Origin of the sequence: Streptomyces sp. NPDC000151 (assembly GCF_040301705.1) — a bacterium.
In the GTDB taxonomy this organism is placed as follows: Bacteria; Actinomycetota; Actinomycetes; order Streptomycetales; family Streptomycetaceae; genus Streptomyces.
The window spans coordinates 57672-115342 of record NZ_JBEPFC010000005.1 but is presented as its reverse complement, the minus strand read 5'-3'; the positions used below and the strand labels follow the sequence as shown (position 1 = coordinate 115342).

Here is a 57671-nt window from a genome sequence, read left to right as displayed (position 1 = left end):
GCTGCGCTCCGCCGAGCTGGGCATCGACACCGCGCGGACGGCGGTGTGGGGCGAGTCCGCCGGCGGCCACCTCGCCTCCCTCCTCGCCCTCACCGGCTCGGCCCCGGGCCACGCGGGCCCCGCCCCGGCCGGCGCCGTCGTCTGGTACGGGCCGAGCGACCTGACCACCGCGCGCGGCGGCTGGGACCCGTGGGACGCGGCCACGCCCGAAGCGGCGCTCCTGGGCGCGGCGCCCGCCACCGTGCCCGATCTCGCCCGCGCGGCCAGCCCCGTCACGCACGCCCACGCGGGCGCCCCGCCCTTCCTGCTGGTGCACGGCGACGAGGACACCATGGTGGCGGGCAGCCACAGCCACGCCCTCGCCGCCCGCCTGGAGGCGGCCGGCGCACCGGTCGACCTGTGGACGGTCCCCGGCGCGGACCACGGCTGGTACGGGGCGTCCGACGAGCAGGTGGCGGAGATCTTCACCCGCTCGCTGGGGTTCGTCGAACGGCTGGTGCGCTGAGCCTTATCGCGTGCGCTGAGGCGTGGCGCCGCGTGCCGTGTCCAGGACCGTCCCGGCCGGGGAGGCGTCCGGGCCGCGCCAGGCGATGTGCTGGTCGGGGCGTACCAGCAGCAGCCCGGCCCCGTAGGCGGCGGCATCGGGGAGGCCGGGCAGGTCCAGCACGGTGAGCGGGAGGCGGCGTGCGGCCGCGGCTGCCACGAACGGTGCGGTGTCCGCGGCCTCGTCGAGGCGTACCAGGGTGAAGCCGGGCCCGAGGTGGTCGTACAGCGAGGAGCCGTCGGGCAGCCAGCGGTGGGGGAGCCGGGCGCCGGGGCGGGCCGAGCCGTGGTAGACGAGGGGCTGGTGACCGGGCACCGGGGAGCCGTCGTCCACGACGGCGGGGGAGCCGGCGTAGTGGTAGCCGAGGACGAGGCCGAGGCTGTGGAACTCGCCTCGTTTGGCCTCCAGCGCGTCGGCCACGGCGGTCCGGCGCGCGGCTCCGGCCGGCGTGTCCTCGTCGATGTCGCCATGGGCGAAGGCGTGGGCCAGGTGGGCTTCTTGGGCCGCGGCGTCGGCGATGGTGCGCTCGGCGACCGGGCGGCGCTCCGGCTCGTAACTGTCCAGCAGTGCCGGCCCCGCCCAGCCCCGCAGTACGGCGGCGAGCTTCCAGCCCAGATTCACCGCGTCGCCGACGCAGGTGTTGTAACCGTGGCCGCCCCAGGGCGGGTTGAGGTGTGCCGCGTCGCCGACCAGGAAGACCCGCTCACCGCGGTAGCGGTCGGCCAGCAGCATCCGCGCGGACCAGGGATCGGTGGCGTGCACGTGGATGTCCAGGTCGGCGCCGATCAACTGCCGTACCAGCGACGCGGGTTCGACGGTATTGGTCCGTACGTCCACGCCGTGCGCGATGGCCCACCAGGTGCCGTCCAGGTCCATCCGGCCGACGATGCCGCCCGCCGCCGCGCCCAGTACCCAGTAGTGCACCGCGCGGGCGCACAGGGCCTGTTCGGTCAGTTCGGGCGCGGTGAAGGTGATGTTGAGGTTGGGCAGCGCGCCGCTGCTGCCCTCGTACCGGGCGCCGATGGCGGCCCGGCTCACGCCGCTCGCGCCGTCGCACCCCGCCAGGTAGTCGGCGGTGACCGTGCGGGTGAGGCCGTCGGGCCCGGCGACCCGCGCCCGTACCCCGTCCGGCCCGTCCTCAGCAGCCACGAGGCGGTGACCCGCCAGGAAGGTGACGTTCGGCAACTCGGCCACCGCTTCCCGCAGTACCGCCTCGACGGCCGGCTGCGGGATCTGCTGGCCGCACTCGGCGAACTCCTCGCGGCGCTCACGGTGCAGCGCGAAGGCGTTCGGGAAGCGGGTGATCTCGCGGCCGGTCAGCCCGGTGCAGAACACCACGTCCTGCGCGTACGACACCGGCAGCGGCGCGGCGGCCCGCACCCGGTCGGCCAGACCCCAGCGCCGGAACAGCTCCATCGTCCGCGCGCTGGTGGTCTTGGCGCGCGGGCGGTCGGTGGCCACGGTCCGCCGCGGTTCCAGCACGCAGCACGGGATGCCCGCACGGCCCAGCTCGATCGCGACCGCGAGCCCGCTCGGCCCGCCACCGGCGATCAGGACAGAGTGGTGCTCACTCATCGCCGCTCCGATCCGACGATCGGCGTGCGCAGCGTGCCCAGGCGGTCGACCGTCACCTCGACCACGTCGCCCGGGCGCAGGAAGCGCGGCGGGGTGCGGGTGTAGCCGACGCCTTCGGGGGTTCCGGTGACCAGGACGTCCCCCGGCTGGAGCGTGAAGGTGCGGCTGGCCAGGGAGAGCACCTCGCCGACGGGGAAGATCAGGTCGCGGGTGTTGCCGTCCTGTACGAGTTCACCGTTCACCCGGGTGGTGAGCCGCAACCCGGCGGAGAGCGGGCCTACTTCGTCCGCCGTGACGAGCGGTCCCATCGGGCCGCTGCGGTCGGCGTTCTTGCCGAGCGTCCACTGCGCGGTGAGCTTCTGGGCGGTACGAGCCGTGAGGTCGTTGAACACCGCGTACCCGAGCACGGCGGACTCCGCGGTCACGGGGTCGGCGTCCGCCAGGGGGGACCCGACGACGGCGGCGACCTCGCCCTCCCAGTCCAGCCCCGGTTCGTTCGCCGGTACCGGTACGGGCACCTCGCCCACCGACAGCGAGGCCGTCCACCGGCCGAAGAGGGTCGGGTGGTCGGGCACGCCGTACACCCCCTCTTCCGCGTGTGCGCGGTAGTTGAGGCCGAGGCACAGCACCCGGGCCGACGGCGGGACGGGCGGGGCCTGCCGGACCTCGGCGAGCGGCCGCTCGCCACGGGGCACCGCGGCCGCCCGCGCGGTCCACTTCGGCAGCTCCGCGTAGAAGTCCCGGACCTCGGCCAGCGGCGTGACCCGGTCCCCGACCACGACTCCGACGACCGTGTCGCGGCCGTCCAGCAGACCGATGAGCTTCACCGCGTCACCTCCGTCGGCTCCGCCTGCGCGGTGCCCGTCGGCCGGGCGACGAGCCGGATGTCGAACTCGAAGTCGAGGAAGGGCGCGCTGAGCGACCACCGTTCCGCCGCTCCCGGATCCTTGATGTCCTTCGGGGTGACCACCAGTGCGTCCTTCACGGCGAAGGCCGCGTCGGAGTCGAGGTACGGGTCACCGGCGACGAACACGTGGGTGGTGACGGGGCGGTGCCCCGGGGCTTCCACCCGCAGGTGGATGTGGGCCGGGCGCATCGGGTGCCGGCCCAGCGCCGTCAGGAGTTCACCGACCGGGCCGTCGGTGGGTACGGGATAGCTGCTCGGCAGCACGCTGCGGAACCAGTACGACCCGTCCTCGGCGGTGGTGAGCAGGGCACGCAGATTGCCCGGCGGCTGCGCCGCGTCCTGCGTGTCGTAGCGCCCGGCGTCATCGGCCTGCCACACGTCCACCGTCGCGCCCGCCAGCGGCCGCCCCGCGCAGTCGGTCACCCGGCCGTGCACGGCCATCGGGCGGCCCCGCTCGCGCTCCGGCCCCTCGGCGATCCACGCACCGAGCGGGCGCGGCGGCGCGGGGGAGTGGAAGGGGCCCTCGACCGAGGAGGGCGTGGCCTCCGCGGGCCCGGCGTGGTTGACCTCGTCGACCGCGGAGGTCAGCCCGAGCATGTCGGACAGCAGGATGAATTCATTGCGGGTGGCCGTGCACGCGTGTCCGGTCCGGACGAGGAAGTCCAGACCGGCCAGCCACTCCTCCTCGGTGGGCCGCACCTCGCGCACGAAGGCGTGCAGATGCCGCACGGCCGCGCGGACGACCTCGGCCCGCCGCGGGTCCGCTGCCGCGATGGTGTCCAGTACCTGTGCCTGCAACCTGTCGAGTGCCTGGTCCGCTCCGGACGGCAGGGGCGTGTGCGCGCTCATGCTGCTCCTCTCGGTGGTGGGGCGCCGCGCGGCGGTACGAGGACGGGCATCGGCCCGAACCCGCCGTCGGCGGCGCGACGTTCACCAGCATGCGAACGCGACGTCACCGCGTCTGCGGGTGTTCCATTGAGTGGAGCGGTCCGTCACACTCACCCGATGAGTCACGTGAGCGAGGGCAGTGAAGCGCCCAGGCGCGGCAAGCGTCCCCGGAGCGGAGATCCGGTCGTCGACCGTGCGCTGTCCCTGCTCGCGGCCTTCAGCTCCGAACACCGCGCACTGGGACTCAACGAACTCGGCCGCCGGGCGGGCCTCCCGTCCGCCACGGCCTCCCGGCTCGCAGCCCGGCTGCACCAGTGGGGCGCGCTGGAACGCGACGAACAGGGCCGTTATGTCGTCGGGCTGCGGCTCTTCGAGGTGGCCTCGCTGGCGCCGCGCAGCCACGGCCTGCGCGAGGTCGCCCTGCCCTACCTGGAGGACCTGCACGAGATCACGCGCCAGCACGTGCTGCTCGCGGTGCGGGACGGCGACGAGGCCCTGCTCGTGGAGCGGCTCTCGGCACACGGCGCCGTGGAGACCGCCTATCGGGTGGGCGGCCGGATGCCGCTGCACGAGACCGGTGTCGGGCTGGTGCTGCTGGCCGCGGCGGATCCGGACGTACGCGCGGAGCGGATCGCCCGTGCCGAGTCGCCGTCGGCCGCGCTGCGGCTCCGTCGGCGGCTGGCGGAGGTGCGCAACACCGGCGTCGCCCTGTTCGAGCGGGAACGGCCCGCGCCCGTCTCCTCCGTGGCCGTACCGATCCGGGGCCGGGGCGAGCAGGTCGTCGCGGCCGTCTCCATCGTCGTCCCCGCGGACGCCCGCAGGGTCCGCGCCTACGAGCAGGTGGTCAGGGCCACCGCCATGGCGATCTCCCGCGCGGCACGCGGTCTCACGGGTGCGGGGTGCCGGGGGCCGGTCGTACCGTGAATCCGCCGTGGCCGTCGAACCGCACCTCCAGTACGGTGTCGAACCCGTCCGCCGGCGACGGCCTGCGCAGCCGCTGCCACGTGGCGCGGACCCCGACGTCGGGGACGCGGTCCCGGCCCTCCCGCGCGGCGTTGCGGCGCAGCGAGCCCGCGAGGTCCGGGGGGAACCAGTACGCCGTCACCGGCGCACCGTAGGCGTGGCCCACGGCCACCAGCGGTCCCCACTCCTCCGGCGTCGGATTGGTGTTGTCGACCACCACCGGCCGGCCGGCGGCCAGCGCCTCCGCCACCAGGCGCATCTGCCGTGCCTGCTTGTTCCGGGCCGAGCGGGGAAAGCGGTCCTTGCTCACCAGCGTGTGGCGGCCGGCGAGGTGCTGCTCGTAGAAGGTGGTCTTCCCCGAAGCCTGGAGCCCGACCAGCACGGACAGGGCCGGTCCCGTACTGTCCGGCGGCATCCGCCGCGCACCTCCTCACGCTTCGTTCCGGATCGTGCGGCACCACCATGGTGCCGCACGCCCGGAACGGTCACGCGGAGCCGGGCGGTGTGGCGTCCAGCCGCAGCATGACCTTGCTGCTGCCGCTCGTCCGGTCGGCGGCGACGGCCAGCGCCTCGGCCGCCCGGTCGATGCCGAAGCGGTGGGTGATGACCGGTGACACGTCCAGGCCCTGATGCAGGGCGAGGAGCGCGTCGTCGATCTCCTCGACGAAGCGGTACGAGCCGATCCAGGTGATCTCCCGCGTGACGAGGTCCCCGAGCGCTGCGGGGACGGCCGTGCCGGGGAGGTTGCCGACCTGGACGACGGTGCCGCCGCGCGCGGTCGCGCGCAGGACCGGGCCGAGCGCGGCCGCCGCGCCCGACGCCTCGAAGACCAGCTCGACGTCCTCCGGGAGGGCCCCGCCCTGGCCGAGGTCGACCGTCTCGTCCGCGCCCATGGCCCGCGCGACGGAGAGCGACGCGGCGGAGAGGTCGGCGGCGAGCACCGCGGCGGCCCCGCGGTGCTTCGCGGCGGCCACCACCAGAGCGCCGATCGGCCCCGCACCGTTGACCAGTACCGTCTTCCCGCGCACATCACCGGCGCGGTGCACGGCGTGCATCGCCACCGCGAGCGGCTCGGCGAGGGCGCCGTGTTCGGTGGTCACGTTCTCCGGGAGCGGCCGGATCTGTGCCGCGCGGACCACGCGGTACTCGCTGAACCCGCCGTCGGTGTGCGGATGGAGGGCGGCGGATCCGAAGTAGCGGACGCGGGGGTAGAGGTTGGTGCGACCGGCGAGCCTGTCGGGCAGCGGGTCGGTACCGACCGGCTCGGCCGGGTGGACGGTGACCGGCTGCCCCTCCGTCAGCCCGCTGACGCCCTTGCCGAGCGCGGCGATCCGGCCCGCGACCTCGTGCCCGAGGACGAGCGGGTCCTTGAGCGCGGCCGTGCCGGTCGCCCCGTTCTTCCAGTAGCCGATGTCGGAGCCGCAGATGCCGCCCCACTCCATGGCGAGGAGTACCTCTCCCGCACCCGGCACCGGCTCTGGGCGTTCGTCGATCCGGAGGTCACCGGGACCGTGCACGACAACCGACTTCATACCGCGTCCTCCAGACGCACCAGGTCACGCCCGCGCGATTCGGGGGCGAGGACGATGGACACAAGGGTGATGAGCGAGTAGACGACCAGCATCGCCGCGATCGGCCACCAGCTGCCGGTGACGGCGGTGAGGGTGGCCGCGACGACCGGGCCGATGGCGGTGGCGAGGATGCCGCCGATCTCCTTGGCCAGCGCGAGCTGGGTGAACCGGGTTCGCGCGCCGAACAGTTCGGCCATCGTGACGCTCTCCAGCGAGAAGAGGCCGAGCACGCCGACGTTGAGCCCGACGATCATGCCGACCATCACCCCGGCCGTGCTGCCCGAGGCGATGAGCAGCATCACCGGGAACGCGAGCAGGATGGTCAGCACGGTGAGGACGAGATAGACCGGACGGCGGCCGAAGCGGTCGCCGAGCAGGCCGACCAGCGGCACGGTGACGAAGCCCAGCAGCGAGCCGTACACGATGGCGTCGGTCGGCACGGACCGGTCGGCGCCCAGCGTGGTGGCGATGTAGCCGACGAGGAACGTCTGTACCAGGCCGGAGTTGCCGGCCTGCCCGAACCGCAGGCCGAGCGCGAGGAAGAACGCCTTGCCCTTGCGCTGCCGCAGGCCCGCTTCGATGACGCTCTCGCGCTCCGGCTCGACGGCCGCCTCCGCCACCGCCGCGGCGGCCTCGGTGCGGGACATCGCCACCCCGTCCACGACGTCGGCCCGCTCCTCGAAGACCGGGCTCTCCTTGAGGTTCCGGCGCAGCCAGACCGCGAAGACCATGAGGGCGAAGCTCAGCAGGAACGGCAGCCGCCAGCCCCAGGAGACGAGCTGGTCCTCGCTCAGCACGGCGAGCAGCACCGCCCACAGCCCGGAGGCCGCCAGCGTGCCGGAGTTGGTGCCGAGGGAGACCAGGGAGGAGATCAGGCCGCGGCGCTTGGCGGGCGCGTACTCGGCGAGCATGACCGTGGCCCCGGCGATCTCCGCGCCCGCGCCGAAGCCCTGCACGAGCCGCAGGACGACCAGCAGGATCGGGGCGAGGATGCCGATCATGCCGTACGGCGGCAGCACGCCGATCAGCGTGGTCGACGCGCCCATCAGCAGGATGGTGAGGAACAGGACCTTCTTGCGTCCGATGCGGTCGCCCATCCGCCCGAAGTACAGGGCGCCGGCGAGCCGGGCGACGTAGCCGACCCCGTAGGTCGCCATGGCGGCGATCAGCCCGATCGCGGGGCTGACGTCGGGGAAGAAGATCTTGTTGAAGACGATGGCGGCCGCCAGCGAGTAGAGCTGGAAGTCCATGAACTCCATGGCCGTGCCGAGCCAGCCGGAGACGGCCGCTCTGGTGAGGTCGCGCGTCGTTCTTCCGACGGCGCCGTCCGGCTCCGCCTGTGTGGTGTCCGTCATGGGTGAACTCCGTTGTTCTTACTGCACTTCGGGACGTGCGGGGCGGGTCAGACCTCGATCCGGCCGGCCCGCAGCGCGGGGAGCCGGGCGGCGACGGCGGAGACGAGCGCGCCGTCCCCGGCCAGGTCCGCCGCGCCGAGGACACGCAGCAGCCGGCGGACCGCGTCCGCGTCGTCCGCTGCCTCGTGCCAGCAGCGGCCCAGGGCGGCCGCCGAGGGGTCCGTCGTACCGAAGAGCTGACCGCCGTCGTCGGCGGGGCGGGTGGCGTTCGCCCAGCCCGCGAGGGCGAGTTCGAGTACCGGGGTGGCGGTGGCGGCGGCGCGCAGCGTACGCAGCGCGTCGAGCCACCGCTCCGGGATCTTCAGGGACCCGTCGGAGCCGATCTGCCGGAGCAGGTGCCGCACACCGGGGTTGCGGAACCGCTCGACCAGGTCGCCCGCGTAGGCCGCCGGGTCGGGGCCGCCCGCGGGCAGCGTCGGGGCGACCTCGGCGCACAGGGCACGGACGAGGCGCTCGCCCCAGCCGGTCGCCATCGTGTCCGCGATCGTGGTGCAGCCCGTCGCGGCGCCGAGGTAGGCCAGCGCCGAGTGGGAGCCGTTGAGCAGCCGCAACTTGGTGAGCTGGTACGGCACGACATCCGGTACGAACAGTGCGCCGTCGAGCTCCCACGGCGGCCGCGGCCCGGCGAAGGAGTCCTCCAGTACCCACTGCCGGTACGGCTCGCCGACGACCGGCAGCGCGTCGCGCACGCCGAGCGCGGTGTGCGCCGCGCGCAGGTCCGCTTCGGTGGTCGCGGGCACGATGCGGTCCACGATGGTCGAGGGGAAGGCGACCGAGGCCGCCATCCAGTCCAGTACGGCCTGCCGGTCCGGCCAGGGCGCGGCCGCGACGAAGTCGCGCACGACGCGGCCGAGCGCGGCGCCGTTGGCGGCCATGTTGTCGCAGGAGACGACGGTGAGCGGGGCGCCGCCCGCGCGCATCCGCGCGGCGAGCCCGGCGGCGAGCCGTCCCACGACGGTGGTGAGCGCGCTCGTGGCGCCCGCCGCGAGGTCGGCGGCGATCTGCGGCGCCGCGACGTCCAGCGCGCCCGTGTCGGGGCTGCGGTGGTAGCCCTTCTCGGTGATCGTCAGGGTCACCACGGTGACGTCCGGATCGGCGAGCAGCGCGTCGACCCGCGCGGCGTCCGGGCGCATCCCCAGGGCGTCGATCACCGACCCGACGGCGCGGGTCACGGTGTCCGCCGGGCGCAGCTCGGTCAGCGAGTACAGGCAGTCCTGGGCCCGCAGCGCTGCCGCGGTCGTCGCCGAGCGCGGGGCGACGGCGGCGATGCCCCACGGCTCACCGGAGCGGGCGGCGGCGTTCTCGGTATAGATCGCCTGGTGGGCGCGGTGGAAGGCGCCGAGGCCGAAGTGGACGATGCGGGGGCGCAGCTCGCGGGGGTCGACGGCCGGGCGCAGCTCCGGCGCGATCCGGCCGAGCGCGGCCAGGTTCAGCGAAGGCGTGGTCACGGCGCTCACCAGTCGTGCACCGAGCCGTCCAGGCGCCGCGCCACGGGGAGATAGCGGGCCTGATAGGGGAAGCGCTCGGCGGCCTTCTCGTCGTACTCGACGCCCAGACCGGGCTCCTCCGACACGTGCAGCATCCCGTCGGCGAACGTCACGCCGCTGCGGAAGACCTCCGCCGTCTCGTCCGCGTGCGCCATGTACTCCTGGATACCGAAGTTCGGCACCGCGGTGTCGAGGTGGACGGCGGCGGCGAGGGTGACGGGCGAGAGGTCCGTCGCCCCGTGCGAACCGGTCCTGACCTGGTAGAGCGCGGCGAGATCGAAGATCCGCCGCAGATGCGTGATACCGCCCGCGTGCACGACACTCGTCCGCACGTAATCGATGAGCTGCTCGGTGATCAGGCGCTGCACGTCCCAGATCGACGTCAGTACCTCCCCCACCGCGACCGGCGTCGTCGTGTGCTGCCGGATGAGCCGGAACGCCTCCTGGTTCTCGGCCGGCGTCGGGTCCTCCATCCAGAACAGCCGGCAGTCCTCGACCTGCTTGCCGAAGCGGGCGGCCTCGATCGGGGTGAGCCGGTGGTGCACGTCGTGCAGGAGGTGGAAGCCGAAGCCGCAGCGCTCGCGGACCGCCTCCAGATAGGTGGGCGCGAACCGCAGGTACGCCTCGGTGTCCCAGGGCTGCTCGTCGGGGAGTGAGGTGGCGGCCGGCTCGTAGACCTTGCCCTTGCGCACCCCGTACGTACCGCCGACGTCGGGGACGGCGGCCTGGGCGCGCACGGCCTTGTAGCCGAGGCCGAGGAACCGCTCGACGTCGTCGATCAGGGAGGCGGTGTCCGTGCCGCTGGCGTGCGCGTAGACCATGACACCGGCGCGCGAGCGGCCGCCGAGCAGCTGGTAGACGGGCAGCCCCGCGACCTTGCCCTTGATGTCCCACAGTGCCGTGTCGACGGCGGAGATCGCGGTCATCGTGACCGGCCCGCCGCGCCAGTACGCGCCCCGGTAGAGGTACTGCCACATGTCCTCGATGCGCGCCGGGTCCTTGCCGATCAGCAGCGGTACGAGGTGATCCTGCAGGTAGCTCGCCACGGCGAGCTCGCGGCCGTTCAGCGTGGCGTCGCCCAGGCCGGTCACGCCGTCCGAGGTCGTGATGCGCAGGGTGACGAAGGTCCGCCCCGGCGAGGCGACGAACACCTCGACACGCTCGATCTTGCTCACAGAAATCTCGCTCCTTCGGATACGCACCACGCCGGTGGGAGGGCATGCGTCGCCCGACACCTGGTCGACCAGCACTGGTATACAAGCACTGGTCGCACAGGTGCGCAATACTTTGGAAGCACTGATCGACCAGCGTGGGCGGCCGGGCCTGCGCGCCCCGATACGATGAGCGCATGGCCCGATCGAACCGGCAGCGAACCAGCCGCCGCGCCGTCTACGAGACGCTGCGCCGCAAGGTTCTGACCCTCGAACTCCCCCCGGGCGCCGCGCTGTCCGAGAACGAGCTCGCGGCCGCTCTGGGGGTGAGCCGTACGCCGGTACGGGAGAGCCTCATCCTGCTGTCGCAGGAGGGCCTGGTGCAGATCTTCCCGCAGGTCGGCTCGTTCGTCTCGCGCGTCGACCCGGCAAAGGTCGCCGACGCGCAGTTCCTGCGCGAGGCCGTCGAGCTGGCGGCCCTGGACGACCTCCCCGCCGACCTCGACGCGGACATCGTCGAGGAGCTGCGGCGCAATCTCGCCGAGCAGGAGCGCCCGGGACTGGACCTGGAGGACTTCTTCGAGCTCGACGAGGCGTTCCACCACGCCCTGCTCCGGCTGAGCGGACACGGCAGCGCCTGGGCGACCGTGGTCTCGGCCAAGGGACACCTCGACCGGGCGCGCCGGCTCGGCCTCTACGACACCGCCACCCCGACGGGCTTCGCCGCCCAGCACGTCGAGATCTTCGAAGCGGTACTCGGCGGCGACGCCACCCTGGCCCGCTCGGCCATGCGCACCCACCTACGAGCGGTCTTCGACGACGTCGAGCGCGTCCGCGCCCGCTCCCCCGAACTCTTCGCCAAAGACACGGGCTCGGTCCCGGTCCGCCGCAACGTGGTGGTGTGGGAGTGAGGGACGCCGGAGCGTAGCCCCAACCGGGAGGCTCTATAGGGACTTTGGCATCACCCGAGTTCTGTCACAGCTCTGCCCTCCTCTCGCTGTGCCACCTATGATGCTCTTCTGGCATATGCGCAACGGGGGGATTGATGTCAGCGCAATCCGCTGCGGAGCAGAACGGCGCCGACGAGCGCGAACGCGTACTGGACGCTGTGCTGGGGCCGGCCAGCGAGGCGTACTACGCCGACCGTGTCCGCTCGGGGAGCGAAGCCCGGGTCAGAGCCCAGTCCGCCCAGTCCACCGTCACCCTGTTCGCCGGCGGCATCGTCGCGGCCCTGACGTTCACCCAGCTCGCCGACCGATCGCTGCTCACGCGGTGGGCGGGGGTCGTAGCCGTGGCGCTCTGGCTGTCCGCGGCTGTCCTTTACCTGCGGGCCGTGGCGCAGCCGGTGACGAAGCTGGCCGGGCCGAGCCACGCACGGGACCGGCTCGACCTGCTGAACGCCTTGCTGCAACGGGCCGACGACGAGGCGGCGCAGGTCGACAAACGGCAGCGGCACGCGAACCGGGTGGTGGTCGCGGCGCTGTGCCTCAGCGTGGTCACCGTCGGGCTGGCCGCCGTTTCCGGCCCGGAGAAGGAGCTGGTCCCCGGCTCGGTACTCCTCACGCCCTCGTACGCGAAGAGCGCACGGACTGTGTGTGACCTCAAGGGGCAGCGCATCGTCGGCCGCATCGACAAGGGCTCGCTCGGAAAGCCCTTCGTGCGCGTCGCGGTGAGTGCCAAGGAGTGCGGGAGCGGAACCGCCGCAACGGAGTTGATGGTACCCAGGAAGGCCGTTCGGGCCATCGCTGTCGAAGGGGACTGAAAACAGCATGAGCACGGCATTTCATTTCTTATGCTTCACACCACTCGCCCAGCGGGAGGCCGTGCTGGAAAGCGTGCGCGCCCTGCACGGGGCGGGCCACCGGATCGACGGCATCTTCGTCCTCGGCACGCGTGCCGCCGACCCGCGGCAGGTGAGTCGTGACGAGACCGGCGACGTCCTCGACACCGTGCTACTGGAGTGCCTGGAAAACGGCGACGAACGCCTCCCCCCGGTCGTGACCGTGCCGTGGCAGGGCGACCTCGCCCCCCTCGGGGACGGCCGGAGCATGTTCGCCAAAGCGCTCACGCGGTACTGGAGCGACACCGAACAAGGGCTGTGGAGAGGAGAGGAAGAAGACATCGTCGACGCGATCCGCGACGCGCCCTTCGCGGAATTCGTCGAGTGGTCCGAGAGCTACGAAACTTTCCCCGGGTGGCAGCAGGGCCTGCTGCCGGGCGAAGGAGCGGTACGGCTGGCGCAGGACGGAATGTCGCTGGGCATTGCCGTGGTGAACACCGTGTTCCGCATGGCCGTACCCGGCGCCACCCCGGACCTGGCCACGTGCACCGCCGGTCAGCTGAGCCGTACCGTCGGTGGGGACTACGGCCAGTGGGCGAGCGCGAACGACCTCTCCATCGTCGTGGCGGGTCACACCGCTCCGTTACCGGACGCGCTCGCGACCGCCCTCCCGCGGACCCTGCTGCTCGCTGCCGATGGCGAGTTCGCACGGCCCGCGTCAGGTGAGCGATGGCTCGTGCCCTCCCGCGGCGCAATGCGGCAGCACAAGCTCCTGCGGTTGGAAACCACTCCCGCCGGAGACCCGAAGGTGCGGGACCTCGCTGCGCCACCCGCCGAACAGCCCGTTCCGATGCCCAGGACACGGCGTGCCAAAAACCGTCCCGCGGGCTCTGCCGCGCCCTCGCTCGTGCCGGAACCATACGACGAGGGGGCCGTCCTCGATGAGTTCTATCGGCAGGTCGGCACCGGCCGGATGATTCTGGTCGCCGTCTCGGGAATCCACGGCGACGGTGCACCCATCGACACGGACGAATTCAACCAGCGGCTGACCCAGGCCGTTTATGGCGAAATGCCTGATCCGCCGCCCGCCATGCCGGAGATCTGGACCACCGCCCTCGAGCGTCTGGGCACCCGTGCCGTCGACCAGTACGTCGGCGAACTGCGCACCAGCGAGGACGTATTCGCCCAGGCCGCGCACCGCATTCTGCACGCCCCCTGGTGGCGCATCTACGATTTCACCGCTACGGACATCTTCTCCTCGGTGCTCGCACACGACCCTCGCGCGGCGGAGACCAACAGGTTCGTCAACGCCATGGTGAGCAAGCCCATGGCGCGGAACGCCACGGTCGAGACGGTCGCCATGCACGGGGACCCAAGTGGTGCGGGCTCGCTCGATTTCGGCATTCCCGCGGACGAGGACCCGGCGTCACGAAGCCTGTGGTTCCGCAAACTCAGGGCCGAGCTGCTCTGCCACCCCACGGTCTTCATGGCCGCTTCGCCGCGCAGCCGGTCGCTGTGGCAGGCGCTGGAGCTGGCACAGCCGCAGACCGACGCGGAGCGTTTCCCCCGCTTCGTCATCACCTCTCCGGGCAGCGCCGCCGACCAGGCCCGGTTCCGGCAGGCAGGGCTGACGTACATCCAGGCACCGCCCCACGAATTCGCAGTCCAGCGATTGCAACCAGGGCTGGAGGTACTCCAGATGGGTAAACGACGGCTCGCGGATTTCCAGGTCGGTGCCCGCCGCTCCGGAATCAAGCTGGTCTCCTCTCTCGTCGACAGCGCGCTCTCCGGCAGCGCCGAATTCCTCAAGGGCCAGGATCCGACGTGGGGTGACATCAAGGACGGATTCGCCGCGAAGCTCTCCATCATCGACCGCATCCGCGCCGGTGCCCTGCCCGCGGAGGACGAAAAGCATGGGATCGTGCTGGTGGAAGGCCGAGCCGGGTCCGGAAAGACCACGGCGCTCATGCAGTTCGCGTATGAATTGCACCAGACCGGCCGAACGGTGGCCTGGATCGACCGTGAGGCGACCGATCCGCTGCCGAATCTGAAGGCGCAGGCACATGGCATGTCCGCCGACGCCGTCTTCGTGGACGACGTGGACATCTTCGGAAGAGTGGGCGCCTCGCTGCTGAAAGACCTCAGCAATGGCGGCCGGACACTGGTTGTTGCGGCGATCCGCACGACCCGCACCGACGAGCTGGACGTGTCGTTCCGGCCCCGGCGGATATCGGCAGACGAGCCCTTGAAGGATCAGGATCTCGGGCGAGTGGTCGACATACTGCATCAGCACGGCCTGCCGGGGATACTCAAGCAGCACGGGTTGCGGCAGCAGAAGGTCGACAAGCTGCGGGAACTGTGCGACCGCAGCCTGCTCGCGGCAATGATCCAGGTGGTCACCGGTGAGCGTTTCGAGGAAAAGGTCGCCAGTGAGTACCGCCAGCTCACCCAGGACCAGGTCGCGGTGTATTCGACGGTGTGCGTCTTCGAATCCGCCATCGTCTTCAAGAAACGCGGCATCGAGCAGGAGGACCTGCTGCAGATAGTCTCCGGGCGGTCGGCTCCCAAGCCGTCGTTGCAGAAGGCGATCGACCGGCTCGTGTCCATGCGATTGCTCACCCGGGCAGCGGACGGAACACTGCGCTGCCGGCAGCGCACCATCGCCGACACGGTGGTCGAGACGGTACTCAAGAAGACCCCTGACCGGCTGGGCTCCGTCATTGAATTCCTGCTGAAGTTCTATGCACAGTACGCGGCCGAATCGCGAGACAACGACGACCCGTACCGCCGGATCATGATCAGGCTGCTGAACCACTCCCTGATGGTGTCCCTCCGGCTGTCCCCTGAGGTGGTCCGCCACATCTACGTCACCGTGCACGAATTGCTGCGCGACAATTTCCACTACTGGCTGCAGCGGGGCGAGTACGAACTGGAGCGGGGAGACCTCGGCATCGCCGAGAACCACCTGGAAACGGCTCAGGGCTGCGAGGGCGGTGCCAGCGACCACTTCGTCCTGACTGCGTGGAGTGCCATACGGCTGCGACGCTCGACGGTCAATGCCGGTGACGCCGCCCTGCGGGCTCGGGCCCTGGAAGCCGTGGGAGTACTCCAAGGCGTGGCGAAGCGGTACGGCGGGGCGTCTCCGCACGCGTTCTCCGTCATCACCCGGCGGGGCACCGAGTGGCTGGATGCGTGCGAGACGCTGCTGTCCGGAGACGAGATGGACGACACGGTCCGTCGTATTCTTCGCGTCGTTGAATTGGGCCGGCGGTTCTGCAAGGACAACCACGAGTTCATGCGCATCGCGGACGAGTACGAACCGCAGCTGAACCGGCTGTTGGAACGCAACAGGGGAATTCCACTGTAGCCGCGCGCCTGCGTGCCCATTCCAGCAGCACGGCCCCCGTTCCTCCGCGCTGGGAGGGACGGGGGCCGCTGCGTGTGGGCGGGTCAGAGGGTGGGGGCGCGGTGGGTCGGGTGGCCGTTCAGGACCGTGAGGAGGACCGGGAGGCCGGCCAGGTCGGCGGCCGGGGTGGTGAGCGGGCTGTCCGCGAAGGCCGTGAGGTCGGCGCGGTGGCCGACGGCGAGGCGGCCGGCCTCCTGCTCCTCGCCCGCCGCGCGAGCGGCGTTGACGGTCATGGCCTGGAGGGCTTCCAGGGCGGTCAGCGCCTGGCCGGGGCCGTGCGCGGGCCGGGTGAGGTCGCGGGTGGGGCGGCGGTGGCGGGCCCCGGCCATGACGGTGAGCGGCGGGTACGGCGCGATCGGCCAGTCCGAGCCGAGGACGACCGTGGCGCCGGCGTCCCACAGGTCGCGGCAGCGCCAGGCGCGCGCCGCACGCTCCTCGCCGAGCCGGCGGGACCAGTTGTCGGTGTGATCGGCCCGGGTGAAGTCGCAGCAGTGGGTGGGCTGCATGGACGCGATGACGTCGAGCTCGGCGAAGCGGCGCACGGTGTCGTCGGGCACGGTCTCGATGTGCTCGATGCGGTGCCGGACCGGGCCGGCCCCCGTGGTGCGGGCCTTCTCGACGGCGTCGAGGGCGTGCCGTACGGCCGCGTCACCGATGGCGTGGGTGGCGGTGGGCACGCCCGCGCGGTGCAGTTCGCCGATGACGTGGGTGTACGCGGCCGGGTCCGGCCAGAAGGCGTGCGTGGACTCGCCGTGGCAGTCGGGGCGCTCCAGCCAGGCGGTGCCGTTGTCGATGGTGCCGTCCATGAAGAGCTTGACGCCCGCGGTCCGCCAGAGCCGGCCGCCGGTGCCCTGCTGCGTGATGAGTGCTCGCAGCGCCTCGTCGTCGGCGCCGGGCTGGCACCAGGGCGCGACCCGCAGCCGCAGCGGCAGTTCGCCGGCCGCGTCGAGTCCGGCGTACAGGGCGAGGCTGTCGCCGTTGGCGTCCATCGCGTGCCCGCCGGTGAGTCCGGTGGCGGCCATCGCCCGTAGGGTGGCGGCGAGTTGGTCGCGGCGCTCCGCGTGGGTGGGCCGGGGCGCCGCGCGCTCGACGAGCTCGCAGGCGGCGTCCTCCAGGAGCAGGCCGGTGGGCCGGCCCGCGTCGTCGCAGACGACCTCGGCGGCCTGCGCGAAGGTGCGCGGCCCATCGACGCCGGCGAGTTCGAGCGCGCGCGGGCTGGCCAGCACGGAATGGGCGTCGAAGAGCTGGAGGAGGGCCGGGACGCCGTCCAGTACGGGGGCGAGCGCGGCGGCCTCGACGGGGCGGTCGCCGAAGACGTTCGGGTCCAGGCCCCAGCCGCGCAGCCACGCGCCGGGCGCGAGCGTGCGGACCTCGCGGGCCAGGGCCTCGCGTACGGCGTCCAGGTCGGCGCAGCCCGACAGGTCCAGGCCCTGGGTGAGTTCGGCGCCCGACACCGGGTGGAGGTGCCCGTCGACCAGGCCCGGAGTCACCACGGCGCCCTTCAGGTCGAGCACTGTGGTGGAGGGTCCGGCGAGCGCGCGTATCGCACGGTCGTCGCCGAGGGCGGCGATCCGCCCGTCCTGGGACACGGCCAGGGCGGTGTCCGGCAGGAACGCGCCGGTCACCGGGTCGAGCAGGCGGGCGGAGAGCAGGACGAGACGGGGGCGCACAGCGGCTCCTCGGGAGGTGGTCAGTTCGGGTGGGCGGGCCGGTCGGCATGCGGGGTCAAGGACCCGCGCTCCAGGCCGAGTTCGCGTTCCGCGGTGGTGATGGCCATCCGGGCCACCGCGGGCGGGTCGTCGCCGGTGTGGGTGTTGGCCGTGGCTCCCAGACCGTCGATGACGACAAGGATCTGCACGGCCGTCACGTACGGGTCATCGGTGCGGAATTGGCCCCGTTCCACGCCCTCGCGGATGAGGCCCTCGAGGCGCCCGCACCAGGCGGTCCCTTGCTCGACGACCCGGTCGCGCAGCACGGGCCGGTACCGGCTGAGGTGCCGGGCGTTGAGCCAGAGCCGGGTGATGTCGTCGAACGCCTCTCCCGTCGCGTGTGCGAAGAAGCGAGCGAGGTGCTGCACGGGGGTTCCCTCGGGCCGCTCGGCCGGGATGAGCGTGTCGAGTTCGGCGGTCGCGGCTGTACCGAACGCCTCGGCCACGAGGTCCTCCACCGCCGGGAAGTAGTGACTGATCAGCCCCGGGCGGACGTCGAGGTCTTCGGCGATCCGACGCAGCGTGATGCACTCCAGTCCCTCGGTCAGGGCGATGGAGGCCGCCGTCCCGACGATTTCCGCACGTCGGTCGGCCGGCGATTTCCGAATTCGCTTGCGCTGAACGCTTGACGACATATCCCGGATGCTATTGAGTGTGCGACCAATAAGCAAGCAGGCGGGCATGACCAGCACCCCGGAGGGCTCCATGGCGTCCACGCTTCCCGATCCGCACCCAGACACCCGAGGCGCCGATGAGACACCACCGCCTTCGGACCGGCCGGGCCGCATCGAGGCGCACGGCATCGACCACATTCCCGAAGGGGAACGCCACGGCCGGGCCCGGGAGCTGTTCGCCGTCTGGGCGGCGGCGAACGTCAACTACCTGAGCCTGGTGGTCGGCGGCGCGCTGATACTCATGGGCCTGAGCCTGTGGCAGGCCCTCGCCGTGATCGTGATCGGCAACCTGTTCTGGGTAGCCGTCGGCCTGCTGGCCGTCTCGGGCCCGGCCTCGGGCACGCCGAGCGAAGTCATCATGCGGGCGATGTTCGGCGTCCGCGGCAACCGCGTGAACATCGCGATCACCGGCTGGCTGATCTGCATCTGTTACCTCGCCCTCAACCTGGCGGCGGCCGCGGTCGCGGCCTTCTCCCTCGTCGAGAAGGCCGGCCTCGCGCCGAACACCGGCGTCAAGATCGCCGTCGTGATGGCCATCGCCGCGGTCACCCTGGCCATCAGCGTCTACGGCCACGCCACGATCATGAAGCTCTACCTGCCGATCACCGTGGTCCTCACCGCGGCGTTCGCCGTCGTGGCCGTCAGCGTCATCGGCCACGCCGACTTCGGCTACCGGCCCGCCGAACCGCTGACCGGCAGCGGCCTGTGGGCGGCCCTCATCGGCGGCACCACCCTCATCGCCTCGGGCCCGCTCTCGTACACCAACAGCGCCGACTTCTCGCGCTACCTGCCCCGCACGACGTCCCCGAAGGCGATCGTCGGCTGGACCGCACTCGGCGGCTTCCTGCCCAGCGTCGTGGTCTGCTCGCTCGGCGCGTTCGCCGCGACCGCGGTCGACATGACCGACCCGCAGACCGCCCTGGAGAAGATCCTGCCCGGCTGGTTCACCCCGTTCTTCCTGCTCGCCCTGGTACTGGGCACCATCGCCATCAACGCCATGACCGCCTACAGCTCAGGCCTCGCCCTCCAGGCCGTCGGCGTCCGCATCCGCCGCTCCCTCAGCGTCCTCGTCGACGGGGTGCTCGGCGTCGCCCTGACCCTGTACGCGCTGCTCGTCTCCGACTTCCTGGACACCGTCAGCAACGTCCTCCAGCTGACCGTCGTCCTGCTCGGCCCCAGCATGGCGATCTACGCCACGGACATCCTGCTGCGCCGCAACCGCTACGACGGCCCCGGGCTGACCGACGAGACCCCGGGCAGCCCGTTCTGGTTCACAGCCGGCGTCAACCGGGCCGGCGCCCTCGCGCTCACGGCCGGCACCGCCGCGGCGGCGCTCTGCGTGAACACCCTGTACACCGGCCCACTCGCCCGCGCCCTGAACGGCGTGGACCTCGCCCTGCCCGTCGGCATCGTCGTGGCATCGGCGGCCTACGCGCTCATGACGCGCCGCTCACCTGCCACAGCGACCCCGCGACGCGCGGCAGCCCATCCGCGATGACACCACCCGGTTCCATGGCAGCCAACGGCTCGTCGGGCACGACGAGAGGCGCGCTCCCCTCAACGCCCCGCGTTTCCCGGTCACTTATGGCCGGACGGCGCTACGGTGTGAACGCAGTGCCACACCCGCGGAGGGGAGACACATGTTCAACGAAGTGGCAGGCCTGGTTGCCACGGGGATCCTGCAGGCGGCCGGGACCGACGCCTGGTCGGCGATGCGTGCGCGGCTCGCCCGGCTACTGGGCGGCGGAGACGCACGGCGGGAGCAGGCCGAGCTGGAGCGCCTCGACCGGACGACCTCGGATCTGGCGGCCGGTGAGCTGAGCGAGGAAGAGCGGACACTGCTGTGCCAGTCCTGGCAGGCCCGCTTCCGCAGGTTCCTCGAAGGTCTCGGCGAGAGCGAGCGCAGGCAGGTGGTCGCCGAACTCCGTGCGCTGATGGAGCCGTACACCGAACCCACCCAGGAGAACGGTGCGGTCTCGGGCAACACCTTCAACGGCCCCACCGCGGTCCAGGCCGGCACCGGCAACCAGCAGGTCAATCACTTCACGCCACCGGCATGAGGGACACAGGCGGCCGCGACGGCGGGGTGTCCGGCAACGACTTCCACGGGCCCGCCGCAGCACAGAGCGGTAACAACAACACGCAGCACAATTACTACGTGGAGCCACCGCGAGGCGATCGACGGCGGCCGCGGCTCATCGTTGCCGCCCTTCTCGTGCTGGCGGTGATCGGCGGGGCCGGCTGGTGGCTGGTCGACTCCGGGAACGGTGGTTCGCCGGGTTCCACGGGGAAGGGGACTTCCTCGGCCGGATCGACGAGTCCCCGACCGGCGTCGGGGGAGCCGGGCGCCTCTTCGGAGGCGGCGCAGGACGCGGAAGCCCCGGCGCCCTCGGCGTCGCTGTCCTCATCGGCCGCCGGCATCCAGTGGACGGGGACCGTGCGGATCAACGAGGAAGGACTGCGGCTCGACAAGAAACCGCCGGAACGCACCCCCGGGTACTCCGCGGACGTCCAACTGGGACTCGTCGAGCCGCCGCGGCTCACCGGCAGCGCGTCGGGCTTCGCCCTGTGGCCGGAGCGGCGGATGCCCACGCGGCAGGAGTGCTCCGATCTCGCATCCACCCAGGGTGTCGAGCAGCTCGAGGTCACCAAGGGAGCCGTGGTCTGCCTCACCACGATTGAGGGCCGCACGGCTGTGCTGACCATTACCTCGGTGAGCAACAACTTCAACACCGGCGTCATGGCCCAGGCAAGCGTGTGGTCCAAGCCCGACCAGTAGAAGCGGGCGAGACCGCTCCGAGCAACGTCGGCGACCGTGGCTCCCGCACTCAGTCCGCCGCGGCCACGGCGGGCTTCGGTGCGGGGGCCCGCGTGCCGTCCCCGGTACCCACGCGCCAGGCGATGCAGGTGCCGAGCAGGGCCAGCGCGCCGCAGCAGGCCCAGACGGTGACGTAGGCGCTCTCGGAGGCGACGCGGGCGCCCGGGACGTCGAGTACGAGGTGGTTCATGACGGCGGCGAAGGCCGCGCCCGCCACCGAACCGGCCAGCGTCTTCAGAGTGTTGTACATGCCGGTGCCGATACCGGTCTGGTCGGCGGGCAGATGCCGGATGAGCAGCGCCGGCAGGGTCGCGATGGCGGTGCCGATGCCCGCGCCCGCGATGATCCCGGACACGGTCATCTGCCAGGGCGCGCCGTGCGCGAGGACCATGCCGAGGTAGCCGAGGGTCACCAGGACGAAGCCGCCGACGAGGGTGTGCTGCGGGCCGAAGCGGCGGACGGCGCGGTCGGCGCAGGTACCGGCGACCGCCATGGCGATGACGTGCGCGGCGCCGAGCAGGGAGATGCCGAAGGCGTCCATGCCGAAGCCGAAGCCCAGGCCGGGCGGGGTGGCGAAGAACGACGGGTTGGCGGTCTGCGCCCCGTACAGCACACAGCCGGTGAGGAAGCTCAGTACGTACAGCAGCGCCATGCTGCGGCGGGCCATCAGCCGCACGTCCACCAGGGGCTGCGGCGCCCGCAGTTCGGTGCGGACGAACAGCGCGATGAGGACGAGACCCAGGCCGACGGCGGCGACGGTGGGCGCGAGGCCCCCGCTCTTCGCCAGCGCCATGCCGATCATGAGGGCGGCGAGGCCGCCGCTGAGGAGTGCGGCACCGGCCCAGTCGATGCGGCACAGGGCGCGGGTGGTGGACTCGGGGATCAGCCGGAAGGCCACGGGCAGACAGAGCAGGATGGCGACGGCCGGGAGCATCAGCAGCCCGTGCACGTCGTGGACCGCCCGGGAGAGCAGGCCCGTGCCGAGGGTGCCGAGGGTCGCGCCGAGGGTGAGCGCGCCGACGAGCATTCCGATGGCGGCGCCTGCCCGCTCGGGCCGGACCCGGTCGCGGACGATCGCGAAGTCGAGCGGGAGCCAGCAGGCGAAGACGCCCTGCAGGGCGCGGCCGACGAGGAGCACGGCGAAGCTGTCGGCGGTGGCGACGATCAGCGAGCCGACGGCGACGGCGACCATGGTGACGCGGATCATGCGGCGGTGCCCGTAGATGTCGCCGAGCCGGGAGAGCAGCGGCACGGAGATGCCCGCGACGAGCAGGAAGACGCTGTTGACCCAGTTCAGGTCGCCCGCGCCGACGTGGAGTTCGTTGCCGATGAGCGGTAGCACGACGGGCACGGAGCCCTGCAGGATGCCACTGCACAGTTCGATGAAGACGAGGAAGCCGACGACGGCGGCGGTGGACGGGGAAGTACTGCCTGGGGAGGCGCTTCTGGGCATGGCGGGGTCTCCAAGGCGTGCTGGGGTACGGGCGGGGCGCCGTCGGGGCCCGGCCCGTGAGGAGGGGAGAGACGTTGGGGAGGGGAGAGGGGAGGGGTCAGCCGGTCGCCGGGTCCGCGGCGGGCAGCCGCGGCACCTGTCCGGCCAGGGCGAGGTCAACGAGCTGTTCGACGGTGTTGCTGTGGACGGGAGCGGGGCGGAAGGAACGCCGGTAGACGAAGAATCCGTTCCAGAGGTCGAGCAGCGCGTCGGCGTCCACGTCCGGCGGCAGGTCGCCGCGGGCGATCCCGCGCTGCACGGCGGCCCGCGCCTGGTCCCTGCGGTGCGCCACGATGTCCAGGAAGGACCGCAGGACGGCAGACTCGTCGGCGGCCGCCTCGATCAGGCACAGCCGCGTGAAGGCGTCGTTGGCGCGGGTGAAGTCGTCGATGTAGTCGCAGACGATGAGCAGTTCGGCACGGGTGTCGCCGAGGTCGGGGACGGTGCGGACGTCAGCGCGGGCGACGAGCACCTCGGCGATCACCGCGGCTTTGTGCGGCCACCACCGGTAGAGGGTCTTCTTGGACACGTTGGCGCGCACGGCGATCTCGTCCATGGTCACGCCGAGGTAGCCGCTCTCGGCGAACAGCTCGGAGGCCGCCGCCACGACCCGGTCGTGGACGTCCTTGCTGCGGGGTCGGCCGGCCGGCCGCTGCGTGCTCGCCATGGCGTCCCATTTCGGGGGACGGCGGCCGCCCCGTCAATAGGAAACGACAAGTTCCTGAAATACGTCACCTGGCCGTAACCCCGTGCGGAGATCCCTCCGCCGTTCTTCTCGCCAGGGCCTGTTCACCGACACGAGAAGCGTGTACACAGAGGGTCGTCCAAAAAGGAAACGACTCGTTTCCTATCCCGCGCGCCCATCCCGTACGCCCATCCCGTACGCCCATCCCGACGGTGGAGGATTCCCATGCCCGCAGCCGCCCCAGCCCTCCGCGACCGCGTCGCCGCCCGGCTCGACGCGTACAAGGACCGTCTGCTGGAGCTCAGCCACGAGCTGCACGCCGACCCGGAGACGTCCTTCGCCGAGACCCGGGCCGCCGGCCGGCTCGCCGCGCTGCTCGAAGACGCGGGCTTTACGGTGGAGCGCGGGGCGTGCGACCTGCCGACCGCGCTGACCGCGACGTACGGCAGCGGCGACCTCACGGTCGGGGTGTGCGCGGAGTACGACGCGCTGCCGGAGATCGGCCACGCCTGCGGGCACCACATCATCTGCGCCGCCGGCGCGGGCGCGGCCATCGCCCTGGCCGCGGCCGCCGACGAGCTCGGGTTCCGGGTGAAGCTGCTCGGCACCCCGGCCGAGGAGGAGGGCGGCGGCAAGGTACTGATGCTGGAGCGCGGCGCCTTCGACGACGTGACGGTGGCGATGATGGTGCACCCCTCCCGGACCGACGCCGTCGACCCGCGCGGCTCCAGCAACGCGGTGGCCCGCTTCGAGGTCACCTTCGCCGGCCGCGCCTCGCACGCCGCCGCGGCCCCCGAAGGCGGGCTGAACGCCGCCGACGCCGCGGTCGTCGCCCAGGTCGCGGTGGGCCAGCTCCGCCAGCAGCTCCGCGACGGCTACCGGGTCGCCGGCATCGTCCGGCACGGCGGCGAGCGCACCAACATCATCCCCGAGCGCGCGGTACTGGAGTACGAGGTGCGTACCCCCACCGGCGAGGAGCTGACCGGGCTCCGCGAACGGGTACTGAACTGCTTCCGCGGCGCCGCGCTGGCCACCGGCACCACGATGGAGGTCCGGCCGATCCAGCCCGACTACCTGGACCTGCGCCACGACGCCGCGCTGATGGCCGCCTACGCCCGCAACCTCGGCGCGGCCGGCCGCGAGGTGCCCGAGCCGGGAACGGTACCGCAGAGCACGGGCGGCTCCACGGACATGGGCAACATCACCCACGCCCTGCCCGCCATCCACCCCGCGATCGGCGTGCTGGGGTCCCAAGGGATGCCGCACACCCGGCAGTTCGCCGAGGAGACCGCCGGCCCGGCCGCCGACGAGGCGGTGCTCGACGGCGCGCTCGCGATGGCTTGGACCGGCCTGGACCTGGCCGCCGACGCCCAGTGGCGGGCCGAGTGCGTGGCCGGGCGTGCCGTTGCCCACGGCAGCAGGAGCGGTCTCGCGGCCCGCGGCTGACCGCGTCCGGCCGCGCCCGGATTCGCTGCGGTCAGCCGGTCAGCCGGTCAGCCGGTCAGTCGGCCGGCACGGTGCGGCGCGATCGGATCAGCGCCCGGCGGCCGAGGACGATGGCGATCAGTCCCAACGGGACGGCCGCGATAGCTCCGACGAGCCCGTTACCGGTGCCGGGACCGCCGCTGGAGGTGGCCAGGTGCAGCACCGCGAGGGCCGTGCCGGCCAGCCCCACCGCCATGGCCGACAGGGCGCCGGTGCGCGCGTTGCCGGTGCGGATACGGCCGGCGACGCGGGCCAGGGCCAGCCGGCCGAGGGCCACGCCGACCATCCCTACCCCGAGGGCCAGGTTGGCCCCGGTCCGCCCGGCGCCGATGACTCCGCCCTCGGCAGTCGCCAGCAAAACGTCTGATGCGTTCATGCCTCTCTCCTTCTTCTCGCAGAGCGATTCCAAGGCTGCGCTGTGCCCTTGAGGCTGTGCCTTGAGCATGTCTGCCGACCGCACCGCCGGTCGTCCCGCAGACGCAGGCACTTTGCGTTGCCACCGATGCCGCAGACGCCTGCCGCGGACGCGGCAGGAGCCGCGCGGATACCGCGGGCGCGGTAGTCGCCCGCTCGTCCACGAGGGGGACTTGCCAGCAGCGGCACACGGCTAAGGTGCGCGCATGACCAAAGGACGGTTCGGCGCCCCGCCCGGCATCAGAGACTGGGCGATCGCCCTCGGCGTGGCGGCCTTGCTGCTGGGCACCGGGCTGTCCACGGAGCACCCCGGCACGGACCCCGACGTGCTCGGCTACGCGCTACTGGCGGCCGGCGGCCTCGCGCTGGCCGCGCGTCGCCGCGTACCGCTGACCGTCCTGGCCATCACCGGACTGTGTGCGGTGGGATATCAGGCGGCAGGTTTTGCCGTGCTCGCCGTCTCGTACCTGATCGCGGTGTACGGCGCGGTGCGGGCCGGGCACCGCGCCGTCACGGTGGCGGCATCCGTGACCATGCTGGCCGTCCTTCACCTCACTGCCCTGGTCTTCCACGAGGGGCCCGCGGGCGAGGCATTGACACAGGCCCGACACGTCCTCGAGATCGCCTGGTTGATCGCCGCGTTTGCCGCGGGGGAGGCACTGCGGCAGGCCGAGCAACGGGCGGACGAAGCCGAGCGCACCCGGGAGGAGACCGCGCGGCGCCGCGCGGATGAGGAGCGGCTGCACATAGCGAGGGAGCTGCACGATTCACTCACCCACCAGATCTCGATCATCAAGGTGCAGTCGGAAGTCGCCGTCCACGTGGCCCGCAGGCGGGGTGAACGGATACCCGAGGCCCTGCTGGCGATCCAGGAGGCCGGACGTGAGGCGACCCGGGAACTGCGCGCCACCCTGGAGGCGCTGCGCGATGACGACACCACCCCGCCCCGCGGGCTCGACCACATCCCGGAGCTGGTGGAGCAGGCAAGCAGGGCAGGCCTGGAGGCGACGCTGATGATCGAGGGACAGCGGACCGACGTGCCGGCCGCGGTGGGCCGGACCGCCTACCGGATCGTTCAGGAGGCGCTGACCAACACCGCCCGGCACGCCTGCGCCGCGACCGCATCGATCCGCATCGACTACCGGGCCGACTCACTCGCCATCCAGGTCGATGACGACGGCAAGGCCACGCCGGACACGGTGCCGACGCCCGGCCTGGGGCTCCTCGGCATGCGTGAACGCGTCACCGCCCTCGGCGGCCGGCTGCACGCGCGGCCGCGCAGCGAGCGCGGCTTCACCGTCCAGGCCGAACTCCCCGTGGAGCACACCTCATGATCCGTGTCCTGCTGGTCGACGACCAGCCGCTCATTCGCAGCGGATTCCGTGCACTGCTCGACCTCGAAGACGACATCGAGGTGGTGGCCGAGGCGGCCGACGGCGAGCAGGGCCTGGCGCTGGCCAAGCAGCACCTGCCCGACGTCGTGCTGATCGACATCCAGATGCCGGTCGTCGACGGCATCGAGGCCACCCGGCGCATCGCCGCGGACCCGGCCTTGGCCCCCGTGCACGTCGTCATCCTCACCAACTACGGCATGGACGAGTACGTCCTGGACGCGCTGCGCGCCGGTGCCGCCGGTTTCCTCGTCAAGGACATCGTGCCGGACGACTTTGTGCACGCTGTGCGTGTCGCCGCCCGCGGTGACGCGCTGCTCGCGCCGTCCATCACCCGCAAGCTGATCAACCAGTACCTCACCCGGCCGCTCACCACCGTCGCCGGCACCGGTCTGGACGAGCTGACCAGCCGCGAACGCGAGGCCGTCACCTTGGTCGCGCAGGGTCTGTCCAACGACCGGATCGCCGACCGCATGGTGATCAGTCCGGTGACCGCGAAGACCCACATCAACCGGGCCATGACCAAACTCCACGCTCGCGACCGCGCCCAACTCGTGGTACTCGCCTACGAATCCGGCCTGGTGACTCCGCGCAACTCCTGACATCGCAACTCCTGACATCGACGCCGGGCATTGCCCCGAGGCTGTGCTCAGAACCCGTAGTCGGCCCAGCTCTCCACGACCCGCTGCCGCGTCTCCTCGGGGAAGGAGTACCTGAAGGACGCGGTGACGCCCTTGGTGACGCCCTCGAAGTGCTCGGGCAGCAGGCAGCTCGTGACGGACTTGCCGCCCTTGCCCGTGCGCGCCTCCTCCGGGGTGAGGTAGGGGACCATCGGAATGCCCGGCGCCTCCGGGTAGACGTACTCGCCGGTGCCGGGGTGGTAGCGGGTCGCCATGGCCCACACCACCTGGTTGATGTCGGTGATGTCGATGTCGTTCGCCACCAGCAGGACCTTGGGCACCAGCCATCCGGTGTGCGAGCCGAAGAGGACGTCGGCCACCGCGTCGGCCAGCTCCCGCTCGCCCAGCCCGCTCTCCGCCAGCCGCCGGATGTCGACGGACACGACGATCCAGCAGGTCGCGGCCTCGTACGAGCACCAGGCCAGGTCGACCGGCAGCCCGCTGGAGCGCAGCAGGTCCAGGCTGACGGCGGAGATCATCGTGCCCCAGATGGTGTGGTTCTCCTCCGGGGGCAGGCCCGCCACGCAGACCGGCAGGATGGGGTCGTCGCGGTGGGTGATCGCCTCGACGTGGAAGACGGGCTGCTGCTTGCTCCCGGCGAAGGAGTACCCGTGGTACTCGCCCATCGGTCCCTCGGGGGCGGTCTCGTCGGGGCTGAGGTAACCCTCCAGCACGATCTCGGAGTTGGCCGGTACGTACAGGTCGTGCAGCTCCGTGCGGACCACCTCGACGGCGCTGCCGGCGAGGGCGCCGACGTAGCCGTCCTCGTTCACCTCGGCGGGCAGCGGCATGCCCGCGGCGGCCAGCGCCGCCGGCGGGGCGCCCAGCACCATGGCCCACGGCGTCGGCAGGCCCTTCTCGCGCCACATGGCGTGGATCATGCCGATGTGCTGCTGCGGCATGGCCGGGCCGACGAGGGTGGTGCGTCCGTGCAGCATGGTGCGGCTGACCGACCAGCTGGTCCACCGCCCGTCGGGGGAGCGGACGACGTGGAAGCCGTACGTACCGAAGTACCTGCCGCCGTCCTGCTGGTGCAGCAGCGGGACGGGGAACCGCTCCAGGTCGACGTCGTCGCCCGTCAGCACGTTCTCCTTGCAGGGCCCGGTCTCCACCACGCGCGGGGCGACCGGCTCCGCGTGCATCGCGGAGATCAGCTTCTCCAGCAGCTCGCGCGGCGTGGTGTCGCGCGCCAGGCCGAAGTGCGCCGCGAGCCGGCCGTAGGCCCCCTCGTCGAGGCTGCTCAGGCCGGCGGGCGCGCCGAGGATCCGGAAGCCCGGCTCGGCCCCGGTGAGATTGCTGAACAGCGGCGCCGGGCTTCGCGTCTCGTAGACGCGCCGGGTGACGGCGCCCACCTCCAGCGTGGGACTGACCGGCCGCTGGATGTCGACCGCATCGCCAACGGCGAGCGAATCCGCCACGAAATCCCGGAAGTTGAGCGCGCTGCCGCGTTGTGTCATGACCCGACCTTCCCTCCTCGTCACGCACAGTAAGTACGTGTACGTCCTACCTGGCCGACGGTATAGTACGTGTACGTCCTAATCAACAACGGAGGAACGGCGGCGAGCGATGGCACAGGAGAACGCGGACGCCGGGCTGCTGCTCGCCGCGATCGGCGGGCTCGGCCCCCTGGCCCGTCAGCTGAGCCAGGTGCACACCCGGCTCTGGTACGAGCAGGTGCACCAGGACCTGACCGGTCCGCAGTTCACGGTCCTGAGCCTGCTGCACCTGCGCGGCGCCATGGACCAGGGCACGCTCGGCGCGCTGGCCAATCTCGACAAGTCGACCGCAGCGCCGCTGCTGGACCGCCTGCGGCGGCGCGGCCTGGTGGACATCGCCAAGGACGACAACGACAGGCGGCGCAAGCTGGTACGCATCACCGACAGCGGCCGGGAGCTGGCCACACGCCTCGCGCCCGAGGTCGTCGCGGTGAGCGAGCAGATGCTCGCACCGTTCTCCCCCGACGAGCGGGACCAGTTCCTCACCCTGCTGCGACGGGCGGTCCAGGGGCCCGAAGGGTAGGCCGAACGGTCACTCCGTCCCGCCCCGCGCGCCACGGGCGAGGCCATCGCCGCAGTAACCCTTGACGCGCCCGCAACACCCGCCTACTTCCGGCAGTTGGAACACCGTACGCGGCTCGACCTACGCCAAGGCGCACCTGCGGAAGGGCACCACGTACCGCCTCGAACTCGTCCAGGACCCGCTGGCCGTGAACATGAGCTACTTCTCCGCCAACGCCCACTACAACGACACCCGCACCGGCCCCTCCAACTACAGCGACGTCTACGCCTTGAAGGCCACACTGACCCGACGTGACTGACTGGGCGGCCGGCACAAGGAGGACCGCGACGCCCGGCACCGCGTACGTTCCTGGCCAGCGCCAAACGACCACTACCCCTCACTGCCGGCGCGCGACCGTAACGATCTCCCGGCTGTCCCTCGTGAGCGCCCCTCGCCGCCAGTCGCCGTACTGCCCCTCAACCCGGAACCCCGCCTCGACGAGAAACCCATTGAGCGCCGCAACGCCAAGAAACCGCAGACGCGTATGCTCCACGTGAAGCACCACACCTTCGGCCCCGGCCACCACTTCCCGGAACGTCACCACCCCGCCGCTGACGGACTCGACCTCATGCCACACCCGCAAGCCCCGCCCGACACCGCCAACGAGCTCAACAACGAGTTCAACAACGTCATCCGGATCGGTCGGATCCCACCCCTCCCAGGCCCGTGCCTGAGGATGCCGCGTCTCGAACGCGAAACGCCCACCGGGACCCAATGCCCCATGAATCGCGGCGAGCGAAGCACGTACTTCCTCATCGGTGACGAGGTACTGGAACGCATGCCCGGTCATCGTCACCAGCCCGAACCCGCCTCCGCCCGGCGCATCCGCTGCGGTGCCCTCGACCCACTCCACGTCGCGCCGCCGCCGGGCCCGCTCCAACGCACCCCGGTCCGGATCCAGCCCGACGAGCCGACCGCGATGTCCCTGTTCACGCGCGAGACGCAACATCGCGCCCGTACCACAACCCACATCGAGAACATCATCCGCAGCCATGACCAGACCGTCGTAAAAACGGTCTCCGGCATGGCGATCGGGATCCCAAGGATTCAGCAGGTCGTACAGCGCGGCAACGTCAGCGTCGGAAAACACCGCGGCAGCCTCCCTCAGCCGTCAACCCGGTGCTGAACTGCCGGTGGTGGCGGGGTGGCAGGCAGCAGCCCCACCCCCCTCATCCGGGCGATCTGCAAGGCCGTGAGTCGGCAGACGACCGTGATTGCGAGGGCGGCTGCGGTGGCGTCCAGTAGGTCGGAGACGAACACCGTGCGGAGTGCCGTTCTGAGGGCCTGGTATTCCTCGGCTTTGTCCAGCTGAGAGTTGCCGACGAAGGCGAGGGTCTTTGACGCGACCCACAGGCACCACCAGGCGTTGAGCAAGGTGAGCGGGGCCCGGCGGTCGGGTGGGGTGCTGGCCTTCCAGATGTCGCCTGCGATCTGGCGGGGGAACCACAGATTGACGAGGGGCGTGAACCAGGCGCCGAGTGTCCAGAGCCGGCCCCGGCGGTGACCGTCGGGGGCGAAGACCTCGGCGTTGATTCTGGTGCGGAAGAACCAGACGAGGAACGCCACCGCGGTCATCGGCAGCAGTGCGATGTAGAGGCTCCCGGAGAAGGTGTACGCCCGATCGGCGGCGGCGAGCTCCGCTGGGAGGCCGGGGGACACCCATCGCTGGGAGACCAGGTCGTTCAGTACGACGACGTAGCGGCCGCCGGCGGCGAGTGCGAACGCGTCCGCTGCGATGCACAGTGCCAGCAGTACGGTCACGACCGCCGCCGAGCGGAGGGGCGAAGCCAGCGCGCCGAGTCGTCCCGTACGGGCCGTCCTCGCCGCGGGTCTCGGCGGTGCGGGGGCACCGCTGGTGCCGCCCGGCTCCCGTTCCGTGGCCGCGCATTCCTCGCACCGGCCGTCCGCGGTGACGGCCGTCACCATGTGGCAGTTCGAGCACAGCATGGCGTGTCCGCCCCCCGTTCAGAAGAGGAGTCCCTCCCCAGGGCCCCCACCAGCACGGCCCGTATCCATGTCCATGCCGCTTGGGGAAGCTACGTGAGTCGGCGATCACCTGTCCACCGAGATGGGTGGTGAACGCAGGGTGTGTCCCCCGCCGGGCTGATTGAGGGGGAAAGCTAGGGGAGGGCCCGGTGGAGGCGGTGGATGCCTTCCTCCAGTTGGGCGGTGCCGGGGGTGCTGACGTAGCTCAGGCGCAGGTGGGGGGCGGGGGCTTCGGCGGTGAAGTACGGGCTGCCGGCGGTGACCGCCACGCCGTGGCGCAGGGCGGTCGCCGTGAGGGCGTGTTCGTCGGTGCCGTCGGGCAGCCGCAGCCACAGGTGGTAGCCGCCGTGCGGTGTCCGGTGCGGTACGAGGGTGGGCAACGCGCTGGTCAGCGCGGTGAGCACAGCGGTGCGGCGGTCGCGCAGGGCGCCGGCGAGCGCCCGCAAGTGGCTTGCCCAGGCGGGGGAGCCGACCAGTTCGAGGGCGGTCTCCTGCAACGGGCGGGGGACGAAGAAGCTGTCGACGACCTGGATGGCGCGCAGCCGTTCCAGTACCGGGCCGCGGGCGGAGAGCGCTCCGATGCGCAGGCTGGGGGAGGCCGCCTTGGTGAGCGAGCGTACGTGGACGACGACACCGTCCGGGTCGTCGGCGGCCAGCGGGAGCGGCAGGGGCGGGGAGTCGGCGTGCACCAGGCGGCGCGCGAAGTCGTCCTCGATGACGAAGGCGCCGGCCGCCCGGGCGGTGTCGAGTACGGCGGTGCGGCGCTGGGGGGAGAGGACGGTGCCGGTGGGGTTGTGGAAGAGGGGTTGGCAGACGAAGACCCGGGCGCGGGTCGCCTCGAACGCCTCGGCCAGCAGGTCGGTGCGTACACCGTCGGCGTCGACCGGTACCGGCACGGGCCGCAGCCCGGCGGCGCGGGCGACGGCGAGCATGCCGGGGTAGGTGGGGGATTCGACCAGGACGGGGGAGCCGGGCGCTGCCAGGGCCCGCAGGGCGGTGGTGAGGGCGCTCTGGCCGCCGGCGGTGATCAGGACGTCCGAGGCGTTGAGCGAGCCGCCCGGCCCGCCGATGTCGCGCGCGAACCAGTCCCGCAGCTCGGTCAGGCCCTCCACCGGGGGCCGGGACCACGTGCCGGGCCTGCGGCCGGCCCGGGCCAGCGCGGCGGCCAGCGCCCGTTCCGGCTGGAGCGCGGCGTGCAGGTAACCGCCGTTGAGGTCGATGACCTCGGGCGGCGGGGTGGTGAGGGTGGCCAGGATGCCGGCGGCGTCCGTGCCGCGGGGGCCCGTGTCGACGGTGGCGTGCGGCGGGTCCGCGCTCAGGGCCACCTCCTGCCAGGAGACGTCGCCGAGCGCGCCCGCGACACGGCGCGCGGTGGCCTTGAAGACGCCGGCGCCGGGCCGGGAGGTGACGAGCCCTTCGGCGGCGAGGGTCGCGATCGCCCGGGAGACAGTCACCGGACTGACCTGATACCGCGTCACCAATGCCCTGCTGGAGGGGAGCTTCTCCCCTTCCGGATAGCGGTTCAGCTCATTCCGCAAGGTCGCGGCCAATTGAGCCACACTGCTACTGTTGTTCATGACAGTACAAAATAGCGCTACTCAGTCTTCGTCGATAGCGGTCAGCAGTGCTACTCCCCGCGGTGGTGCTCGCCGCAGCGGTACTCTCCTGGCCGCTCTCGGCGTGGTGTCCTTCTCCTTCAGTTTCCCGGCCACCGTGTGGGCCCTGGACGGCTTCGGTCCGTGGACGGCGACCGGTGTACGAGGTCTGCTGGCGGGGCTGCTCGCCGCGGCCTGCCTGTACGGGGCCCGGGTGCCGGTGCCGGGGCGGCAGCACTGGCCGGCCCTGCTCACGGTGGCCGGCGGCTGCGTCCTCGGCTTCCCCTTGCTGACCACGCTCGCCCTGCAGACCTCCACCACCGCGCACTCGGCCGTTGTGATCGGCGTGCTGCCGCTGGCGACCGCCACCGTCTCGGCCGCCCTCACCGGCCGGCGCCCGTCGCGTATGTTCTGGACGGCCGCCATCCTCGGCGCCGTTGCCGTGGCCGCCTTCACCCTTCAGCAGAACCACGGCCTGCCGACCCTCGGCGACCTCTATCTCTTCGGCGCTCTGCTGGTGTGCGCCGCCGGGTACGCGCAGGGCGGCCGGCTCGCCTCGCACATGCCCGGCTGGCAGGTCATCGCCTGGGGCGTCGTCGCTGCTCTTCCCGTGTCCGCCCTGGTCACCGCCCTGGCCCTGCCGGTGGAGCCGGTGCATCTGACCACCGAGGCGGTCGTCGGGATGGCCTATATCGCCGCCGTTTCCCAGTTCGGCGGGTTCGTCGCGTGGTACCGCGGTATGGCCCTGATCGGGGTGCCCAGGGCGAGCCAGATTCAGCTCGCCCAGCCGCTGATCACCCTGGTCTGGTCGGTCCTGCTCATGGGGGAGCGGCTCTCTCCCCTCGCCGCCGTCACCGCCCTGATCGTGCTCGGCTGCATCGCGGTCACCCAGCGCGCCCGCAGTTGAGCCCCCTCACTGCCGCCTCTCGGGTGATGCGGATCGCGCGCGCCCGCGCGGAGAGCTTGCGTGTCACGAGCGCGGCGGCAGGGCCCTGAGCAGTCGGGCGTACTCCGCGCGGGTCACCGGTAGCACCGTGCCGTGGCGAGGGCTCGGGGGCAGTTGGTAATCCGTGGACTGTGTCCACTTCCCGGACGTGAGGTCGGTGGTCTCGAAGGGGACGTAGCCGCGACCGCCGAACTCGTCGATGAACAGGTACCACTTCTCCTCTGTGTTGGACTTGAAGACCGTCGGTCCCTCGCCCCGGTCGACGGTTCCCTTGCCGATGCAGTCGGCCACGAAGTCGTAAGAGATATCGGTGAGTTCGGTGGAGCGCTCGGCGGTGATGAACTTCGAGCAGGGCGTGCCTGACGAGGGATCGCGCTCGTCCTTGGTGAAGCGGTAGTAGGTGTCGCCGTCCTTGATGACCGTGGAGTCGATCACCGAGTAGCCGGGGTCGTTCCACACCTTGGGCGTACTGAAGGTGCGGAAGTCCTTCGTCGTCGCGTAGAGCATCTTGTTGTACGTCGTGCCGGTGTGGTCCGGGTCGTCCTCGGCGTAGATCTTGGAGGCCCAGAAGACGACGTACGCGTCGAGGCGGTCGTCCCAGTACGCCTCCGGGGCCCAGGTGTTGCCCGCGGTGCCGGGGGCGACCCGCACCAGGCGGCGGTCGGTCCAGTGGGTCAGGTCCGTGGACTCCCACACCATGATGGACTTGCTGCCGGTGCGCTGCACCTGGTCCCAGCTGCCGCCCTCGCCTCCGTACATCCGCAGGTCCGTGGCGATCAGGAAGAACTTGTCGCCCCGCGGGGAGCGGATCACGAACGGGTCGCGCAGGCCCTTGGTGCCGAGGTCGGAAGTGAGCACCGGCTTGCCGCCGTTCAACTCCCGCCAGTGCAGGGGATCGTTGCCGCGGCTGAGGGCCATACGGATCTGCTCGCCGTCCGCGGTGCCTTCGCCGGTGAAGTAGGTGAAGAGGTAGCCGGCGTACGCGTCCATGTGCCGAGGCTTTTCCTGGGGCGTTGCGTTGAGCGCCGTGCCCGACGGTGCGCTCAGGAGGGTGACACAGAGCGCGGCGAGGACGGTGAGGAGAGGAATGAGGGGGCGGGAGGAGCGTCGTCGTCTCATGGGGCGTGTCATGGGGCGTGTCCTTCCGGTCATGGGGCGTGTCCTTCCGGAGGAATTCACGCCGCCGGCTGTCCCGGCGGCGGTGCCGTGCTGTCGCGCAGTACCAGCCGCGTCGGTACCAGCGTCGTGCCGCGGTCCGTGCCGCCCTCGCGGACCTGCCGCAGCACTCCCTCGACGCAGCGGCGGCCGACCTCGGCGAAGTCCTGGTGGACCGTGGTGAGCGGAGGCAGGAAGGAGCCGGCCTCCGGGATGTCGTCGAAACCGATGACGGAGACGTCCTGTGGCACCCGGCGTCCGTGCTCGTGCAGCGCGCGCAGCAGGCCGAGCGCCATCTGGTCGTTGGCGGCGAACACCGCGGTGCAGTCGTCCCGCTCGGCCAGGCGCAGGCCCGCGCGGTAGCCCGACTCCGCCGACCAGTCGCCGTGCACCAGCGGCGGTGGCACCCGGCCGGCCTCCTCAAGTGCCGTACGCCAGGCGGCCGTTCGACGTTGGGCGGCGTACGACCCTTCGGGGCCGGCCAGGTGCCACACGGTGTCGTGCCCCAGGTCGAGCAGGTGCCGTACGGCGTCGCGGGCGCCGCCCGCCTGGTCCGTGTCGACGACCGCATAGCGGTCCCCGGCGTCCGAGTCCGCCACCACGACCTTCACATGCGGCGGCAGCGAGAGGCGGGCCGAGTCGAGCAGGTGAACCTCCATGATGACGATGACGGCGTCGACGGCGAGTTCGCCCAACCGCGAGAAGGCGCCGCGTACTTCGTCCTGCGTCGGCACCGCCACGGGCAGCAGGGTGACCGCGTAACCCTCCTCCGCCGCGGACGTGGCGATCGCCTCCAGCGTGCGGACGTTGCCGGTCGTGGAGAGTGTGAACGTGATGACGCCGATGGTGCGGAAGTCGCCGCGCTTGAGCGCACGGGCCGCGCTGTTGGGGCGGTAACCCAGCTCCCGCATCGCGGCGAGTACGCGCTCGCGGGTCTCCTCGTGCACGCCGGGGAAGCCGTTCGAGACGCGCGAGACGGTCTGCGAGGAGACGCCCGCGACCCGGGCGACGTCCGCCATCGAAGCGTTCTGTGTACGACGCCGGGTTCCGGCCCCGCCGCGCGCCGGGACGCTGTCCGTTGCTCCCACCGTCTCCCTCATCAGTCGCGCCGTCCGTTCCTGCAGTAACTGTTGACCGTCGTCATCGAGGCGGTGTAGATATGTCGCCGTCCGAATGTTTGCGTAAACATACCAGCTCAGGGCACCGTGCGCGCCGCGATGTTTACGCAAACATGGCGAGGATGACTGGCCCGGGAAGTACCAGCGAGGGGCACGACATGACAACGATGCAACCGCCGGCGGCCGCACGGCCCCGCCCGGCCGGGCCACCGGTGCGCCGCACGCGCCGCTCGTGGACGGGATGGGGGTTCATCGGCCCCTTCGTCCTTGTCTTCGCCCTGGTCTTCCTCGCGCCGCTCGCGTACTCCGGCTACCTCAGCCTCTTCCGGACCCAGCTCATCGGCGGCACCACCTTCGTGGGCCTGGACAACTACCAACAGGCCCTGCAGGACGGCCGGTTCTGGGACGGCGTCGCCCGCGTCGGGCTCTTCCTCGCCGTCCAGGTGCCGATCATGCTGGGCCTCGCCCTGCTCGTCGCGCTCGCCCTCGACAGCGGCCGGCTGTACGGCAAGGACTTCTTCCGGATATCCGTCTTCCTGCCCTACGCCGTGCCCGCCGTCGTCGCCACGCTCATGTGGGGCTTCATGTACGGCACCCGCTTCGGACTGGTCGGCGACATCAACGACGCGTTCGGCGCGAAACTGCCCGACCCGCTCTCGCCCGATCTGCTCCTGGCCTCGATCGGCAACATCGTCACCTGGGAGTTCATCGGCTACAACATGCTGATCTTCTACTCCGCGCTGCGCGTCGTCCCGCACTCGCTCTACGAGGCCGCCGAGATCGACGGCGCCGGCCAGTGGCGCGTCATCTCGGCGATCAAGCTCCCGGCCATCCGCGGCGCCCTCGTCATCGCCACGATCTTCTCGATCATCGGCAGCTTCCAGCTCTTCAACGAGCCGAGCATCCTCCAGAAGCTGGCGCCGAACGTGATCACCACCGACTACACCCCGAACTACTACACGTACGCGCTGTCCTTCTCCGGCCAACAGCAGAACTACTCCGCGACCGTCGCCATCGTCATGGGCCTGATCACGATGATCGTCGCCTATGTGGTCCAGCTGCGCGGCATGCGCAAGGGAGCGTGATCCGATGAGCAGCACCGCCCCCGCGGTCGCCCGGCCCGCACAGAAGCCGGTCACCGCCACCCCTCGGCTGCGGCCGCCGCGCCGCCGTGCGCCCGGGCGATCCAAGCGCAGCGTCCTGCTGACCGTGCTCACCGGCGTCGTCCTGCTCTACAGCCTGCTGCCGCTGCTGTGGCTGCTGATCAGCGCCACCAAGACCCAGCAGGGGCTGGCCCGTTCGTTCGGCCTGTGGTTCGACGGGGACTTCGCCCTGTGGGACAACATCGTGCAAACGTTCACGTACGACGACGGTGTCTTCGGCCGCTGGCTCCTCAACACCGCGCTGTACGTGGTCGTGGGTGCCGGTGGCGCGACCTTCCTGGCCGTCCTCGGCGGGTACGCGCTAGCCAAGTTCGACTTCCCCGGCAAGCGTGCCGTGTTCGCCGTCGTCATCGGCGCGGTCGCCGTGCCCGCCACGGCCCTCGCGGTCCCCACGTTCCTGTTGTTCAGCAAGCTCGGCCTGACCGACACCCCGTGGGCGGTCGTCATCCCCTCTCTGATCTCGCCCTTCGGCCTCTACCTGATGTGGGTGTTCGCCACCGAGGCGATCCCCGGCGAGCTGATGGAGGCAGCGCGCATCGACGGCGCGAGCGAGGTGCGTACCTTCTTCCAGGTCGCCCTGCCGCTGCTCGCGCCCGGCACCGTCACCGTGCTCCTCTTCACCACGGTCGCGACCTGGAACAACTACTTCCTGCCGCTGATCATGCTGAAGAACCCCGACTGGTACCCGCTGACCCTCGGCCTCGACAGCTGGAACAAGCAGGCGTCCACGGCCGGCGGCGAAGCCGTCTTCAACCTGGTCGTCACCGGCTCACTGCTCACCATCGCGCCGCTGATCGCCGCCTTCCTGCTGCTCCAGAAGTACTGGCAGTCCGGGCTCGCCGCCGGAAGCGTCAAGGAGTAGGCGCAGCAGGGCAGTTCACCCCGGTCCACGCATCACCTCGAAGAATCCGTGCACCACCTCGAAGAAGCGGAAGCATCACCATGCCCAAGTACACCCGCCGCCTGCTGCGCGGCACAGGTGTCGGCTGCGTCCTGGCCCTCGGCGCGACCGCATGCGGCGGCGCCGCCGACACCTCCGCTCAGAAGCAGGTCGGTTCGGCAGACCTGCGGGCGGCCCTGAAGAAGGGCGGCACTGTGACCGTGTGGGCATGGGAGCCCACGCTCAAGCAGGTCGTCGCCGACTTCGAGAAGAAGTACCCGAACGTCGACGTCAAGCTGGTCAACGCGGGTACCAACAAGGATCAGTACAAGGCCCTGCAGAACGCCATCTCGGCGAAGAAGGGCGTCCCCGACGTCGCGCAGATCGAGTACTACGCACTGGGGCAGTACGCCCTGACGAAGTCCGTCACCGACCTCGCGCCGTACGGGGCCGCCAAGCTCGCCGGCTCCTACTCCGCGGGCCCCTGGAACTCGGTGAAGTCCGGCGACGGCATCTACGGCCTGCCCATGGACTCCGGCCCGATGGCCCTCTTCTACAACAAGAAGGTCTTCGACAAGTACAAGATCGCGGTGCCCACCACCTGGGACGAGTACGTCGATGCCGCCCGCAAGCTGCACAAGGCCGACCCGAAGTCCTACATCACCAGTGACGTCGGTGACGCGGGGCTGGCCACCAGCCTGCTGTGGCAGGCCGGTTCGCACCCGTACAAGGTCGACGGCACCAAGGTCGGCATCGACTTCACCGACCCCGGAGCCAAGAAGTACACCGACACCTGGCAGAAGCTCATCGACGAGAACCTCCTCGCTCCGGTCACCGGCTGGACAGACGACTGGTACAAGGGGCTCGGCGACGGCACCATCGCTACCCTGCCCATCGGCGCCTGGATGCCGGCCAACTTCGCCTCCGGTGTGAAGGACGCCGCCGGTGACTGGCGCGTGGCCCCGCTGCCGCAATGGACCAAGGGCGCGAACACCCATTCCGAGAACGGCGGCAGCTCGCTCGCCCTGCCCGAGCTCGGCAGCAACAAGGAGCTCGGCTACGCCTTCGTCGAGTACGCCAACTCCGGCGCCGGCGTGCGGACCCGCATCAAGAACGGCGCGTTCCCGGCCACCACGAAGGACCTGGACTCCAAGGAGTTCCAGAACACCGAGTTCCCGTACTTCGGTGGGCAGCGGGCCAACAAGGTCTTCGCCGAGGCCGCGAAGAACGTCCCCACGGACTGGCAGTACCTGCCCTACCAGGTGTACGCCAACTCGATCTTCAACGACACCGTCGGCAAGGCATACATCTCCGGCACAAAGCTGTCGCAGGGCCTGAACGCATGGCGCGACGCCTCCGCCAAGTACGGCTCCGAGCAGGGCTTCACCGTCGAGAAGTAACCAGGAGCGGCAGGCCGCTCCCCGTCAGCCGTCCCGTTCCCCGGAAGGACCCGCATGATCCCGTCCGCCTCTCCGCGCCCGCCCCGCTTCCCGTACGCGACGGGCGGTGACGGCTCCCCGCGGCTCGTCTACGGAGCCGACTACAACCCCGAGCAGTGGCCGCGAGAGGTGTGGGAGGAGGACGTCCGACTGATGCGCGAGGCCGGGGTCAACGTCGCCTCCCTGGCGATCTTCTCCTGGGCGCGGCTCCAACCGACCGCCGCCACCTGGGACTTCGGCTGGCTGGACGACATCATGGCGCTGCTGCACGAGGGCGGCATCGGCGTCGACCTGGCCACCGCGACCGCCTCCCCGCCGCCCTGGCTCACCACCGCGCACCCGGAGATCCTGCCGGTGACCGCCAACGGCGAGACGGTGTGGCCGGGGGCGCGGCAGCACTGGCGGCCCACGTCGCCGGTCTTCCGCACCCATGCGTTGCGTCTCGTACGGCAATTGGCGACCCGATACGCCGGCCACCCCGCCCTCGTGGCCTGGCACGTCAACAACGAGCTGGGCTGTCACAACGTCTACGACTACTCGGAAGACGCGGCCAGCGCCTTCCGCGCGTGGCTGCGCCGCCGCTACAGCACGCTGGAGGCGCTCAACCACGCCTGGGGGACGGCGTTCTGGTCCCAGCACTACAGCGAATGGGACCAGATCCTGCCGCCGCGGCTGGCCGCATCGCACCCCAACCCGACGCAGCAGCTCGACTTCAAACGCTTCTCGTCCGACGCGCTCAAGGACCATCTGCGCGCCGAGCGCGAGGTGCTCCGGGAACTCACCCCGGGCGTGCCCGTGACCACCAACTTCATGGTGATGCCCGGCATCAAGGGCATGGACTACGCGGACTGGGCGAGCGAGGTCGACTTCGTCTCCAACGACCACTACGTCGTGCCCGGGCCGCGGGACCGCGACGAGCTGTCCTTCTCGGCCAACCTGACCAGCGGCGTCGCGGGCCACCGCCCGTGGTTCCTGATGGAGCACTCCACCAGCGCCGTGAACTGGCAGCCCGTCAACCTGCCCAAGGGGCCCGGCGAGCTGGCCCGGGACTCGCTGCTGCATGTCGCGCACGGCGCCGACGCCGTCTGCTTCTTCCAGTGGCGCCAGTCCGCCGCCGGCGCCGAGAAGTACCACTCGGCGATGCTGCCGCACGCCGGGGCCGACAGTGACCTCTTCCGTTCCGTTGTCGAGCTGGGAGGGAAGATCAAGGCGCTCGCGCCGGTCGCCGGTGCCGCCCGCGAACCCGCCCGCGTCGCCGTCCTGTTCGACTGGGACTCGTGGTGGACCAGCGAGCACGACTCCCACCCGACCTCACGCCTCGACTACCATCGCGAGGCCCTGGACTGGTACTCGTCGCTGCTGCGGCTCGGCATCCGTGCCGACGTCGTGCCCCGCCACGGCACCGACCTCGCCGCGTACGACGTGGTGATCGCGCCGGTCCTGCACGTGGTGCCCCAGGCGCTGGCCAAGGAGTTCACACGCTACGTCGAGGGCGGCGGCCACCTCGTCACCACGTATTTCTCCGGCGTCGTCGACGAGCACGACCACATCTGGCTCGGCGGCTACCCCGGGGCGCTGCGCGAGCTGCTCGGCATCCGGATCGAGGAGTTCGGGCCGCTGCTCGACGGCGACACCGTCGACCTCGACAACGCGACCACGGGCAGCCTGTGGACCGACCGGATCACCGCCGCCGCGCCCGACGTCGAGGTACTCGCCCGCTACCGCACCGGCACGTACGCCACCCGCCCGGCGGTCACGCGTCGCATTACGGGCCGCGGGTCGGCCGCGTACGTCTCCACACGTCTGGGGGTCGACGGCCTGTCGACCCTCCTGCCCGAGCTGCTCGCCCCGGCGGACGTCACGAGCGAACTGCCCGAATCCGCGCGTGGTGCGGTGGAGCTGACCGTGCGTCGTGACGACCGCCACCGCTACCTGTTCCTGGTCAACCGGACCGATGAGACGGTGCCGCTGCCGGGCGTCACCGGTGACGTTCTCGCGGGCCCCGAACCCGGCGGAGACGGACTCGTACTGCCGCCCCGTGAGGTCGCAGTGTTGCGGCTCCCCGTCTCCTGACCCTGACCATCACCCAGCACCAACCGCCTGCCCATCACCATGCGTTGGGAGTACACGTTGGCCACCCGTACCCGCACGAGACGACTGCTCGGCATCGTCACCACCACCGCACTCGCCACCGGAACCGCACTGATCGGTACCGCGTCGCCGGCCGGCGCGGCGACCGAATCCGTCACCGTCCGGCCCGACCCCTCCTACCGGCAGCAGGCGTTCCAGGGCTGGGGCACCAGCCTCGCCTGGTTCGCGAACGTCACCGGCGGTTACCCCGAGCCGATCCGAGAGAAGCTCGCCGACCTCCTCTTCGGCGACAAGGGGCTCGCCCTCAACATCGCCCGTTACAACATCGGAGGCGGCAACGCCCCGGACGTCAAGGACTACCTGCGGCCAGGAGGCGCCGTCGAGGGTTGGTGGAAGGCGCCGAAGGGCACCACCCGCGACGACACCGACTGGTGGAACGCGGACGACCCCGCCGACTGGAACCCGGACGCCGACGCCACACAGCGCTGGTGGGTCGACCGGATCAAGGACGACGTCGACCGCTGGGAGACGTTCAGCAACTCACCGCCCTGGTTCATGACCGAGAGCGGTTACGTCTCCGGTGGCTTCGACGCGAACAAGGACCAGCTCAAGACCGATTCCATCGACGACTTCGCCGCCTACGTGGCGGGCGCCACCAAGCGACTGGAAAAGGCTGAGGGCATCAAGGTCGACACCGTCGACCCGTTCAACGAACCCAACACCGGCTACTGGAGCACCAAACTCGGCTCCGACGGCGAACCGACCGGCGGCCGGCAGGAAGGCGCCCACATGGGCCCTGAGCTGCACAAGAAGGTGATACGTGCCCTCGCCCCCGCCCTGAAGAAGGCAAAGGCCGGCGCCGAGATCTCCGCGATGGACGAGACCAATCCGGGCATCTTCGCCACGAACTGGAACAGCTACCCTTCCGACGTGCGTGACCGCGTCGGGCAGCTGAACGTCCACACCTACGGCACCGGCGGCCGCACCGCCGTCCGCGACCTCGCCAAGGCCGCCGGCAAGCCGCTGTGGATGAGCGAGGTCGAAGGCGACTGGGGCGACGGGCAGTCCTTCACGGACATGCGGCCCGGACTCGGCCTCGCCCAGCACATCGTCGACGACCTGCGCGAACTCGAGCCGCGTGCCTGGGTGTTCTGGCAGCCCGTCGAGGACTACGACAACATGAAGCCGGGCGGCGAGTCCGGCAAGGGCGGCAACTGGGGCAGCGTCCAGATCCCGTTCAGCTGCACCTCGAAGGACACCCTCGACAGCTGTCCGATCCGCACGAACACGAAGTTCGACACGGCCCGTAACTTCACGCACTTCATCAAGCCGGGGGACCGGCTGATCAAGACGGACGACACGTCCAGCGCCGCCGCCGTCTCGCGGTCCGGCGATGCCGCCACCGTCGTCCACGTCAACGGGACCACGGCCACCCGCACGGTGACCGTCGACCTGTCGAAGTTCCGGAGCATCGCCGCGGACGCCACCGTCACACCGGTCGTGACCAGCGCCGACGGCAAGCTGAAGCGGTACGCGGCCGTCCCGGTCGGCGACAAGAAGGCCACCTTCACGGTGCCCGCGCAGTCGGTGACGTCGTTCGTCGTCGACGGGGTGTCCGGCGTCGCGGCGGATGCGGCGCTGCTGCGCAAGGGGCACACGTATGAGGTGACCGGTGTGCAGAGCGGCAAGGCGCTCACCGCCGCCGACGACGGCACCGGGCTCGTCGTCAAGAGCGGGAGCGGTACGTCCGACACCGGACGGCGCTGGCAGCTGCGACAGATCAACGGCGACCGCGCGGACAACCAGGCGCGGTACGTGTTCACCAACGCGGCCGGCGGCGATCGACTGGCCGTGCGCGACGACACCCCGGTCCTCGAACCCGACACCGGGCGACGCGACGCGGCCACCCAGTGGATCATGTCGACGACCGGTAACGGCAACTGGACCCTCGTCAACGCCGCCACCGGCAGGCTCCTCGAAGTCGGCGGCCAGGCCACCCACGACGGTGCCGCCGTCACCACCTGGCAGCCCAACTCCGGCTCCAACCAGCTGTGGAGGGTGGCCGACGTGACCGGTCGATCAGCTCGCTGACGTGTGTGCGGCCGGCCCCGGACAGCTGCGTCCAGGGCCGGCCGCCCTTGGGCGACTACGCCTAGCAGGCGCCGTCCGACACCTGAAGTCCCTTACCGGCTCCCGCGGTCCGGCTCACGATGTCCGGGACGCAGGCGGCCCTATCGAGGGTGTAGGAGTAGGGGATGCTGACGGAGGTGTTGGACTGCGGGTTCGGACCGGCGGGGTTGTTCTCCTCGCCGGGGCTGGACCAGGTCACGTTGTCGAAGGTGTTGCCGCTGACCTGCCAGTATCCGGCCGCGTCGGTGTAGAAGGTGCCCAGGACGTCCTTGGAGTCCTCGAAGTAGTTGTTGTCCACCTTGGCGCGTGCCCCTGCCCGGGAGTTGATGCCGGACTCGTTGAGGCTCATGTAGTGGTTGTTGTAGATGTGCGCGATGCCGCCGCGCAGCAGCGGCGTGCGCGAGTCGATGTTCTCGTACAGGTTGTGGTGGTAGGTGACGTAGCCGTTCGAGACGTCGCTCTCGCTCGACCCGACGAGGCCACCACGCCCGGAGTTGCGCAGGATGCTGTACGACAGTGTCACGTACTGGGTGTTGGCCTTCATGTCGAAGAGGCCGTCGTACCCCTCCGACTCGCCGCCCGACGCCTCCAGTGTGGTGTGATCGACCCAGACGTTGCGGACGTCGCTCTCCATGCCGATGGCGTCCCCGCCGTTGGACGTGGGGGAGCCCGACTTCTTGACGTTCTTGACGGTCACGTTCTGCACGATGATGTTGCTGGCATCCCGGATGTGGATGCCCAACTGGTCAAAGACGGCTCCGCTGCCGACTCCGACGATCGTGACGTTGCTGATCTGCTTGAGCTCGATCACGCCGGCGGCGGTGTTGCAGCTGTCGCCCGACACCTTGGCGGTGTTGCCGTGATTGATGGTGCCCTCGACCTCGATGGTGATCGGGGTGCTGCTACTGGCCCGGTTGCACAGGGCCGTGTGGATCGCGGTCCCCGTCGTGGCCCGTACCGTCTTCCCGCCCGCCCCGCCGGTGGTCCCGCCGTTCTGGGTCGCGTAGCCGGTGGCACCGCCGGTCGCCGCCGATGCCTCGGGTAAGGCCATCCCCACCCCGGTCGCGCCCGCGAGGGCCACCATGGCCGTCGCCACTCCGAGGCGCACTGCGACTGGTCGTCTCATGCTCGTCTCCCCATTCGTCATCGAATGCTGGGTGCTCCTGCATGCCCTGGTCGCCGCACGGACCGCTGAGGTTGCCGCCCTGTCGCGAGAAAGTCCGACTGGACACTGCTTCGACCGGTCGCTACCCGTGGGGTGTCTGCGGCGAGAGGGCAGGGGGCTGCTCCTGACCCTTCTTGTGGCTCGTCCGCCACGGGCCGTGGAAGAGCAGGGACGCGGGGATGAAGAGCGCCATACAGCAGACGGCGATCAGCAGCCAGTTGCGCCAGCCGCTGGTCTCGACGACATGGGGCACGGCTACGAGCACCACGATGGCCATGGCCTTGGTCAGGAAGCTGAACACGCCCCACGCGGTGCCTTGCAGCCGCGGATCGACGTCCTCGGCGTTCTCGGAGAAGTTCGCCATCCACGGCCCGTAGGCGCACCCCATGGCGCCCCCAATGAGCGCGCCGGTGACGGCGATGTGCAGATGCGAGACGTCGGTGCGGCCCATGAGGCTCGCCAGGTATCCGGTGAGGAGTACCGCCGCGACCGTGCCGCCGGCGCACAGCGGCTTGCGCAGCTGCAGCCGGTCGGATACCCGCCCTGCGATCACCAGGGTGAGGATGTTCAGTACCCAGAACGCAGCCATGACCTCGGATGCGGTCGCGACCTCGAGGTGGAAGCTGTGCGCGAGCATGGTCTGTCCGTACAGGACGAGTGTGACGTACAGCGTCAGCCATGCGGATATGCCCACCACGTGGGCCCAGATCGCGCGGTGTGCGAACAGGTCGCGGACGCGCGGCGGCTCGTCACGGGTGGTGGGAACCACTGCCTCCTGCTCGGACTGCTGGATTCGGGCCCGCAGTTCGGGCGACAGGTCCGCGATGTTGAACGCGATCACAACGGAGAGGATGAGCGAGACGACGCCCATGATGAGGAACTGCGAGCGCCAGGAGTTGTCGAAGAGCGGCAGGGTGGCGCCGGCGACCGTCGCGGAGAGGAAGCTCGCCCCCACCGGCCCCCAGGTCCAGAAGCCGAATGCCTGCGCCCGGCCCATCCGCGGTGAGAAGTCCCGCACCAGCGGCGCCGTACCCGCCATCGCCATGCCGTCGACGACGGACAACGCCGCGCGCACGGCGAGGAGTTGACCCGCCGAGTGCACCGTGGTCATCAGGAAGCAGCAGACCGCGGTGAGCATCAGCAACGGCACGATCAGCTTGACCCGGCCCACCGTGTCGGTGAGCCGCCCGCCGATCGCGGACGCGACGGCACCGGCGACAAGTGCCGTGGCGGAGACGGTGCCGTAGGTGCCCAGTGAAATGTTCAGGTCGTCGAGGAGGAGCGGCACCACCGGGGCGATCTGTGCCTCGTAGGAGCCGATGAGGACGGCGAGTACCGCCATGGCGAGGATGCGGATCCGGCGTCTGCCGGTGGGGTACTCGTCGAGTACTCGCGCATAGGAGAGCTTCATTGCTCTTCCTGCCCTTTCCGTTTCGGGAAACCCCCGAGCACAGCCCGGGGGTGAGAGCGCTGTGCGGCGGTACGGGTGGGGCAGGCGGTTCAGGCCCAGGTGATGAGCGCGTCCAGCGCCTCGACCCGGGAGCCCTTCACCAGCAGCGGGTTGACCTCAAGGGACTCCATGCGCGACCCGAGGGAGCACGCCACCTCGCCTATCCTCGTGATCACATCAGCAAGCATGTCGAGGTCGGCCGGCTCGGTGCCGCGGGCGCCGCCGAGCAGCCTGGCGCCGCGCAACTCGCCCAGGGCGGTGCGTACTTCATCCGGGGTGACGGGCAGCAGCCGCAGTGCCGTGTCGGCGAGGGCCTCCACCCAGATGCCACCGAGCCCGACGGCGAGGGTGAGCCCCCAGGCCGGGTCGCGGACCACGCCGACGAGGAGCTCGGTCCCGCCCGTCCGCTGCGGCTGGACGAGAACGGCCTGGTCGGCCTCGTACCCGTTGTGCCGCAGGGCGTCGCGTACGTCCCGGAAGGCACTGCGTACCGCGTCGGGCCCGTCAAGGCCCAGCCGGACGCCGCCGATGTCGCTCTTGTGCTGGAGGCCGTCGGCCGCCGCTTTGAGGACGACGGGGTAGCCCAGGCGCTCGGCGGCGGCGACCGCCTCGTCCTCGTCGGCGGTGCGCGTGGCGGGGACGACGGGCACACCGTGGTCGGCGAGGACCTGCGCGGCCCTGTGCTCCGCCCACGTCTCCCCGGGCTGTCCGGGGATGACATGCGCGGAGACGGGCGCCGGCGGCTCTTCGCGGAGCACGTCGGGCAGCGACCGGGACCAGCGCACGGCCGCGCCCAGTGCCTTCATGGCGTGGTCGATCCCGCCGGCGATGTACGGGAAGCCGGTCTCCTCCTGCAGGCGGCGGCCGGTCTCGGTGATGTCGGTGAGGACGTTGCCGCTGACCACGACCGGCTTGTCGGTCTTCCGGATGGACTCGGCGAAGGCCCCGAGGTACGCGCGGGCCGCCTCGGGGTCGGCCGGCGGAACGCGCGGCAGGTCGACGAGCGCGAGCACCGCGTCGATGCCGGGATCGGCGGCGACGGTTCCCAGCGCGCGTGCGAGGAGGGTGCGGTCCACCAGTACGTACCCGGTCACGTCGAGGGGATTCTGCACGGTGGCGAACTCCGGCACCGCCTCCTTGAGCCGGGCCGTGGTCCCGGGCGCGAAAGACGGGATCTCCAGCCCTTCCTGCTCGGCGCGGTCGGCGATGATCTCGCAGGCGCCGCCGGACGGGGTGACCACTCCGATGCGCGGCCCCGGCAGCGGGCCGGTCCGGGCGAGCAGCCCGGCGGTGAGGATCAGCTCCTCCAGGGAGTGCACGCGGAGGACGCCGAGCCGCCGGAAGGCGGCGTCGACGACGCGGTCGTCGCCGACGAGCGCACCGGTGTGGGCCTGGGCCGTACGCGAGGCGAGCCGGCTGGCACCGATCTTCAGGGCGACGATCGGCTTGCCCGCGCGGGCCGCGCGGCGGGCCACCCGGGCGAACTCCTTGGGGTGGCGCACCGTTTCGAGGAAGAGGGCGATGACCTCGGTCGCGGGGTCGTCGACCAGGTGGTCGACGACGTCGGTGACGCTGAGCGACATCTCGTTGCCCATCGAGGTGAGCAGGCTCAGGCCGACGTTGCGGGCGTGCATGAAGTTGAGTACGGCGCTGGCGAGCGCACCGCTCTGCAGCACCACGCCGACCGGCCCGGCCGGCGGCGGCTGGGTGATGGCCAGGCCGTACGGGGTGATGCCGGCAGCGGCGTTGACGTAGCCGTTGCCGTTCGGCCCCAGTACGTGCAGGCCCTTCTCCCAGACGAAGGCGTGGAGTTCTTCCTCGCGTCGGCGCCCCTCAGCGCCGGTCTCGCCGAACCCGGCGGTGAGCACGACATAGTTGCGGATGCCGAGTTCGGCGCCCTCGCGCAGCACGTCGAGTACGACCGGCGTCGGCACCATGACGTACGCCAGGTCGACCGGCTCACGGATATCGGTGAGGCTCTTGTGCGCCTTGCGGCCGTGCACCTCCGGCGAGCGGGGGTTGACCAGGTGGATGGGGCCGGAGAAGCCCTGGCTGAGCAGGTTCTGATATGTACTCAGCGACCAGCCCGATTTGTCGGTCGCGCCGACGAGCGCGATGGACGTCGGGGCGAACAGGCCCTGCAGCGAGGTGGGGCTGCCGGACTTCGCAGCGGCCATCAAAGCTCTACCTCCGCGCGGAAACAGGGGAGTTCGGGGGCGTCGGACGCGTCGCCGAGCCGCGTCACGTGCAGGCGTACCCGGTCACCGATTGCCACCGGCTCCTCGCCGACGATCCTGGACATCATGCGGACTCCCTCATCGAGGTCGATCAGAGCGATGGTGAACGGGACCTGCTCCGAGAAGGCCCCGAAGGCCCGGTGGACGACGGTCTTGGAGTAGACCGTCCCGGTGCCGGCCGCGACTACGGATTCGAGCCCCTCGCCGAAGCAGTGCGGGCAGACGGCCCGCGCGGGGAAGACGGCCCGCGTGCAGTCGCCGCACCGTTGCAGGCGCAGCTCGCCCAGGGCGACGCCCTCCCAGAACGGCCTGGACTCCGCGTCCATGACAAGGAGTGGCATGTCCCGCATATCCGGCATACTCCTCAGCTCCCCGAGAGGACGACGGTCGAGGTGGACGAGAGCACGCCCCCGGTGCCGTGGACGAGCGCGAGCTCCGCCCCTTCGACCTGGCGGCCGTGCTGGTCCCGGTAGTCGTGGCGCAGCTGCCGGGTGGCCTCGATGAGCAGGAAGATCCCGTACATGCCCGGGTGGGTGTACGACAGGCCGCCGCCGTTGGTGTTCATCGGCAGCTCCCCGCCGGGCGCCGTACTGCCGCCTTGGACGAACCGGCCGGCCTCGCCGGGCTTGCAGAACCCCAGCGACTCCAGGGTGAGCAGCACCGTGATGGTGAAGGAGTCGTAGATCGCCAGGAGGTCGATGTCCTGGTGCGTCACCCCGGCGCGCTCCAGCGCGAGCGGCCCGGTGCGGGCGGCCCCGGTGACGGTGAGGTCCGGCATCCGGGAGATCGACGCGTGGGTGGTGGTCTCGGCATGGCCGCGGACGACGACGGGGCGGGTGGCCACGTCCGCCCAGCGGTCCTCCGCGGCGACCACGACCGCGCCGCCGCCGTCGGTGACGAGGCAGCAGTCCAGCTTGTGCAGCGGCTCCGCGATCAGCGGCGAGGCAAGGACGTCGTCCACGGTGATCGGGTCGCGGTAGTACGCGCGCGGGTTGAGGGCCGCCCACCTCCGCGCGCTCACCGCCACCTCGGCCAGCTCCTCGCCCGTCACGCCGTACTCGTGCATGTAGCGCGCGGCGGCCAGCGCGTATGCGCCCACGGGCTGCGGCAGGCCGAACGGCTGCTCGTACTGCTCGGTCAGCGTCGCGGGCCGCGGACGGCCGCGCGCGCGGTCGCTGCGCTGAGTGCTGCCGTAGGTGATCAGTGCGACGTCGATGAGCCCGGCCTCGATCGCCGCCGTCGCGTGGCCGAGGTGGGCCTCGAAGGAGGAGCCGCCGATATTGGTGCCGTCGAGGTGGTCGGGCCGCATACCGAGGTACTCGGCGAGCGTCAGGGCCGGGGCCCAGGACCAGTTGCCCGCCGTGAACAGCCCGTCCACGTCGCCGGGCGACAGGCCCGCCTCGGCGAGCGCGGCTCTGCTCGCCAGGGCTTGCTGGGAGAGTACGGTCAGATGCGGCGTCTTGCCGAGGTCCGATTCGGCGACACCGACGATCGCCGCGCGGCGCCGGGGACTCATTCGCCGATTCCCCCCAGCCGTACGTGCCCCTTGAGGAGGTTGCGGGCGATCGTGCGCTTCTGGATCTCGTCGGTGCCCTCGAAGATCCGCAGCAGCCGCAGCTCGCGGTACCAGCGCTCGATGGGCAGCTCCTTGGTGTAGCCCATGCCGCCATGGATCTGCAGGACGCGGTCGACGACCTGATTGGCCATCACGGCGCCGTTGAGCTTGGCGATGGACGAGGCGTGCCGGGCGTCGAGGCCCTGCTGCACCCGCCAGGCGGCGTAGAGGGTGAGCCACTTCGCGGACTCGATCTCCACCTGGGAGTCGGCTATCTGCCACTGGATCGCCTGGTAGTCGGCGATGGGGCGGCCCATGGAGTGCCGGGTCCGGGCGTAGTCGACCGCCATCTGCAGCATCCGCTCGGCGGAGCCGATCGCCCGGGCCGGGATGAGATAGCGGCCCTGGCCGATCCACCGCATGGCGAGCTCGAACCCCTTGCCGGCCTCGCCGAGGATGTTGCGGTCAGGGACACGCACCTCGTCGAAGACGAGCGAGGCCGGGCCCCACTGCCCCATGGTCGGTATCGGCTCGGACGTCCAGCCCATGTCGCGGTCGACGAGGAAGCAGGTGACGCCGCCGTCGGCGCCCTTCTCCCGGTCGGTGACCGCGAACACCATCACGAAGTCGGCCTCGTTGCCACCGGTGATGAACGTCTTCTCGCCGGTGATCAGCCAGTCGTCTCCGTCGCGTACGGCGCGGGTGCGGATGTTGCGGGCGTCGGAACCGGCGCCGGGCTCGGTGATGGCGAAGCAGGAACGGCGGGCACCCTCGATGGTGGGCAGAAGATATCGCTCCTTCTGCTCGTCGTTGCAGGCGTAGAGGATGTTGTCGGCGCTGCCACCGAAGCTGAACGGGACGTAGGTCCGGCCGGTCTCCATGGCGATGATCGCCGACATCACCGCGCCGAGGTTCATTCCGCCGTACTCCTCCGGGGTGTTGACGCCCCAGAAGCCGGACTTGCGGGCCTTGGCCCGTAGTTCGGCGATGACCTCAGGGGCAACCCCCGGCTGCCCCGCCCGCTCCTTGCGCAGAACCTCCTGCTCCAGCGGCATCACCTCCTTGGTGATGAACGCCCTGACCGTGTCCCGGATCTGGCGCTCCTCATCGGAGAGCGAGAAGTCGACCATCGCTTGCCCCTTCCTGCCGTTGGGCACGTGAGCCCTGTCCCGGGCTCTGCGCACACGATTTCTAGAACCGAAATCTAGGAATGTGCTCAATGTGGAGGCGTCGGCGCAGGCGGTCAAGGGCCAGGAAAAACATCTGTCCTGGGCATGGCGCTCAAAGGTGGCAAGTTCTAAAATCCGATTCGGTTTGGCAGAGATTCAGGCACTCAGGCAAGCAGGGGACGATCCGATGCCGCGCAAGGCAGAGCAGACTCCGGCCAAGGAGGGCGGCGCATGGCAGTGGGGACGCACGGCGCAGACGCGCAGAGTGCTTCTCGACGCCGCCCGTGAAATCTTCTGCGAACAGGGCTTCACCGAAGCGAGCGTCGCGGCTGTGGTGCGCCGCGCCGGCTCCAGCGTCGGCAGCCTCTACCACCACTTCGGTGGCAAGGCCGAGCTGTTCGTGGCGGTCTGGGAGGACTACGAGAGCACCCGCGAACGCAACGCCGCCGATGCCGTGGCGCGGGCCCGCGAAGCCGGGGAGTCGGATCCGCTGGAGCTCTTCCTCGTCGGCACCCGGTCGTTCCTGGAGGACTGCTGGCGCCGGCGCGACCTCGTCCGGCTGTGGATGGACGGCGACGCGCCTCCCGCCTTCACACTGATGCGCCGTGCGCGCGGCCGTGAGTGGATCCGGCAGAACGCCATTCTGCTCAAGGCGGGCGACGCCCCCGCCGACCGGCTCGTCGTCAGCCTGATGACGACGATCACCGGCGAGGCCGGCCGGGAGATCGCGGCCTGTTCGCGCAAGCGCGACGCCGACGCGCTGGCCGACACGACCATCGCCCTCATCCGCAGACTCGATCCGCTCTCCATCCGCTGAACGCCGCGGCGAGCACGGCAGGCCCGCGCAACTGAACGCCGCCGGCGAGCACGGCACGGCCCGCACGACCTCCGCACGAGCCGAAGGGAACATCCGTGGCGCAGACCGAAGAAGGGTCGGCGTACTTCGCACCCGACCCCCGCCACCCCGACACCCTCGTCCCCGCACCGCACGCCCGGGGCTGGTGGGCACCGGGCACCGTGCACAGCCGTCTCCTCGGCGGCCTCGCCGCCCGGGCCCTCGAACGGGAACACGCCGACGAGGGACTCCACTTCGCCCGGCTCACCGTCGACATGTTCCGCGCCGCTCCGCAGGCCCCTGTCCGGGTCGAGACGAAGCGGATACGCGAGGGTCGGCGCATCCGGATCGCGGACGCGGTCGTGCACGCCGACGGCGTCCCAGTCGTCCAGGTACGCGCCGTACTGCTGCGCACCAGCGCCCCGCCGCCCGGCCACGTACCGTCGACCGGCTCGTGGGACGCGCCCCCGCCGGACGAACTGCCCTTCACGGACGGGAAGAAGCGCGGCTTCTGGCGGTTCGACGAGGAGTTGCGACCCGTGCGGGAGTGGCAGGGCGCCGGGCGACGCCGCGCCTGGACCCGCGAGCGCCATCCCCTCGTGGCCGGGGAAGCGCTGTCGCCACTCGTACGGGCCGTACTCGCCGGCGACACCGCGAGCCCGCTGGCCCACGCGAGCGACGAGGGGCTTCGTTACATCAACGCCGACTACACCCTGTGCCTGAGCCGACTGCCACTCAGCGACGAGATCGGCCTGGAGGCCGGCGCCCACACCGCGGACGAGGGCATCGCCGTCGGCCACTGCACCCTGTACGACACGGCCGGCCCCATCGGTTACTGCGTCACAACGGCGCTGGCCAACCCGGCACCGGCTGGGTGACTGCTTGCGGTGGCGGCAACGACCCATGGGCCTCCTACGACCGCAACGTCTCCGAAGGCGATTCCCCGAACTGTTGGCGGTACGCGAGCGAGAAGCGACCCGGGTGGAAGAAGCCCCAGCGGGATGCGACGGTGGTGACGGTCGTGGCGCCCGGGTCGGAGGCCAGGAGTTCGTTGCGTACGCGGTCCAGGCGGACCTCGCGCAGGTAGGCGAGCGGTGTGGTGTCGAGGTGCCGGCGGAAGCCCTCCTGGAGGGCCCGTACGCCGACACCGACGCATTCCGCGATCTCCGCGACGGTGAGCGGCTCGGCGGCGTGCCCCTCGATGACCTCCATGGCGCGGCGGACCGTGGGCGGTGCGACGCGTGGCTGCTCGCCGAGCAGTGCCGGCGTGTAATTGTTGGGCTGGGCCATCAACAACTGGGTCATGAGGAGCGATTCGAGCTGTTTGGTCACGATGGGTTGGCTCGTCATGCCGTCAGGCCCCTCCGCCTCCCGGCGCATGAGGTCGACGATGTTGAGCCAGGAGCGGGAGCTCGGTGTGGTGAGGTTCATGCCGAGCGAGAAGAGGATCGGGCGGCGCACGGTGCGGCCGAGCAGACTTCCCAGGTGCGACTCCAGGGACGATCGGTCGAACCACACGATCAGCTGCGGATTGCCGCCACCCCAGCGCATATCCACCTTTCCGGTCGGAGAGGGGACGGAAGCGAGTTCGGGGGTGGAAATGATCTGCTCGCGGCCGCAGGTGACTTCGGCGTAACCGGCGAGCGGTATCTGCACGAGGAAGAAGCTCTCGAGGTCGCCCGGTGTGATCCGGACTTCCGTTCCGTAATCGAGGTAGTACAGACCTGTCTGATCGAAGGGCGCGCCGTGCAGCCGGGCGTCGAGCGTCGCCGAGCGCTGGGTGATGCGCAGCTCATGCGGACAGAAGGCGCGGCCGACCTCGGCCCGCGCCTCCCAAATGTCCGCCGTATGGAACTGCTGGTGGTTTGCGAGGGGGAGCTCTTCAGTGGGCATGTAAACCTCCACCGCCGAGGTGCGCGATCGGGACAGCGACCCGCGTGATCCGGATAGTGCAGATGATCATGGCATACCAAGGTTGACCCCGACCGCCGCGGACCCAAGAAGAAGCCAGGGAATCAACGATGCAGAGAGTGCCGGGCCGGACTCCGCTCGTCACGGGCGGAGCCGGGCCCATCGGACAGCCCGTCGCATGCGTACTGCGCGTGCTGCGCGCGGCCGGGCCCCTTTAGCCGGCCGGGTGCCCCCAGGACCCATCCCCCGGTCGTATGGGTGCCCCGGCTTCCCGCGGCTGCCCGCCGGCCCCCCCCTCCGGCGGGCAGCCGCATTCCCCACAACCGAACCCCCACTCGTCGACGCCGCCACGTCACCGAAACGTGCACCAGCGCACGGCACTGCACGCGCCGCACGGCACTGCACACGTCGCACAGCACCGCACACGTCGCACGGCGCCGCTCAAATCCGCACAACCCGAATCCCCGGAGGTCCCCCCTCATGCGCAAGATCACCATCGTCGGAGCCGGCCAGGCCGGCCTCCAGCTCGGTATCGGCCTCCTCGGCCACGGTTACGACGTCACCATTGTGTCCAACCGCACCGGGGACCAGATCCGCGAGGGCCGGGTCATGTCCAGCCAGGCCATGTTCGGCACCGCGCTGGCCCACGAGCGCGACCTCGGCCTGGACTTCTGGGGCAACGCCTGCCCGCCGATCGCCGGGCTCGGCGTGAACATCGCCGACGGCCAGGGCGGCCGGGCGCTCTCCTTCGATGCCCGCCTCGATGCCACCGCCCGCTCGGTCGACCAGCGCGTCAAAATGCCGATCTGGCTGGGTGAGTTCGCGCGCCGCGGCGGCCGTCTGGACATCCGGGAGGCCGGCGTCGAGGACCTGGAGCGCTACGCCGCCGAGTCCGACCTGGTGATCGTCGCGGCCGGCAAGGGCGAGATCGCCGGGCTGTTCGAGCGGGACGCCGAGCGTTCCCCGTACGACGCTCCGCAGCGCGCACTGGCCCTGGCGTACGTCACCGGCATGGCGCCGCTGCCCGATCGCCTCGGTGTCAGCTTCAACGTCATCCCCGGTGCGGGCGAGTACTTCACCATGCCCAGTCTCACCACCAGCGGCCCCTGCGACATCATGTTCTTCGAGGGCATCCCGGGTGGCCCGCTCGACTGCTTCGACGGGCTCACCCCCGACCAGCAGCTGGCGAAGTTCCAGGAGCTGCTGCGGACGTACGTCCCGTGGGAGGCCGAGCGCTGCACCGATGTCGCGCTCACCGACCAGCACGGGACTCTCGCGGGCCGCTTCGCGCCGACCGTCCGCAGGCCCGTCGCCACGCTGCCCTCGGGCGCGCAGGTACTCGGCCTCGCCGACGTCGTCGTCCTCAACGACCCGGTTACCGGCCAGGGTTCCAACAACGCCTCGAAGTGCGCGGCCTCCTACCTCGCCAGCATCCTGGACCACGGCGAGCGCCCGTACGACGCCGCGTTCATGGAGCTGGCCTTCGGCCGCTTCTGGGACAACGCGCAGTCCGCCACGACCTGGACCAACGCGATGCTCGGCGCCCCGCCGCAGCACGTCCTGGAGCTCTTCGGCGCGGCGAGCGCCAACCCCCGTATCGCCGCCCGCTTCGTCAACGGCTTCGACGACCCGCGCGACTTCTTCAACTGGTTCATGGACCCGGCCGCCGCGAAGAACTACCTGACTGCGGTCGGCGTCTGAGGAGCCATCAGCAGCACGCGGGGTGCTGCCGGCCTGACGGCCCGGCCTCACTTCAGGTGCCGGGTGAAGAACCGGGCCGCGTCGTCCACCTCGAACTGCGGGGTGCCGGCGTGCCCGCCCAGATTGGCGTGCAGCGTCTTCTCCTTGGTGCCGAAGGCGTCGAACAGGTCCAGGACCGGCTGGCGTTCCATCCCTTCGTCGTCCCACTGCATCAGGAACTGCAGCGGAACGGTGATCTGCCGGGCCTCCTCGCGCAGGGTGTCGGGCACGAAAGTCTGGCCGAAGAAGGCGGCGGCCGCGATGCGCGGTTCGACCACCGCCAGCCGGATGCCGATGGCGACCATCCCGTCGTACCCGACCGGGCCGCCGATCTCGGGCAGCGAAAGGAGGACGTCCAGGGTGGTCCGCCATTCCGGGACCGCCTTTTCGACCAGCGGGACGATGAAGGCGTTGAGGATCTCGTCGACCGGCTCGCCGGCCTGCATCGCCCGGCGGAGGCCGGCGCGGGACTGCTCGTCGGCGGCGGAACGGGGCCGGTCACCGCACCCGGGGGCGTCGATGGCGGCCACCGCGAAACCGTACTCCGCCGCGTAGTGCCGGGCCCGGGCCACCAGCCGGGGGAGCCGCTTGTGCAAGCTGCCGGGGTGGCCGATCAGGATCAGCGGGGCCGGGGCGGAGGATTCAGGCGTCCACACGACGCCGGGGATCTCGCCGAGGGTGAATTCGCGTTCGAGGACGCCGTCGTCGAGACGCTGTTCAGAAGTGAAGTGCATGGCCGTGCCTTTCGGGAGTGCGCTTGAACGGCGCTCCCGGACGACCTATCGCCCGACCGTGACCCCGGAGGGGAGCACCCACGTCGATACTGCGTTCACGGGTACCACCTCCTCGTTCTCTCGCACGGCCTCCGGGAGATTAACAGTGGTCGCCGTGGTTCACCAACGGATTTTTGCTGGGCCGGGAGCTACGAGCGGAGTCCGGCCGAGCGCGGTGCAGCCTTGCGTCGCCCTGCTGTTGTTATGACCAGGGGAGGACGAGGGCTCCCCAGGCGACGATGGGGCCGAGTGCGACGATGCCGCCGGTGTAGCCGATGATCTGGCGGTAGAAGCGGCGGGTGTCGATACCGCGGGCGTTGCTGAGGACGAGGGCGCCGTTGGTGGAGAACGGGGAGGTGTCGACGATCGTGGTGGACACCGCGAGGGCCGCGATGAGACCGGCGGCACTGAGGTGGCTGGAGAGCAGCAGCGGTACGGCGAGGGGGATGATCGCGGTGAGGATTGCGGTGGAGGAGGCGAAGGCCGAGGTGATGGCTACGGTGAAGCACAGCACCAGGGCCACGACGAGTGGGGCACCGAGGCCGGCGGCGTGGTGGGAGATGTCCTCGATGATTCCGGCCTTCTCCAGCATGGCGATGTACGTCATCATGCCCGCCACCAGCAACAGGGTGGACCAGCTGATGCCGTCCACGGCCTTCTCCTGCCGTTTCATGTCGACCAGGGACAGCAGGGCGCCGGCCACCAGGGCCAGGAAGCCGATCTCCAGCCGGAAGCCGAGCGCACCGACCACCAGCGCGAGCAGGCATGCGAGGGTGAGCCACTGACGCCAGTCGGGTCTGCCGGACGACGTGGTGGGGTTCTCGTCGTCAGCCGTCTCGTGTGCGGTGTCCGCCGGCGGGGCGGGGCGCTTGGCGAGGAACACGTAGGTGAGGAGAGACAGCACCAGGTTGATGACGAAGCTGGCGGCGAACAGTGTCACGGGTGAGACGTGCAGCGTGGTGTCGTCGACCAGGCCCAGTACGAGGGCGCCGGAGACGGCGAGGGGAGAGAAGGCCCCCGCGTGCCCGCCGCTGATCACCATCATGCCGGCCACCAGCGGGTTGATCTTGTAGCGGTAGGCGAAGTTCATGGCGATGGGAACGAGGATCGCCACGGCGGCCGGGGTGAAGGTGCCGAATGCCGTGAGCGTCGCTGCGACCAGGAACAGCACCCAGGGGATGAGCGCCACTTTGCCGCGTACCAGTCGTACTCCCGCGGCGACGAGCCAGTCGATGGTGCC

48 protein-coding genes and 2 pseudogenes (2 of these 50 cut by a window edge) are annotated in these 57671 nt (G+C 70.9%); 22 read left to right on the top strand and 28 right to left on the bottom strand.

Annotation, left to right across the window (positions count from 1 at the left end; translation table 11 throughout):
- Nucleotides 1–505, top strand: the 3' portion of a protein-coding gene (locus tag ABT381_RS03385; RefSeq protein ID WP_351587096.1) for an alpha/beta hydrolase fold domain-containing protein. It extends 389 nt beyond the left edge of the window; the window shows 505 of its 894 coding nt (coding positions 390–894); its start codon lies off the left edge, out of view; the stop codon is at nt 503–505.
- 3 nt (nt 506–508) lie between these two features.
- Here the strand turns inward: ABT381_RS03385 and ABT381_RS03380 are convergent, their stop codons facing one another.
- Genes ABT381_RS03380 through ABT381_RS03370 form a run of 3 tightly spaced genes read right to left on the bottom strand, consistent with a single transcriptional unit; the run spans nt 509 to nt 3875 of the window.
- Entirely contained in the window at nt 509–2119 is a 1611-nt protein-coding gene (locus ABT381_RS03380; RefSeq protein WP_351587094.1) for an FAD-dependent monooxygenase, read from the bottom strand.
- Complete coding sequence (locus ABT381_RS03375; RefSeq protein ID WP_351587092.1) at nt 2116–2946, bottom strand: fumarylacetoacetate hydrolase family protein; 831 nt, start codon at nt 2944–2946, stop codon at nt 2116–2118. The genes ABT381_RS03380 and ABT381_RS03375 overlap by 4 nt, the downstream gene beginning before the upstream one ends.
- Complete coding sequence (locus ABT381_RS03370; RefSeq protein WP_351587090.1) at nt 2943–3875, bottom strand: dioxygenase family protein; 933 nt, start codon at nt 3873–3875, stop codon at nt 2943–2945. Before ABT381_RS03370 ends, ABT381_RS03375 begins: the two co-directional genes overlap by 4 nt.
- A gap of 156 nt (nt 3876–4031) precedes the next feature.
- Here ABT381_RS03370 and ABT381_RS03365 point away from each other — a divergent pair, with 156 nt between their 5' ends.
- Complete coding sequence (locus tag ABT381_RS03365) at nt 4032–4838, top strand: IclR family transcriptional regulator (RefSeq protein ID WP_351587088.1); 807 nt, start codon at nt 4032–4034, stop codon at nt 4836–4838.
- Here the strand turns inward: ABT381_RS03365 and ABT381_RS03360 are convergent.
- The 5 genes from ABT381_RS03360 to manD all read right to left on the bottom strand — a co-directional run bounded on the left by ABT381_RS03360 (nt 4801) and on the right by manD (nt 10525).
- Entirely contained in the window at nt 4801–5292 is a 492-nt protein-coding gene (locus ABT381_RS03360; protein ID WP_351587086.1) for an AAA family ATPase, read from the bottom strand. The genes ABT381_RS03365 and ABT381_RS03360 overlap by 38 nt on opposite strands.
- Nucleotides 5293–5362: 70 nt before the next feature.
- Nucleotides 5363–6409, bottom strand: coding sequence for an L-idonate 5-dehydrogenase (locus ABT381_RS03355; RefSeq protein ID WP_351587085.1), 1047 nt, complete (start codon nt 6407–6409; stop codon nt 5363–5365).
- On the bottom strand, nt 6406–7803 hold the full coding sequence (locus ABT381_RS03350) for an MFS transporter (protein ID WP_351587083.1): 1398 nt from the start codon (nt 7801–7803) through the stop codon (nt 6406–6408). The genes ABT381_RS03355 and ABT381_RS03350 overlap by 4 nt, the downstream gene beginning before the upstream one ends.
- 47 nt (nt 7804–7850) lie before the next feature.
- Nucleotides 7851–9311, bottom strand: a complete 1461-nt coding sequence (locus tag ABT381_RS03345; RefSeq protein WP_351587081.1) for a mannitol dehydrogenase family protein — start codon at nt 9309–9311, stop codon at nt 7851–7853.
- Nucleotides 9312–9316: 5 nt separating this feature from the next.
- A complete protein-coding gene (gene manD / locus ABT381_RS03340) occupies nt 9317–10525 on the bottom strand; it encodes a D-mannonate dehydratase ManD (protein ID WP_351587079.1) in 1209 nt (402 codons plus the stop codon).
- A 173-nt stretch (nt 10526–10698) separates the two neighbouring features.
- Here manD and ABT381_RS03335 point away from each other — a divergent pair, with 173 nt between their 5' ends.
- The 3 genes from ABT381_RS03335 to ABT381_RS03325 all read left to right on the top strand — a co-directional run bounded on the left by ABT381_RS03335 (nt 10699) and on the right by ABT381_RS03325 (nt 15648).
- Nucleotides 10699–11412, top strand: a complete 714-nt coding sequence (locus ABT381_RS03335) for a GntR family transcriptional regulator (RefSeq protein WP_351587077.1) — start codon at nt 10699–10701, stop codon at nt 11410–11412.
- A gap of 134 nt (nt 11413–11546) precedes the next feature.
- Nucleotides 11547–12263 (top strand): hypothetical protein, encoded by a 717-nt coding sequence (locus ABT381_RS03330; protein ID WP_351587075.1) that lies wholly within the window; start codon nt 11547–11549, stop codon nt 12261–12263.
- Nucleotides 12264–12324: 61 nt separating this feature from the next.
- Complete coding sequence (locus ABT381_RS03325) at nt 12325–15648, top strand: P-loop NTPase (protein ID WP_351587073.1); 3324 nt, start codon at nt 12325–12327, stop codon at nt 15646–15648.
- Between the two features lie 83 nt (nt 15649–15731).
- Here the strand turns inward: ABT381_RS03325 and ABT381_RS03320 are convergent, their stop codons facing one another.
- On the bottom strand, nt 15732–17357 hold the full coding sequence (locus tag ABT381_RS03320; protein ID WP_351587071.1) for an amidohydrolase: 1626 nt from the start codon (nt 17355–17357) through the stop codon (nt 15732–15734).
- A 20-nt stretch (nt 17358–17377) separates the two neighbouring features.
- Nucleotides 17378–18031 (bottom strand): TetR/AcrR family transcriptional regulator, encoded by a 654-nt coding sequence (locus ABT381_RS03315; protein WP_351587112.1) that lies wholly within the window; start codon nt 18029–18031, stop codon nt 17378–17380.
- A gap of 70 nt (nt 18032–18101) precedes the next feature.
- Between ABT381_RS03315 and ABT381_RS03310 the strand changes: the two genes are divergently transcribed.
- The 3 genes from ABT381_RS03310 to ABT381_RS03300 all read left to right on the top strand — a co-directional run bounded on the left by ABT381_RS03310 (nt 18102) and on the right by ABT381_RS03300 (nt 20849).
- Nucleotides 18102–19568, top strand: coding sequence for a purine-cytosine permease family protein (locus tag ABT381_RS03310; RefSeq protein ID WP_351587110.1), 1467 nt, complete (start codon nt 18102–18104; stop codon nt 19566–19568).
- Between the two features lie 142 nt (nt 19569–19710).
- Nucleotides 19711–20130: a hypothetical protein gene (locus ABT381_RS03305; protein WP_351587069.1), complete on the top strand. Its 420-nt coding sequence runs from the start codon at nt 19711–19713 to the stop codon at nt 20128–20130.
- The gene (locus ABT381_RS03300) at nt 20127–20849 is read left to right on the top strand and encodes a hypothetical protein (protein ID WP_351587067.1); all 723 of its coding nucleotides are present in this window, start codon (nt 20127–20129) and stop codon (nt 20847–20849) included. Before ABT381_RS03305 ends, ABT381_RS03300 begins: the two co-directional genes overlap by 4 nt.
- 49 nt (nt 20850–20898) lie before the next feature.
- On the opposite strand, the gene ABT381_RS03295 is transcribed toward ABT381_RS03300, so the two are convergent.
- Together ABT381_RS03295 and ABT381_RS03290 are read right to left on the bottom strand one after the other, a co-directional pair.
- Nucleotides 20899–22341 carry an MFS transporter gene (locus ABT381_RS03295; RefSeq protein ID WP_351587065.1) on the bottom strand — a complete coding sequence of 481 codons (1443 nt, stop codon included), beginning with the start codon at nt 22339–22341 and terminating at the stop codon, nt 20899–20901.
- Nucleotides 22342–22438: 97 nt separating this feature from the next.
- Nucleotides 22439–23047: a TetR/AcrR family transcriptional regulator gene (locus ABT381_RS03290; protein ID WP_351587063.1), complete on the bottom strand. Its 609-nt coding sequence runs from the start codon at nt 23045–23047 to the stop codon at nt 22439–22441.
- Nucleotides 23048–23290: 243 nt separating this feature from the next.
- Between ABT381_RS03290 and ABT381_RS03285 the strand changes: the two genes are divergently transcribed.
- Nucleotides 23291–24511: an amidohydrolase gene (locus ABT381_RS03285; protein ID WP_351587061.1), complete on the top strand. Its 1221-nt coding sequence runs from the start codon at nt 23291–23293 to the stop codon at nt 24509–24511.
- Nucleotides 24512–24566: 55 nt separating this feature from the next.
- On the opposite strand, the gene ABT381_RS03280 is transcribed toward ABT381_RS03285, so the two are convergent.
- On the bottom strand, nt 24567–24926 hold the full coding sequence (locus ABT381_RS03280) for a DUF6223 family protein (RefSeq protein WP_351587059.1): 360 nt from the start codon (nt 24924–24926) through the stop codon (nt 24567–24569).
- Between the two features lie 244 nt (nt 24927–25170).
- Between ABT381_RS03280 and ABT381_RS03275 the strand changes: the two genes are divergently transcribed.
- On the top strand, nt 25171–26298 hold the full coding sequence (locus ABT381_RS03275; RefSeq protein WP_351587057.1) for a sensor histidine kinase: 1128 nt from the start codon (nt 25171–25173) through the stop codon (nt 26296–26298).
- Nucleotides 26295–26957, top strand: coding sequence for a response regulator (locus ABT381_RS03270; protein ID WP_351587055.1), 663 nt, complete (start codon nt 26295–26297; stop codon nt 26955–26957). The genes ABT381_RS03275 and ABT381_RS03270 overlap by 4 nt, the downstream gene beginning before the upstream one ends.
- 47 nt (nt 26958–27004) lie before the next feature.
- Here ABT381_RS03270 and ABT381_RS03265 read toward each other — a convergent pair whose 3' ends face one another.
- Nucleotides 27005–28492: a UbiD family decarboxylase gene (locus ABT381_RS03265; protein WP_351587053.1), complete on the bottom strand. Its 1488-nt coding sequence runs from the start codon at nt 28490–28492 to the stop codon at nt 27005–27007.
- A gap of 109 nt (nt 28493–28601) precedes the next feature.
- Between ABT381_RS03265 and ABT381_RS03260 the strand changes: the two genes are divergently transcribed.
- Together ABT381_RS03260 and ABT381_RS03255 are read left to right on the top strand one after the other, a co-directional pair.
- Complete coding sequence (locus ABT381_RS03260) at nt 28602–29054, top strand: MarR family winged helix-turn-helix transcriptional regulator (protein ID WP_351587051.1); 453 nt, start codon at nt 28602–28604, stop codon at nt 29052–29054.
- A gap of 61 nt (nt 29055–29115) precedes the next feature.
- Nucleotides 29116–29352: a hypothetical protein gene (locus ABT381_RS03255; protein ID WP_351587049.1), complete on the top strand. Its 237-nt coding sequence runs from the start codon at nt 29116–29118 to the stop codon at nt 29350–29352.
- Between the two features lie 78 nt (nt 29353–29430).
- On the opposite strand, the gene ABT381_RS03250 is transcribed toward ABT381_RS03255, so the two are convergent.
- From ABT381_RS03250 to ABT381_RS03240, 3 genes are all read right to left on the bottom strand, one after another.
- Nucleotides 29431–30183: a class I SAM-dependent methyltransferase gene (locus ABT381_RS03250; protein WP_351587047.1), complete on the bottom strand. Its 753-nt coding sequence runs from the start codon at nt 30181–30183 to the stop codon at nt 29431–29433.
- A 14-nt stretch (nt 30184–30197) separates the two neighbouring features.
- Nucleotides 30198–31040 (bottom strand): DUF4328 domain-containing protein, encoded by an 843-nt coding sequence (locus tag ABT381_RS03245; protein WP_351587045.1) that lies wholly within the window; start codon nt 31038–31040, stop codon nt 30198–30200.
- A 173-nt stretch (nt 31041–31213) separates the two neighbouring features.
- A complete protein-coding gene (locus tag ABT381_RS03240) occupies nt 31214–32656 on the bottom strand; it encodes an aminotransferase-like domain-containing protein (RefSeq protein ID WP_351587043.1) in 1443 nt (480 codons plus the stop codon).
- Between the two features lie 103 nt (nt 32657–32759).
- On the opposite strand from ABT381_RS03240, the gene ABT381_RS03235 reads away from it, so the two are divergent.
- Nucleotides 32760–33581 carry a DMT family transporter gene (locus ABT381_RS03235; protein ID WP_351587041.1) on the top strand — a complete coding sequence of 274 codons (822 nt, stop codon included), beginning with the start codon at nt 32760–32762 and terminating at the stop codon, nt 33579–33581.
- Between the two features lie 75 nt (nt 33582–33656).
- On the opposite strand, the pseudogene ABT381_RS03230 reads toward ABT381_RS03235, so the two are convergent.
- Both ABT381_RS03230 and ABT381_RS03225 read right to left on the bottom strand, forming a co-directional pair.
- A pseudogene (locus ABT381_RS03230) lies at nt 33657–34739 on the bottom strand (glycoside hydrolase family 43 protein); the annotation flags it as partial.
- Between the two features lie 56 nt (nt 34740–34795).
- Complete coding sequence (locus tag ABT381_RS03225) at nt 34796–35794, bottom strand: LacI family DNA-binding transcriptional regulator (RefSeq protein ID WP_351587039.1); 999 nt, start codon at nt 35792–35794, stop codon at nt 34796–34798.
- A 257-nt stretch (nt 35795–36051) separates the two neighbouring features.
- Between ABT381_RS03225 and ABT381_RS03220 the strand changes: the two genes are divergently transcribed.
- The 5 genes from ABT381_RS03220 (at nt 36052) to ABT381_RS03200 (ending at nt 43557) form a co-directional block, all read left to right on the top strand.
- Nucleotides 36052–36978 (top strand): carbohydrate ABC transporter permease, encoded by a 927-nt coding sequence (locus ABT381_RS03220; protein ID WP_351587037.1) that lies wholly within the window; start codon nt 36052–36054, stop codon nt 36976–36978.
- A gap of 4 nt (nt 36979–36982) precedes the next feature.
- A complete protein-coding gene (locus ABT381_RS03215) occupies nt 36983–37918 on the top strand; it encodes a carbohydrate ABC transporter permease (RefSeq protein ID WP_351587035.1) in 936 nt (311 codons plus the stop codon).
- Between the two features lie 80 nt (nt 37919–37998).
- On the top strand, nt 37999–39336 hold the full coding sequence (locus ABT381_RS03210; RefSeq protein WP_351587033.1) for an ABC transporter substrate-binding protein: 1338 nt from the start codon (nt 37999–38001) through the stop codon (nt 39334–39336).
- 54 nt (nt 39337–39390) lie between these two features.
- Nucleotides 39391–41448: a beta-galactosidase gene (locus tag ABT381_RS03205; RefSeq protein WP_351587031.1), complete on the top strand. Its 2058-nt coding sequence runs from the start codon at nt 39391–39393 to the stop codon at nt 41446–41448.
- Nucleotides 41449–41505: 57 nt separating this feature from the next.
- Nucleotides 41506–43557, top strand: coding sequence for a glycoside hydrolase (locus ABT381_RS03200; protein WP_351587029.1), 2052 nt, complete (start codon nt 41506–41508; stop codon nt 43555–43557).
- A 64-nt stretch (nt 43558–43621) separates the two neighbouring features.
- Here ABT381_RS03200 and ABT381_RS03195 read toward each other — a convergent pair.
- The 6 genes and pseudogenes from ABT381_RS03195 to ABT381_RS03170 all read right to left on the bottom strand — a co-directional run.
- A pseudogene (locus tag ABT381_RS03195) lies at nt 43622–44722 on the bottom strand (pectate lyase family protein); the annotation flags it as partial.
- Nucleotides 44723–44843: 121 nt separating this feature from the next.
- Nucleotides 44844–46172, bottom strand: coding sequence for an MFS transporter (locus ABT381_RS03190; protein ID WP_351587027.1), 1329 nt, complete (start codon nt 46170–46172; stop codon nt 44844–44846).
- Nucleotides 46173–46261: 89 nt separating this feature from the next.
- Nucleotides 46262–48388, bottom strand: a complete 2127-nt coding sequence (locus ABT381_RS03185; RefSeq protein ID WP_351587025.1) for an acetate--CoA ligase family protein — start codon at nt 48386–48388, stop codon at nt 46262–46264.
- Nucleotides 48388–48798, bottom strand: a complete 411-nt coding sequence (locus ABT381_RS03180) for a Zn-ribbon domain-containing OB-fold protein (protein ID WP_351587023.1) — start codon at nt 48796–48798, stop codon at nt 48388–48390. The genes ABT381_RS03185 and ABT381_RS03180 overlap by 1 nt, the downstream gene beginning before the upstream one ends.
- Before the next feature lie 14 nt (nt 48799–48812).
- Entirely contained in the window at nt 48813–49964 is a 1152-nt protein-coding gene (locus tag ABT381_RS03175; protein ID WP_351587021.1) for an acetyl-CoA acetyltransferase, read from the bottom strand.
- Nucleotides 49961–51133 carry an acyl-CoA dehydrogenase family protein gene (locus ABT381_RS03170; RefSeq protein ID WP_351587019.1) on the bottom strand — a complete coding sequence of 391 codons (1173 nt, stop codon included), beginning with the start codon at nt 51131–51133 and terminating at the stop codon, nt 49961–49963. The genes ABT381_RS03175 and ABT381_RS03170 overlap by 4 nt, the downstream gene beginning before the upstream one ends.
- An 82-nt stretch (nt 51134–51215) precedes the next feature.
- On the opposite strand from ABT381_RS03170, the gene ABT381_RS03165 reads away from it, so the two are divergent.
- Entirely contained in the window at nt 51216–51989 is a 774-nt protein-coding gene (locus ABT381_RS03165; RefSeq protein WP_351587017.1) for a TetR/AcrR family transcriptional regulator, read from the top strand.
- Nucleotides 51990–52084: 95 nt separating this feature from the next.
- Nucleotides 52085–52885, top strand: coding sequence for an acyl-CoA thioesterase domain-containing protein (locus ABT381_RS03160; protein WP_351587015.1), 801 nt, complete (start codon nt 52085–52087; stop codon nt 52883–52885).
- Nucleotides 52886–52919: 34 nt separating this feature from the next.
- Here the strand turns inward: ABT381_RS03160 and ABT381_RS03155 are convergent, their stop codons facing one another.
- Nucleotides 52920–53900, bottom strand: coding sequence for an AraC family transcriptional regulator (locus tag ABT381_RS03155; RefSeq protein WP_351587013.1), 981 nt, complete (start codon nt 53898–53900; stop codon nt 52920–52922).
- 498 nt (nt 53901–54398) lie between these two features.
- On the opposite strand from ABT381_RS03155, the gene ABT381_RS03150 reads away from it, so the two are divergent.
- The gene (locus tag ABT381_RS03150) at nt 54399–55619 is read left to right on the top strand and encodes a styrene monooxygenase/indole monooxygenase family protein (RefSeq protein WP_351587011.1); all 1221 of its coding nucleotides are present in this window, start codon (nt 54399–54401) and stop codon (nt 55617–55619) included.
- A gap of 47 nt (nt 55620–55666) precedes the next feature.
- Here the strand turns inward: ABT381_RS03150 and ABT381_RS03145 are convergent, their stop codons facing one another.
- Both ABT381_RS03145 and ABT381_RS03140 read right to left on the bottom strand, forming a co-directional pair.
- Nucleotides 55667–56392: a dienelactone hydrolase family protein gene (locus ABT381_RS03145; protein WP_351587009.1), complete on the bottom strand. Its 726-nt coding sequence runs from the start codon at nt 56390–56392 to the stop codon at nt 55667–55669.
- A 241-nt stretch (nt 56393–56633) separates the two neighbouring features.
- Nucleotides 56634–57671: the 3' portion of an SLC13 family permease gene (locus ABT381_RS03140; RefSeq protein ID WP_351587007.1), read on the bottom strand. The gene runs 219 nt beyond the window's last position; the window shows 1038 of its 1257 coding nt (coding positions 220–1257); its start codon lies off the right edge, out of view — the gene reads right to left on this strand; its stop codon occupies nt 56634–56636.

Coding starts and splice junctions, on each gene's coding strand:
- ABT381_RS03210 (WP_351587033.1), top strand. CDS start 37,999: ATGCCCAAGTACACCCGCCGCCTGCTGCGCGGCACAGGTGTCGGCTGC.
- ABT381_RS03175 (WP_351587021.1), bottom strand. CDS start 49,964: ATGAGTCCCCGGCGCCGCGCGGCGATCGTCGGTGTCGCCGAATCGGAC.
- ABT381_RS03240 (WP_351587043.1), bottom strand. CDS start 32,656: ATGAACAACAGTAGCAGTGTGGCTCAATTGGCCGCGACCTTGCGGAAT.
- ABT381_RS03170 (WP_351587019.1), bottom strand. CDS start 51,133: ATGGTCGACTTCTCGCTCTCCGATGAGGAGCGCCAGATCCGGGACACG.
- ABT381_RS03315 (WP_351587112.1), bottom strand. CDS start 18,031: ATGTCGTCAAGCGTTCAGCGCAAGCGAATTCGGAAATCGCCGGCCGAC.
- ABT381_RS03355 (WP_351587085.1), bottom strand. CDS start 6,409: ATGAAGTCGGTTGTCGTGCACGGTCCCGGTGACCTCCGGATCGACGAA.
- ABT381_RS03360 (WP_351587086.1), bottom strand. CDS start 5,292: ATGCCGCCGGACAGTACGGGACCGGCCCTGTCCGTGCTGGTCGGGCTC.
- ABT381_RS03150 (WP_351587011.1), top strand. CDS start 54,399: ATGCGCAAGATCACCATCGTCGGAGCCGGCCAGGCCGGCCTCCAGCTC.
- ABT381_RS03225 (WP_351587039.1), bottom strand. CDS start 35,794: ATGGCGGACGTCGCCCGGGTCGCGGGCGTCTCCTCGCAGACCGTCTCG.
- ABT381_RS03350 (WP_351587083.1), bottom strand. CDS start 7,803: ATGACGGACACCACACAGGCGGAGCCGGACGGCGCCGTCGGAAGAACG.
- ABT381_RS03205 (WP_351587031.1), top strand. CDS start 39,391: ATGATCCCGTCCGCCTCTCCGCGCCCGCCCCGCTTCCCGTACGCGACG.
- ABT381_RS03300 (WP_351587067.1), top strand. CDS start 20,127: ATGAGGGACACAGGCGGCCGCGACGGCGGGGTGTCCGGCAACGACTTC.
- ABT381_RS03155 (WP_351587013.1), bottom strand. CDS start 53,900: ATGCCCACTGAAGAGCTCCCCCTCGCAAACCACCAGCAGTTCCATACG.
- ABT381_RS03265 (WP_351587053.1), bottom strand. CDS start 28,492: ATGACACAACGCGGCAGCGCGCTCAACTTCCGGGATTTCGTGGCGGAT.
- ABT381_RS03220 (WP_351587037.1), top strand. CDS start 36,052: ATGACAACGATGCAACCGCCGGCGGCCGCACGGCCCCGCCCGGCCGGG.
- ABT381_RS03185 (WP_351587025.1), bottom strand. CDS start 48,388: ATGGCCGCTGCGAAGTCCGGCAGCCCCACCTCGCTGCAGGGCCTGTTC.
- ABT381_RS03245 (WP_351587045.1), bottom strand. CDS start 31,040: ATGCTGTGCTCGAACTGCCACATGGTGACGGCCGTCACCGCGGACGGC.
- ABT381_RS03290 (WP_351587063.1), bottom strand. CDS start 23,047: ATGGCGAGCACGCAGCGGCCGGCCGGCCGACCCCGCAGCAAGGACGTC.
- ABT381_RS03380 (WP_351587094.1), bottom strand. CDS start 2,119: ATGAGTGAGCACCACTCTGTCCTGATCGCCGGTGGCGGGCCGAGCGGG.
- ABT381_RS03365 (WP_351587088.1), top strand. CDS start 4,032: ATGAGTCACGTGAGCGAGGGCAGTGAAGCGCCCAGGCGCGGCAAGCGT.
- ABT381_RS03330 (WP_351587075.1), top strand. CDS start 11,547: ATGTCAGCGCAATCCGCTGCGGAGCAGAACGGCGCCGACGAGCGCGAA.
- ABT381_RS03305 (WP_351587069.1), top strand. CDS start 19,711: ATGTTCAACGAAGTGGCAGGCCTGGTTGCCACGGGGATCCTGCAGGCG.
- ABT381_RS03215 (WP_351587035.1), top strand. CDS start 36,983: ATGAGCAGCACCGCCCCCGCGGTCGCCCGGCCCGCACAGAAGCCGGTC.
- ABT381_RS03370 (WP_351587090.1), bottom strand. CDS start 3,875: ATGAGCGCGCACACGCCCCTGCCGTCCGGAGCGGACCAGGCACTCGAC.
- ABT381_RS03270 (WP_351587055.1), top strand. CDS start 26,295: ATGATCCGTGTCCTGCTGGTCGACGACCAGCCGCTCATTCGCAGCGGA.
- ABT381_RS03190 (WP_351587027.1), bottom strand. CDS start 46,172: ATGAAGCTCTCCTATGCGCGAGTACTCGACGAGTACCCCACCGGCAGA.
- ABT381_RS03260 (WP_351587051.1), top strand. CDS start 28,602: ATGGCACAGGAGAACGCGGACGCCGGGCTGCTGCTCGCCGCGATCGGC.
- ABT381_RS03275 (WP_351587057.1), top strand. CDS start 25,171: ATGACCAAAGGACGGTTCGGCGCCCCGCCCGGCATCAGAGACTGGGCG.
- ABT381_RS03295 (WP_351587065.1), bottom strand. CDS start 22,341: ATGCCCAGAAGCGCCTCCCCAGGCAGTACTTCCCCGTCCACCGCCGCC.
- ABT381_RS03280 (WP_351587059.1), bottom strand. CDS start 24,926: ATGAACGCATCAGACGTTTTGCTGGCGACTGCCGAGGGCGGAGTCATC.
- ABT381_RS03180 (WP_351587023.1), bottom strand. CDS start 48,798: ATGCGGGACATGCCACTCCTTGTCATGGACGCGGAGTCCAGGCCGTTC.
- ABT381_RS03310 (WP_351587110.1), top strand. CDS start 18,102: ATGGCGTCCACGCTTCCCGATCCGCACCCAGACACCCGAGGCGCCGAT.
- ABT381_RS03285 (WP_351587061.1), top strand. CDS start 23,291: ATGCCCGCAGCCGCCCCAGCCCTCCGCGACCGCGTCGCCGCCCGGCTC.
- ABT381_RS03335 (WP_351587077.1), top strand. CDS start 10,699: ATGGCCCGATCGAACCGGCAGCGAACCAGCCGCCGCGCCGTCTACGAG.
- ABT381_RS03145 (WP_351587009.1), bottom strand. CDS start 56,392: ATGCACTTCACTTCTGAACAGCGTCTCGACGACGGCGTCCTCGAACGC.